The 57,671-nt window shown below is 55.4% G+C and carries 38 protein-coding genes and 1 pseudogene (1 of these 39 cut by a window edge); 18 read left to right on the top strand and 21 right to left on the bottom strand.

All coding sequences use genetic code 11. The features are described 5' to 3' along the window. Positions 1-1,001, bottom strand: partial view of a Calx-beta domain-containing protein gene (locus DESAC_RS01125; RefSeq protein WP_013705235.1) — the 5' end (the start) only. 1,216 nt of this gene lie to the left of the window's left edge; 1,001 of the gene's 2,217 nt are visible here — the first part of the coding sequence; it begins with the start codon at positions 999-1,001; its stop codon lies off the left edge, out of view. A gap of 1,155 nt (positions 1,002-2,156) precedes the next feature. On the opposite strand from DESAC_RS01125, the gene DESAC_RS14875 reads away from it, so the two are divergent. The 3 genes and pseudogenes from DESAC_RS14875 to DESAC_RS01105 all read left to right on the top strand — a co-directional run bounded on the left by DESAC_RS14875 (position 2,157) and on the right by DESAC_RS01105 (position 14,011). Next, the gene (locus DESAC_RS14875) at positions 2,157-3,923 is read left to right on the top strand and encodes a hypothetical protein (protein WP_052301864.1); all 1,767 of its coding nucleotides are present in this window, start codon (positions 2,157-2,159) and stop codon (positions 3,921-3,923) included. Then, positions 3,827-4,528 (top strand): annotated as a pseudogene (locus DESAC_RS01110) (transposase); the annotation flags it as partial. The gene DESAC_RS14875 and the pseudogene DESAC_RS01110, both read left to right, overlap by 97 nt. Before the next feature lie 105 nt (positions 4,529-4,633). Beyond that, positions 4,634-14,011 (top strand): autotransporter outer membrane beta-barrel domain-containing protein, encoded by a 9,378-nt coding sequence (locus DESAC_RS01105; RefSeq protein WP_013705233.1) that lies wholly within the window; start codon positions 4,634-4,636, stop codon positions 14,009-14,011. Positions 14,012-14,146: 135 nt separating this feature from the next. On the opposite strand, the gene DESAC_RS01100 is transcribed toward DESAC_RS01105, so the two are convergent. The 9 genes from DESAC_RS01100 to DESAC_RS01060 all read right to left on the bottom strand — a co-directional run bounded on the left by DESAC_RS01100 (position 14,147) and on the right by DESAC_RS01060 (position 26,833). Beyond that, entirely contained in the window at positions 14,147-14,338 is a 192-nt protein-coding gene (locus DESAC_RS01100) for a hypothetical protein (protein WP_013705231.1), read from the bottom strand. Between the two features lie 105 nt (positions 14,339-14,443). Further along, positions 14,444-15,361, bottom strand: coding sequence for a branched-chain amino acid transaminase (locus DESAC_RS01095; protein WP_013705230.1), 918 nt, complete (start codon positions 15,359-15,361; stop codon positions 14,444-14,446). Positions 15,362-15,643: 282 nt separating this feature from the next. Continuing rightward, the gene (locus DESAC_RS01090) at positions 15,644-19,057 is read right to left on the bottom strand and encodes a UvrD-helicase domain-containing protein (RefSeq protein ID WP_013705229.1); all 3,414 of its coding nucleotides are present in this window, start codon (positions 19,055-19,057) and stop codon (positions 15,644-15,646) included. Continuing rightward, positions 19,054-21,741 carry a PD-(D/E)XK nuclease family protein gene (locus DESAC_RS01085; protein ID WP_013705228.1) on the bottom strand — a complete coding sequence of 896 codons (2,688 nt, stop codon included), beginning with the start codon at positions 21,739-21,741 and terminating at the stop codon, positions 19,054-19,056. The genes DESAC_RS01090 and DESAC_RS01085 overlap by 4 nt, the downstream gene beginning before the upstream one ends. A 288-nt stretch (positions 21,742-22,029) precedes the next feature. Further along, entirely contained in the window at positions 22,030-22,905 is an 876-nt protein-coding gene (locus tag DESAC_RS01080) for a M48 family metalloprotease (protein WP_013705227.1), read from the bottom strand. Beyond that, positions 22,902-23,399, bottom strand: a complete 498-nt coding sequence (locus tag DESAC_RS14870) for an SH3 domain-containing protein (RefSeq protein ID WP_013705226.1) — start codon at positions 23,397-23,399, stop codon at positions 22,902-22,904. Before DESAC_RS14870 ends, DESAC_RS01080 begins: the two co-directional genes overlap by 4 nt. A gap of 357 nt (positions 23,400-23,756) precedes the next feature. Then, a complete protein-coding gene (locus DESAC_RS01070) occupies positions 23,757-25,904 on the bottom strand; it encodes a CHASE2 domain-containing protein (protein ID WP_013705225.1) in 2,148 nt (715 codons plus the stop codon). 101 nt (positions 25,905-26,005) lie between these two features. Further along, positions 26,006-26,221 carry a hypothetical protein gene (locus DESAC_RS01065; protein WP_013705224.1) on the bottom strand — a complete coding sequence of 72 codons (216 nt, stop codon included), beginning with the start codon at positions 26,219-26,221 and terminating at the stop codon, positions 26,006-26,008. 9 nt (positions 26,222-26,230) lie between these two features. Beyond that, complete coding sequence (locus DESAC_RS01060) at positions 26,231-26,833, bottom strand: tetratricopeptide repeat protein (RefSeq protein ID WP_013705223.1); 603 nt, start codon at positions 26,831-26,833, stop codon at positions 26,231-26,233. 585 nt (positions 26,834-27,418) lie between these two features. Between DESAC_RS01060 and treZ the strand changes: the two genes are divergently transcribed. Genes treZ through treY form a run of 3 tightly spaced genes read left to right on the top strand, consistent with a single transcriptional unit; the run spans position 27,419 to position 34,576 of the window. Continuing rightward, the gene (gene treZ, locus DESAC_RS01055; RefSeq protein ID WP_013705222.1) at positions 27,419-29,266 is read left to right on the top strand and encodes a malto-oligosyltrehalose trehalohydrolase; all 1,848 of its coding nucleotides are present in this window, start codon (positions 27,419-27,421) and stop codon (positions 29,264-29,266) included. Further along, positions 29,263-31,695 (top strand): DUF3536 domain-containing protein, encoded by a 2,433-nt coding sequence (locus DESAC_RS01050; protein WP_013705221.1) that lies wholly within the window; start codon positions 29,263-29,265, stop codon positions 31,693-31,695. The genes treZ and DESAC_RS01050 overlap by 4 nt, the downstream gene beginning before the upstream one ends. 19 nt (positions 31,696-31,714) lie before the next feature. Continuing rightward, the gene (gene treY / locus DESAC_RS01045) at positions 31,715-34,576 is read left to right on the top strand and encodes a malto-oligosyltrehalose synthase (protein WP_013705220.1); all 2,862 of its coding nucleotides are present in this window, start codon (positions 31,715-31,717) and stop codon (positions 34,574-34,576) included. A gap of 137 nt (positions 34,577-34,713) precedes the next feature. Here treY and DESAC_RS01040 read toward each other — a convergent pair whose 3' ends face one another. Beyond that, entirely contained in the window at positions 34,714-35,328 is a 615-nt protein-coding gene (locus DESAC_RS01040; protein ID WP_148231157.1) for a M23 family metallopeptidase, read from the bottom strand. A 70-nt stretch (positions 35,329-35,398) separates the two neighbouring features. Further along, positions 35,399-35,851, bottom strand: a complete 453-nt coding sequence (mscL, locus tag DESAC_RS01035; RefSeq protein WP_013705218.1) for a large-conductance mechanosensitive channel protein MscL — start codon at positions 35,849-35,851, stop codon at positions 35,399-35,401. 345 nt (positions 35,852-36,196) lie between these two features. On the opposite strand from mscL, the gene DESAC_RS01030 reads away from it, so the two are divergent. Then, complete coding sequence (locus DESAC_RS01030; RefSeq protein ID WP_013705217.1) at positions 36,197-37,726, top strand: sigma-54-dependent Fis family transcriptional regulator; 1,530 nt, start codon at positions 36,197-36,199, stop codon at positions 37,724-37,726. 22 nt (positions 37,727-37,748) lie between these two features. On the opposite strand, the gene DESAC_RS01025 is transcribed toward DESAC_RS01030, so the two are convergent. The 6 genes from DESAC_RS01025 to DESAC_RS01000 form a co-directional block, all read right to left on the bottom strand. Further along, complete coding sequence (locus tag DESAC_RS01025; protein WP_013705216.1) at positions 37,749-38,441, bottom strand: class I SAM-dependent methyltransferase; 693 nt, start codon at positions 38,439-38,441, stop codon at positions 37,749-37,751. Next, complete coding sequence (locus tag DESAC_RS01020) at positions 38,441-39,592, bottom strand: BtaA family protein (protein ID WP_013705215.1); 1,152 nt, start codon at positions 39,590-39,592, stop codon at positions 38,441-38,443. Before DESAC_RS01020 ends, DESAC_RS01025 begins: the two co-directional genes overlap by 1 nt. 206 nt (positions 39,593-39,798) lie before the next feature. Then, on the bottom strand, positions 39,799-40,992 hold the full coding sequence (metK, locus tag DESAC_RS01015) for a methionine adenosyltransferase (protein ID WP_013705214.1): 1,194 nt from the start codon (positions 40,990-40,992) through the stop codon (positions 39,799-39,801). A gap of 81 nt (positions 40,993-41,073) precedes the next feature. After that, positions 41,074-44,130, bottom strand: a complete 3,057-nt coding sequence (locus DESAC_RS01010; protein WP_308726337.1) for a cation-translocating P-type ATPase — start codon at positions 44,128-44,130, stop codon at positions 41,074-41,076. A gap of 106 nt (positions 44,131-44,236) precedes the next feature. After that, on the bottom strand, positions 44,237-44,962 hold the full coding sequence (locus tag DESAC_RS01005) for a hypothetical protein (RefSeq protein ID WP_013705212.1): 726 nt from the start codon (positions 44,960-44,962) through the stop codon (positions 44,237-44,239). Between the two features lie 122 nt (positions 44,963-45,084). Next, entirely contained in the window at positions 45,085-45,375 is a 291-nt protein-coding gene (locus tag DESAC_RS01000) for an HMA2 domain-containing protein (protein ID WP_013705211.1), read from the bottom strand. Between the two features lie 462 nt (positions 45,376-45,837). Here DESAC_RS01000 and DESAC_RS00995 point away from each other — a divergent pair, with 462 nt between their 5' ends. Beyond that, positions 45,838-46,224 carry an HMA2 domain-containing protein gene (locus DESAC_RS00995; RefSeq protein WP_148231156.1) on the top strand — a complete coding sequence of 129 codons (387 nt, stop codon included), beginning with the start codon at positions 45,838-45,840 and terminating at the stop codon, positions 46,222-46,224. A gap of 151 nt (positions 46,225-46,375) precedes the next feature. Here DESAC_RS00995 and DESAC_RS00990 read toward each other — a convergent pair whose 3' ends face one another. The 3 genes from DESAC_RS00990 to DESAC_RS00980 all read right to left on the bottom strand — a co-directional run bounded on the left by DESAC_RS00990 (position 46,376) and on the right by DESAC_RS00980 (position 49,286). Then, on the bottom strand, positions 46,376-46,966 hold the full coding sequence (locus DESAC_RS00990) for an HMA2 domain-containing protein (RefSeq protein WP_013705209.1): 591 nt from the start codon (positions 46,964-46,966) through the stop codon (positions 46,376-46,378). Positions 46,967-46,987: 21 nt separating this feature from the next. Continuing rightward, on the bottom strand, positions 46,988-47,251 hold the full coding sequence (locus tag DESAC_RS00985; protein WP_013705208.1) for a DUF5132 domain-containing protein: 264 nt from the start codon (positions 47,249-47,251) through the stop codon (positions 46,988-46,990). 142 nt (positions 47,252-47,393) lie between these two features. Then, complete coding sequence (locus DESAC_RS00980) at positions 47,394-49,286, bottom strand: bifunctional lysophospholipid acyltransferase family protein/GNAT family N-acetyltransferase (RefSeq protein WP_169311482.1); 1,893 nt, start codon at positions 49,284-49,286, stop codon at positions 47,394-47,396. 321 nt (positions 49,287-49,607) lie between these two features. Here DESAC_RS00980 and DESAC_RS00975 point away from each other — a divergent pair, with 321 nt between their 5' ends. The 10 genes from DESAC_RS00975 (at position 49,608) to moaA (ending at position 57,489) form a co-directional block, all read left to right on the top strand. Next, positions 49,608-50,336 (top strand): class I SAM-dependent methyltransferase, encoded by a 729-nt coding sequence (locus tag DESAC_RS00975; protein ID WP_013705206.1) that lies wholly within the window; start codon positions 49,608-49,610, stop codon positions 50,334-50,336. After that, positions 50,318-51,016 carry a phosphatidylserine decarboxylase gene (locus tag DESAC_RS00970; RefSeq protein WP_013705205.1) on the top strand — a complete coding sequence of 233 codons (699 nt, stop codon included), beginning with the start codon at positions 50,318-50,320 and terminating at the stop codon, positions 51,014-51,016. The genes DESAC_RS00975 and DESAC_RS00970 overlap by 19 nt, the downstream gene beginning before the upstream one ends. Before the next feature lie 128 nt (positions 51,017-51,144). Next, positions 51,145-53,580 (top strand): glycosyltransferase, encoded by a 2,436-nt coding sequence (locus DESAC_RS00965; protein ID WP_013705204.1) that lies wholly within the window; start codon positions 51,145-51,147, stop codon positions 53,578-53,580. Between the two features lie 115 nt (positions 53,581-53,695). Next, positions 53,696-53,821, top strand: coding sequence for a hypothetical protein (locus DESAC_RS16715; protein ID WP_258164923.1), 126 nt, complete (start codon positions 53,696-53,698; stop codon positions 53,819-53,821). 446 nt (positions 53,822-54,267) lie between these two features. Next, positions 54,268-54,606 (top strand): ATP-binding protein, encoded by a 339-nt coding sequence (locus DESAC_RS00955; protein ID WP_052301863.1) that lies wholly within the window; start codon positions 54,268-54,270, stop codon positions 54,604-54,606. Positions 54,607-54,993: 387 nt separating this feature from the next. Continuing rightward, a complete protein-coding gene (locus DESAC_RS00950; protein ID WP_013705202.1) occupies positions 54,994-55,275 on the top strand; it encodes a type II toxin-antitoxin system RelE/ParE family toxin in 282 nt (93 codons plus the stop codon). A gap of 9 nt (positions 55,276-55,284) precedes the next feature. Next, entirely contained in the window at positions 55,285-55,599 is a 315-nt protein-coding gene (locus DESAC_RS00945) for a HigA family addiction module antitoxin (RefSeq protein ID WP_013705201.1), read from the top strand. Positions 55,600-55,641: 42 nt separating this feature from the next. Then, on the top strand, positions 55,642-55,752 hold the full coding sequence (locus DESAC_RS16895; protein ID WP_013705200.1) for an AAA family ATPase: 111 nt from the start codon (positions 55,642-55,644) through the stop codon (positions 55,750-55,752). Between the two features lie 207 nt (positions 55,753-55,959). After that, entirely contained in the window at positions 55,960-56,445 is a 486-nt protein-coding gene (locus tag DESAC_RS00940) for an autotransporter outer membrane beta-barrel domain-containing protein (RefSeq protein WP_041283719.1), read from the top strand. A gap of 51 nt (positions 56,446-56,496) precedes the next feature. After that, positions 56,497-57,489: a GTP 3',8-cyclase MoaA gene (gene moaA, locus DESAC_RS00935; protein WP_013705199.1), complete on the top strand. Its 993-nt coding sequence runs from the start codon at positions 56,497-56,499 to the stop codon at positions 57,487-57,489. Positions 57,490-57,671: the final 182 nt, after the last annotated feature.

Below are 57,671 nucleotides of genomic sequence, written 5' to 3'. Positions count from 1 at the left end.
ATAAAATTAATCCTGCCACGTCGCTTACTATCGGCTCTTAAATAAATCGTAAATGCGTGCTCCTGTGAATAATTATTACATAATGGTTGATTATTACTATTGCCATCAATCGTTATATTTTTAAATATTATCGGCTCAGAATCTATATCAGCAGAATACTGATATCCACTTTCATATGAATTAAACATTGTATTTGACGTATATTTTGAACCTTCTAATATCTCCATATGGTCAGGACGTTTGACAATTGTATTTGTACGGCCTTCCCCCACAAAAGTTATACCAGGAATAATTCTCAAGTTGTAAACTAAATAGACACCTTTAGGAAAGAAAACACAACCTCCTCCCTCATTCTTCACTTTATCAATAGCTAATTGTACGGCATGCTTATCTATTGCGATCCCATCCCCCTTGGCCCCATAATCTTTGACATTGGCCAAAACTTTTCGGTTAGCATCGAGAATCGTCAGGGTGTGGGTCTTTTTCCCGCTCAAAGCAGCGTTCTTAGGATTATTAAGGACAATTTCCACCGTCTCGTCCAGTTCATTGACCTCGTCATGGATAATAGTCAGTGGAATAGTTTTAGTGGTTTCCCCCGGTTCAAAAACCAGGGTGCCAGCCGGTAGATCATAGTCCTTTCCTGTGCCTTCGGCAATACGGCTCGCGGTGCCGCCAGCCGCAGCGTATTCGATGGTCACCGTTTTGTCGACCGGATGCGTTAGTTTGACCTCAACTACGGCAGTACCCGGATTTTCCGAGACGCTTGAGGAAGTATGCCTGAATTCCACCACGGCGTCACCATTGCGGCAGGTGATGGGGTGGGTTTGATTTCCGCCCGGTTGATAGGCTGTCCTTATTTGTTGGCTGCCGCTTGAGTGGTTTGCTCTCTGTTCAATGATCGCTAGATCGGATTTGGCCGTGGCAGGAAAGTTCAATCCTAAAAAAGCCGGCAGGAATACCCCCAAAATACCTAGCATACTTTTTCTAGGCCGTTTTTTCATAAGTTCACATGTTCTCCCGAACACAACGAAGCATAAAAACAGTCGACTTCCAACGGATTGCCAGGAGTCATTACCTCTTACCTTTTACCACTTACCTAAAACCTGTTTTTATATAAGTGCTCATGTTCTGCCGAACACAACGAAGCATAAAAACAGAATCGTGGCGGCTGCTCACAATAAAGTTTTTGCTGCTCACGGCTCACGGCTCACTGTTTTTATATAAGGCCGTTTTTTCATAAGTCCCTGTCCCTTTTGAATACGATAAATATATCATAATACATAATCTACCTGCTTCTTGGAACTGGAAGTTTATGGCAACAAATCTGATCGGAAAAACCGGCTGTTTTTTTACTCAAGCCGGAAAGCCTGTTCCACAGGGCTGTTTTTATTCAAACAAATTATCCGGATTAGAATGTGTCCTGGTCTCACAATAAACGTTCGGATCGATCTGCTATACATATTGTCTCATAAACACAAGTATGCTGGTGAAACCTGATTATTTGTAATAACTGTTTGACCTTTTACAAAGAATGGCGTATAAGCAAAACTATCAGTTATTTCAAAACCGATTTTATCTGTCGCCCTGAGCACACCGAACAGTCTCAAGTCTTTAAAAACGTGAGAATCTTCGCAGCACTCAGCATGACACCTTAGTGAAATGAGGGGTCTTGAAACAACTGATAGAAATCGAAGACCTTCCCGCAGTTATACTGAAATTCGAACAACATTGTGTCACCTGGAGATCGAGCCGCCGTTATCTGTTTCGCTTGCGGTGGCCGGAGAGGGTGCGCTGTTTTCGGGTCGCCGCCTGAAAGCCTGGTCGGCCAGGAAGTGAAACCACGCCGTTACCAGGTAATTATTAGCTCTCGGTTGCTGTGAGCCCCCGTTCAAGAACAGCCGGAAACCCTTGAGATCGAAATCTAGAGGTATGTGGTACCGGATCAATCAGTTCAATCACACTTTTGGGGAGAGAACATGCGCCGCAACACCCGATGTCTTCATAGCCCAAAACCTACGAGTAAAAATTCTGTCAAGGCCGCAGCACCAGCCTTTATATCCGAAAAAGAAATATCGAAACGAGGTCGACTGGGTGGGGATGAAGAACATCATCATACTAGATTTTGGAACTTAGTTGCCTTAATACTGGCGTTTTCTTTGGGTGGACAGCCTTCGCTGGCTGTGGCGGATAGTATTCCGGCCATTGTGCAGGAGATTCAACAGGGCGCCGAAGGTGAACATGGTGAGAATAGTGTAGGTTTGTGGTGGTGTCATGGAGGCAATGGCGGACTCGGAGCCGCGGGCCCCCGGGTAAGCAGTGTCAGCCCCAATAATATTCTGTCGTCGACAGGTCCCATTGAGGCGCAAGATGCCATCGGCGTTTATGGGGAGAGCATCGGCGGCAACGGCGGCGGTGGCGGCTCTGCTACCGCCGAATGGTATGCCGATGGTGGCAATGGCGGCAATGGCGCCAATGGTGGAACGGTATGGATCCGAAACTACTACAGCATCGCTACCAGTGGTGCCAAGGCCATGGGATTGTACGGAACGAGTCGCGCCGGCGATGGCGGCAGCGGGGGCGACGCTTTTGCTATTTATGCCGAAGGCGGCAACGGTGGGTCTGGCGGCATTGCCGGTGATGTCGATATCCAAAACAAGGACAATGGCCGCATCACTATCTCGGGGGCGGGGGCGCATGGCATTTTTGCTCAAAGTTTGGGAGGTCATGGCGGAGCCGGAGGCAGCGGCGGCGGCCTCTGGGGTGAGGGCGGTTGCGGCAATAGCGCCGGCCGCGGCGGTCAGGTCGCGGTGGGCAACTATCAAACCATCCAGACGGCGGGAGATGAGGCCCATGGCATCTTGGCCCAGAGCATCGGCGGCTTCGCCGGGGAAGGGGGCAGCGGCGGCGATGGCTACTACGTGGGGGTGATCAATCAGGCAAGTATCAGCACCAAGGGCAAAGGCTCCGATGCCATCCGGGCCCAGGGCGCCGGCGGCGGCGGCAGCGCCGGGTCCGGCTACGGTCTGGTGGCGTTGGGGGGCCAGGGCAGTGCCGGCGGTTATGGCGGCGATGTGACCGTCATGAATTTAGTCAGCGGCGGCGGGCTGGATGCCCTGGGAGCCAGTTCCCATGGCATTTACGCCCAGAGCATCGGCGGCGGCGGCGGCAGCGCCAGTCTGGTGGCCGGGTTGGTGGCCATCGGCGGCGACAGCAGTTCCACCAGTCGCGGGGGCAAGGTTGAGGTAACCAATGAAGGATATATTAACGCCACTGCTAATGCCATTTTGGCCCAGAGCGTGGGCGGCGGCGGCGGTGACGGCAGTCTTGCTGTCGGAGCAGTCGCCATCGGCGGCAAGGGCGGCGGCGGTGGCGATGGTGGGGTGGTGATCGTCAAGAGCACTGGTGCTCTCTCGAGTTCGGAAGACAACGCCAGCGCCATCCTGGCTCAAAGCCTGGGGGGCGGCGGCGGCAACGGCGGCTTCAGCGTGGCCGCGGCTGGCAGTGACGGCCTCTCGGCGGCGGTGGCCATCGGCGGTAAAGGCGGCAGCGGCGGTGACGGCGGAACGGTTAATGTGGTATCCCAGGCGGGCAACACCATTAAAACCAGTGGCAATAATTCCTCCGGCCTCCTGGCCCAGAGCGTCGGCGGAGGAGGTGGCACCGGCGGTTTTGACGTTGCTGCCAGCATCGGCAAATTTTCTTTTAGCATGGGTCTCGGGGGAACGGGAGGGTCAGGCGGCAATGCCAACACAGTCTCCCTGGATTCAGGGGCTGAAATCACCACCAGCGGCCATAACGCTGCGGCCATCCTGGCCCAAAGCATCGGCGGCGGCGCCAGCTCCGCCACCCCCATTACCAGAAGCCCGAGTTGTTGGCAGAAGCCCCCAACCAGGTCTGGTCCTGGGATATCACCAAACTCTTAGGCCCAGTCAAATGGACCTATTTTTACCTCTACGTCATCCTGGACATCTTCAGCCGCTATGTAGTGGGCTGGATGGTGGCTCACCGGGAAAGCACCGTCCTGGCCACACGCCTGATCTCCGCCACTTGTGAGAAACAGGGCATCATGCCCGGACAACTCACCATCCATGCCGACCGGGGACCGTCAATGAAATCCAAACCCGTGGCGTTTCTGCTGGCCGACCTAGGGGTGACGAAAACCCATAGCCGCCCCCACGTCTCCAATGATAACCCTTTTTCGGAAAGCCAGTTCAAGACCCTGAAATACCGCCCGGAGTTTCCGGCCCGCTCTGGCTCTATCCAGGACAGCCGGGAGTTTTGCCGGCAGTTTTTCCCCTGGTATAACACCGAACATCGCCACCACGGCATCGCCTTATTGACCCCGCAAATGGTCCATTACGGCCATGCCGCCGCGGTGATTGACGCCCGCCAACAGGTCCTGAACGCCGCTCATGCCGCTCACCCGGAGCGCTTTGTCCGTAAACCGCCAGTCGCCTTGCCGTTGCCGAAGGCCGTCTGGATCAACCCACCTAAAAAGGAGGTTCTGAGCGAAGAGCTGCTACAGTAATTTCTGCATTAGGGTGTCTCAAAACCATTGACACATTCCGCTCAAGAAAAGTTCATAAGATGCCGTAAAGAAGTTAACTCACCACTTAATTTGGGGGAGGAAGTTATGCTGTCCCAGGATCTTTCACAAGAACAGGGAGAGGCTAGGTTTAAAGGGAATACGGCAGCAGATCTTCAGGCTTGGGCGGCAGCGCCGGGCCGGAAAAGGCGGGTGGGCCGCCAGGCGCGGGGCCGGTGGCCGGCGGAGCGGCTAATGGGCTGCCTGGCGGCGGTTTTTCTGGCCCTGGGGGCGCCGCTGGCCATGGCGACGCCCATCGCGGTGGTTTCGGAATATTACCAGGGGGGCACTGGCGGCCCCGGCCAAACCGGAGGAACCCCCGATAAGGTGAGCAGCGTCAGCCCAGACGGGTTTTTATCCTCCAGCAAGGATATAGACGCCCACTACGCCATCGGCATCTATGGGGAGAGCCTCGGGGGCCAGGGGGGCGGCGGCACCCACGGTGATTTTGTGAACGGCGACGGCGGCAAGGGGGGGGACGGCGGACCGGGCAACAGTGTGCAGATAAAAAACCTCTATAGGATTACCACCCAACCCGATCAGCAAATAGGAATTTACGCCTCCAGCGGCGGGGGCGACGGCGGCGGCGGCGGCGATGCTTTCTGGGTGAACAAAACGGGCGGCGACGGCGGCAAAGGGGGTGACGCGGGGGCAGTCACTGTCATCAATGGGGAAGGCGGCGTCATTACGACGACGGGGCAGGGCGCCCATGGCATTTTTGCCCAGAGCAAGGGAGGCACCGGCGGCGCCGGGGGGGCCGGCGGCGGCGCCCATGGCAAGGGCGGCTGCGGCCAGGGCGGCGGCGGCGGAGGTCCGGTGACCGTGACCAACGCGGGTGACATAATAATTAATGATATAGAGGCGTATGGCATTTATGCCCAGAGCGTCGGCGGCTTCGGCGGCAGCGGGGGGCTGGGGCACGGTATCGTGGGCTACGGGGGTGACGGCAACAGCGGCGGGGATGGCAACACCGTGACGGTAACCAACTCGGGAGCGATTCGGACCACTGGAGAAGCTGATTCTGATGCCATCCATGCGGAAAGCATCGGCGGCGGCGGCGGCAGCGCCGGGGCCGCCCATGGCCTGGTGGCCATTGGGGGACAGGGCGAGGCCGGCGGCTTTGGGGGCGATATCATCATTAACAATACCGGCGCCTTGTGGGCCTACAGTAAATCCCGCGGCATCTTTGCCCAAAGCATCGGGGGCGGCGGCGGCAAGGCCCAAAGCAGCGTGGACGGGCTGGTGGCCATCGGCGGCAGCAGCAGTATCGGCGGAAAAGCGGGCCAGGTGCAGATCACCAATCAAGCCGATATCACGGCCTGCTCCAATGCCATTTATGCCGAGAGCATCGGCGGCGGCGGCGGCTGCGGCACCCAGGCGGTGGGGATGGTGTCCATCGGCGGCGGCGGCGCCGGCGGCGGCGACGGCGGGGCGGTGAGCGTCACCAGCGCCGGGAATCTAGCCACTAGCCAGGACAACGCCAGCGCCGTCCTGGCCAAGAGCACGGGGGGCGGCGGCGGCAGCGGCGGCAACTCAGTGGGGGCCGGGTTTTGGGCCGGCGTGGCCATCGGCGGCAAGGCAGACAAAGGCGGCAACGCCGGCCCGGTCACGGTCAACTGTGACCTGGGGAGCTCATTGACCACCACCGGGCATGCCTCCCACGGGGTGGAAGCGCAAAGCATCGGGGGCGGGGGCGGCAGCGGCGGCTACGCCGTGGCCGGAGCCATAGGTGATTTCTTAACCACCACCGTGGCCCTCGGCGGCAGCGCCGGCGGCGGCGGCGCCGGCAACGATGTTAATGTGTCGAGTGCCGCAAACATCAACACCCTGGGTGCCAATGCCGACGGCATCCTGGCCCAGAGCACCGGGGGCGGCGGCGGCAGCGGCGGCTTCGGCGTGGCCGGCAACGTGGGCCCCGGCTGGCAGGTGTCGGTGGGGTTGGGGGGCAGCGGCGGCAGCGGCGGCAGCGGCGGTGAGGTTGTTGTAATTACAACTGCTGACAAAGCCATCACCACGGCCGGGAACAATTCCCTGGGCATCCTGGCCCAGAGCACCGGGGGCGGCGGCGGCAGCGGCGGCTTCGATGTGGCAGCCAATGCGGGCGGCATCTCGGCCACAGTGGGTTTAGGAGGTCAGGGAGGCAGCGGGGGCGCCGGGGGGCCGGTGCAAGTTGACAGCGGCAGCGCCATCACTACCACAGGCAATAATGCCCATGCCCTTTTGGCCCAGAGCGTGGGCGGCGGCGGCGGCACCGGCGGCTTCAACGTCTCGGGGGGCGTGTCTGTGGGCTCGGCGGCCGTCAGTTTGGGGGGCGCCGGCGGGGACGGGGGCCACGGCGGCCAGGTAACCGTCAACAGCGCCGGCGATCTCAGCACGGCCGGGGATAACGCCTGGGGAGTGTCGGCCCAGAGTGTGGGCGGCGGCGGCGGCGCCGGCGGCTTCAGCGTGGCCGGCAATATCAGCGGCCTCTTCGGCGCCAGCGTCAGCTTGGGCGGCTCGGGTGGCGGCGGCGGCAGCGGCGGCCAGGTGCAGGCAACGCTGAGCGGCGACGCCATCAGCACCCAGGGGCAAAACTCACCGGCCATCGGCGCCCAGAGCGTGGGCGGCGGGGGCGGCGCCGGCGGCTTCAGCATCAGCGGCTCTGTGGTCACCGGTACCCCGGAATACCCCAGTTTTACGGCAAATGTCAGTTTGGGCGGCAACGGCGGCCAGGGGAATTCCGGCGGCGAGGTTGACGTCACCAGCAACGTCGGCGCCATCACCACGGCCGGGGACCATGCCCAGGGGATTAAGGCGGCCAGCACCGGGGGCGGCGGCGGCAGCGCCGGTTACAGCATCGCCGCCGGGTTCAGCAAGAACGCCTCGCTGAGTTTTTCCCTGGGCGGCCAGGGTGGAGATGGCAACATGGGAGGCCCGGTGAGTGTGGAGAGCCACAGCGCCATCACCACCAGCGGGGCCGGATCCCAGGGGATTCTGGCCCAGAGCCTGGGGGGCGGCGGCGGTGACGGCGGTTTCAGCGTCACCGGGGATTTTACCTATAGCGGCAAATCGCTGGATCTCGGGGTGGCCGTGGGGGGCTCCGGCGGGACGGGAAGCCACGGCAGTCAGGTGGCCGTCAAATCGTTGGGCCCCACCATCAGCACGGCCGGCGACGGCGCCGCCGGGGTGGAAGCCCGGAGCCAGGGCGGCGGCGGGGGCGATGCCAGTTTCAGCGGCGCGTTATCCTTGGGACCGACCGCTTTTGCTTTCGGATTCGCCAAGGTTCCCGGTCTGACCCTGGGGAACGTGGGCGGCGGGGCTGGCGACGGGGGAGAAGTCAGCCTGGAAAACCAGAGCGATGTCTCCACTCAGGGCGATGCCGCGGAAGGGTTGTTGGCCCAGAGCGTGGGAGGCGGCGGCGGCAAGGGCAGCTTCAAGCTGCGAGGCCAGGTGGGTTTCGGGGAACAAGGCTTTCAGTTTAAATTGGGAGCCCAAGGGTCCGCCGGGGGGGGCGGCGGCGATGCCGGCCCGGTCACCGTCAATGATCATGTGGCCGCGGGGGTCACCCAAAAAACCATTGCCACCAGCGGCCATAACTCCCATGGCATTGCGGCCCAGAGCATCGGCGGGGGCGGCGGCAAAGGCGGCAATGCCATGCAACTCGGCGTTACCTCCCAGGAGGGCTGGTTCCCACAGATGAATTTCGTCTTCGGCGGGGCCGGGGGGGCTGGGGGCGCCGCCGATGAGGTGTCGGTGACCAGTGACAGCGGCATTACCACTCAGGGAGAGAACGCCAGCGGCATCCTGGCCCAAAGCGTCGGCGGCGGCGGTGGTGACGGCGGTCTGGCGGTGGGGCTCAGTATTAAGACCCAGCCCACCAAACTGGTGCTCGGCGCCTTGAGCGTGGTCAAGGGGGGCAGCGGCGGCAGCGGCGACGCCGCGGGGCTGGTGACGGTGGAGAGCCATGGCTCTGAGATTGCCACCCGCGGCAACTCGGCTGCGGGCATTCATGCCCAGAGCGTGGGCGGCGGCGGCGGCAGCGGCGGCGGCTCCTATAGCGGCAGCTTTAACTACAGCGGCAAAGACTCCGGCCTGGCCGTTTCCCTGGCTCTGGGCGGCAGCGGCGGCAGCGGCGGCGGCTCCGGGGGAGCGACCGTCACCTGCGCCGGCGCCATCAGCACCGGCGCCACTCAGGAGCAGAATTTTGTCTCGGGCAATGACAGCTCCGGCATCCTGGCGCAAAGCATCGGCGGCGGCGGCGGCAGCGGCGGCTACACCGTGGCTGGGGTGTTTAATCTCAGTAAGGAGAAGAAGAACGGCAGCCTGGCGTTATCCTTCGGCGCCCAGGGTGGGGAGGGCAACACCGCCGGGGAGGTAAGCGTCACCAGCACCGGGGCTGCCATTCGCACCCTGGGGGATCGTTCCTGGGGCATTGCGGCCCACAGCATTGGGGGCGGGGGCGGCAGCGGCGGCTTCAGCGTGGCCGCCGGGGTGGACCTAAGTCCTCAGCTCATCGGCGGGGACCTCTCCTTAAGCATGGGGGGCGACGGCGGCGCCGGGGCCGATGCCGGGGCGGTGACGGTGCAGAGCAGCAGCAGCATCGCCACCGGCTGGTCGGACCAAGCCGGGATCCATGGCCATGATTCCCCCGGCATCCAGGCCCTCAGCCTCGGGGGCGGGGGCGGCAGCGGCGGTTTTAGTCTCGTCGCCGGGGTGTCCAGCGGCATCGATTTGGATGTATCGATGGGAGGCAAGGGCGGCGGCAGCGGCAAGGGCGGCGAGGTGAGCATCAGTCAGGGCAGCGGCCAGATCAGCACCCTGGGAGACCGGTCGGCGGGAATTGACGCCCGGAGTGTGGGGGGCGGGGGCGGCAGCGGCGGCTTCAGCATCATCGGCGACCTTTCTGTTATAGGATCCCTGGGCGCCAGCGTGGGTGGTTCAGCCGGCGACGGCAGCGACGGCGGCGGGGTGCAGATCAGCAGCGGCAGCAGCAGCATCAAGACCCAGGGGGATGACTCCCCCGGCATCACAGCCCAGAGCGCCGGCGGCGGCGGCAGCAGCGGCGGCTTCATAGTCGTCGGCGCAGCAGATGTAGGAGGGATGGAGGTCGGCGTCGGCGGTACGGGCGGTGATGGCGGCCAGGGCGGCTCCATTACCGTAACTGATACCGGCAAGCTGATTGAGACCGCCGGGAACCGTTCGGTGGGCATCACAGCCCAGAGCGTGGGCGGCGGCGGCGGCAGCGGCGGCTTCAGCGTCATCGGCGATGTTTCCTCCGCAGGTGATGTGGCGGTGAGCCTGGGGAGCTCAGGCGGCAGCGGCGGCGGCGCCGGCACGGTAAACCTCGCCAGCGCCAGCAGCGTTAATACCCAGGGGGATGACTCCACCGGCGTCATGGCCCAGAGCGTGGGCGGCGGCGGCGGCGACGGCGGCCTCAGTGTCATTGGGAATTTGTCAATTGTAGGTAATGTGAACTTCTCTTTAGGGGCCCAGGGTGGCGACGGCGGACAGGGCAGTAAGGTGACCATCAATTACGGCACCGGCCAGATCAGCACCCTGGGAGACCGGTCCGCGGGCATCATCGGCCAGAGCGTTGGCGGCGGCGGGGGCGGCGGCGGCCTCAGCGTGTCCGGCGCGGTTTCTTTAAGTACCCTGGGTGTGACCCTGGGAGGATCAGCCGGCAGCGGCAGCGACGGCGGGGAGATGCAGATCAGCAGCGGCAGCAGCATTAAGACTCAGGGGGATCACGCCCCGGGCCTCCAGGCGCAGAGCGTCGGCGGCGGCGGCGGCAACGCCGGGGTCAGCGTGGCCGGGGAATTGAGTCTCGCAGGGCTAGGGATCGGCATCGGGGCTGACAATGGTCAAGGCGGTCAGGGCGGCTCCATCACCATTACTGATACCGGAAAGCTGATCGAGACCGCCGGGAAACAGGCGCCGGGCCTCCTGGCCCAGAGCATCGGCGCCGGCGGCGGCACCGCCGGGTTTTGCTTCAGCCAGGCAGGGTATATTCCTTTCCCCATCCACTGCGGCGGCAAAAACGGCGTCAGCGGCAGCGGCCAGGCGGTGACGGTGCAGAGCAGCAGCAGCATCACCACCCACAATGATAATTCCCCGGGCCTCCTGGCCCAGAGCATCGGCGCCGGGGGCGGGTTCGCCGGCGCTGATCTTGCCGCCGGCGCCCCGCAAAGCGGCGACGTCACCCTGGGGGCCGAGAACCAGGCGCACGGCGACGCCGGCCCGGTGCAGGTCAAGACCACGGGGACCAACATCACCACCGCGGGCAAAGGCGCCATCGGTGTGGCGGCCCAGAGCATCGGGGGCGGCGGCGGCCTCGGCTGGGTGACGGCCCCCGATAACGCCGGCGCCACCGGCAGCCTCACCCTGGGAGGAAATAATGCCGGCGGCTCGGGCGGCGCGGTGAGCCTCACCAACAGCAGCCACGTCACGGTGTCCGGGGCGGGGGCTCACGGCCTCGTGGCCCAGAGCCTCGGCGCCGGCGGCGGCCTCGGCAGCACGGTGGCGAAAGGGGCTGCCATTCACTTCGGCGGCGATAAAAATGCTTCTGGCGACGGGGGCGAAGTGACCGTCACCAGCACCGGTGCCATCAACCTCAATAACAGCATCGCGGCCTGCGGCCTGCTGGCCCAAAGCATCGGGGGCGGCGGCGGCCTGGTGAGCCACACCTCCAGTGAAGCCCCCACACCCTTCAGCGGCGGCTTGACCTCCTGGGGCAACAGCAGCCAGGGCAGCGGGAAAAACGTCACCGTCACCAGCTCCGGGAACATCGACGCCGGCGGCCAGGCCTGCATCGGCATCGCCGCCCAGAGCCTGGGGGGCGGCGGCGGCTTGAATATGAGCCAGGGCCAGGGCGGCAGCGCCGGCGCTTACGGCGACAGCGGCGACGTCACGGTCACCCAAGCGGGGACCATGAAGCTAACCGGGGCCGACTCGATAGGCATCCTGGCCCAGAGTGAGGCTGGCAGGGGCACCGTTGGCAGCGTCACCGTCAATGTCAACGGCGCCGTCGAAGTCCTGGGAAACAGTGCCAGGGGGATTTTGGCCTACGCCGAGGGTCATATAGTGCAAAGCCCGGTGAACTTTACGGTGGCTGAAAACGCCAGCCTGGTTGTGGGCCCCGCCAGCGGGAAGGACCCAAACTCCGTGGCCCTGTCCATCAATACTAACAACAACACAAATATAGAAAATTACGGCACCATCACCTCGGCTGGGAACCTTCTCAGTATCAATCCTGTCAGCCCCTATTCGCCTTGCAACTTTACCAATTACGGCACCTTATCTTCCCATGGGGATCTGACTTGGGAGTACAACGGCACCTTTAAGCTGGCGGACGGAAAACAGACCATTGACGGCTGCCTCATTATGAAACCTTGCGGAGACTATGGTCAGCCTCCTCTATACCAACTGGAAAAAGGGGAGCTGGTGACCAAAGGCCTAAGAATGGATTTCGGGCCGGTTAATTTTACTCAATCAGGCGGCACCAACACCGTGAACGGCGACATCTTAATAGCATCCGACACAGGGTTGGAAGCAAGTTTCACACTTCAAGATGGCCAAGTCAACGCCGATAACATCCGTATTGCCAATGAGTTTGATTATGCCGCTGGGGTATTCACTCAATCTGGAGGCACCAACCGGGTGACCGGTAATCTGATAATTGGCTTAAACCAGACCTGTTACGGCGTATATAAATTAGACGGCGGCCGGCTGCAGGGCGACGAACCTCAAGTCCTGCCCGGGGGCCATTTCATCAAACAGAAGAGCGCCGAACTGGAGTTCGACAAACTTACTATTGCCCAGGGCGGGGAGTTTACCGGGGGCGGCCTCGTGGTCGGCCATATTGAGAGCAGCGGTTTGATCCGGCCGGGCAATTCCGTGGGCACCCTGACCATTCAGGGGGCGCTGGTCAAAAACGCCGGCGGCCGGCTGGCAATGGAGATCGCCTCGGCCGGCGATTATGACCGCCTGGCAGTCACCGGCACCCCGGGGACGCTTACCGTGGCTGCCGATAGTATGGTGGGGTTCACCCTGCTGGACGGCTACTGCCCCCGGGGCAACCAGGTTTTCCCCGGGATCATCACCGCCAGCGGCGGCGTGCAGGGAGTATTCCAGGGCGTGTCGAACCAACAGATCAGCCCGACCCTCTTCTGGCAGCCGCGTTACTGCGCCAACAGCATGGATCTTGCCGTGCAGAGGAATTACACCCATGCTGGCCTGGGCCTGAATGCCAACCAGGCGGCCATTGGAGCGATGCTCAACCGGCTGGCCGGCGTCACCACCGGCGATCTGGATACGGTCCTGCACACCATTGATTATCTCCCCGACAACACCGGCGTGCGGCAGGCCTTTCAACAGGTCTCCGCCGAAAAGAGCGCGGCCCTGTCCAACCTGGCCCTCACCGGGGCCTCCTTCCAGATGCGGCAGCAGGCGCAGCGCCTCACCGATCTGCGCTTCGGTCCCCGCGGGGGCGGACCAGCAGCCGATGGATTCGGGGCTTTGAGACTTAACTATTCCAGCCTCCAGGGTCTGATGCTGGCCTATAACTCCGCCAGTTTGGCCGGGCTGCTGACGCCAAGGCCAGGAACAGCCGCCGAAAAACCCTGGGGCTTCTATCTCTACCCCTCTTTGGTCCTCGGGTCGCAGCAATCCTCGCTGAACCAGACGGGCTACAATTTTAATATGGCGGGCTTTACGACCGGGGCCGACTGTTGGCTGGGAGACAACCTGGTGCTCGGCCTGGCCACCGGCTACAGCCACAGCGACGCCGATTTCAAGGGTTCCGGCGGCAACGTCGCCACCAACACCTGGCCGCTGACGGCCTATGCCGCTTATCTCGGCCGGTCCTGGTATACGTATGGCTCCCTCGGATACGCCTTGAACCTCTTCGACCTGGAACGAAATCTTGCCTTCGGCGGCCTGCAGCGCACCGCCAAGAGCTCGCCCACCGGGCACCAGCTCAACGCTTATGGCGAGGCGGGCTACGACGTCAAAGCCAAAAACCTCATCATTACCCCGATGGCTTCCCTGGCCTATTCCGGCCTGTGGATTGATAGCTATCAGGAGAGCGGCGCCGGGGCCCTGAATCTGCAGGTGGGAGGCCAGAGCGCCGACTCGCTGCAGACCGGCGTCGGCCTGAAGGTGGCCGCCCCGGTGAAGCGGGCTGCGTTCACCCTGGTGCCCCAGGTCTATGCCAGCTACCAGCATGAGTTTGCCAACGGCAGCCGGGGGCTCAACGCCAGCCTGAGCCAGGCGGGTACTACCTTTGCCTTCCGGACCGACGCCGCCCAACGGGATTTTGCCGTGGTGGGCGCCAAGGTGGATCTCGTGACCCGTAAAAACGTCCAGATTGGGGTCAACTACAACGCCGAAGTGGGCCGCGGCAACTCCACCGCCCACTCCGTCTATGCCGGGGTGCGCTGGCAGTTTTAGGAGCGGCGAGCGGTACTTCGGAGTCACACTGCTTTAACGGCAAAGATGAGCAAAGGGAGCGGAATGTGGTTGGTGACTAATTCCGGCAGAGGAAGGGGAAAACTAAAAGTAATTCCGGCCAAGGCACATCGTTCCTTAATGAACTTCATCATCTACCTTTTCGATGGTAAACCAGGCGGATTGTTGCCTGCCGCAGCACAGGAACTGAGCCTGCCAGAACTCAAAATAGGTATCTACCTGCGCAACCACCGGGAACACTTCCTGCCAGACGCCGCATTCCTGGCATTGGGCATAGAATTTATCGTCTACAATCCGGGCAGGCGGCATGTGGTCTCGTGCTAGCGCAAATCCGCGATCTGCGCTAGCAGGGATATATCTGAGTCAGTTCGGTTTCTACCGAAAACATGCTTAACAAGATGACCTGACAGCAGGCTAAACGTAGGTCAGCCATGAATCGTAGCGGGGTTTTTTCCCATGGACCGCATCGAAATAGGTTTCCTGAATTTTTTTGGTAATAGGACCAGGCTTGCCGGTGCCGATACGACGGTCGTCAAGCTCGCGAACCGGAGTGATTTCGGCGGCAGTGCCGGATAGGAAAGCTTCGTCGGCGATATAGAGATCGTCCCTCGAAAAGCGCGCTTCCTGAATTGGAATACCTAAATCCTTGGCGATTACAATCACGCAATCGCGAGTGATGCCCGGCAAGATAGAGGTTGACGGCGGGGTCTTAATGATCCCGTTTTTAACCATAAAGATGTTTTCTCCGGATGCCTCTGCCACGTAGCCAGCCGTATCCAGCAGCAGGGCTTCATCATAACCGGCTTTGGTGACCTCACGTTTCGCCAGAATGGAATTGACATAATTGCCCACGCCTTTGGCGCTGGTCATCATAACATTCACATGGTGGCGGGTGAAAGAGGAGGTTTTGAGGCGGATACCGGAGAGCAGACCTTCGTCGCCCAGATATGCCCCCCAGACCCAGGTAATAACGGCGACTCGGATAGGATTATTTTGGGGGTGCAGACCCATAGCACCATCGCCGATAAAAATCAGGGGGCGTAGGTATGCCTCTTTTTGATCATTTTGGCGCAAGGCCTCAATACAGGCCTGGTTGATGTCATCCTCCGAAAATGGAATTTCCATCTGCAGGATATGGGCCGAATCAAATAATCGCCGGGTATGTTCCGGCAACCGGAAGATAGCCGTCCGCCCATTGGCGCACTGATAGGCGCGGACCCCCTCGAAAACACCCAATCCATAATGCAGGGTGTGAGTCAGAATGTGAACCTGGGCCTGATCCCAAGGGATAAATTTGCCGTCCAACCAGATAAACTTTGCTTTATCAACCATGAGTCGCTCCCTCAAACTGAATAAGTTAAACATGTACTGTTTTTTCGACTAGCTGTCAATATCTTACCGTTTTTGGTTTCTGCTGTGTCCAGTTTCCGGTTTCCGGTTAAAATAAGTACCAGTTAGGCGTGTTGAGGAAAAGATGAAGAACAATCCTACCCTAACCCCTAATATTGTTGTTTTTTTGTAGGTGTGGATCTCAGACCCACTTCTACGATAGCCGCCCTCAATCTCAATCGGTCAGACTTTTGGCAAGTGCTATATTCGGCAACTTGGAGCCCGTTAAAGAAAGATATGTCGGCGGTTGGCAGTGAAGTAAAGGACAGGTTGGATCATTTCCGGGGAGGCAAGCTGGAAAAAGCGAGCCGCCAGCTCTCGGTAGGCCAGCAATTGGGGACGGTATGCGTCGGTCTCAGAAGCAAGAAATGTTTCCCAATCTATGCCGACGGGGGGACGCGAGGTCTTGTAATCCAGAAGCCACCACTGGTAGCCGTCAAACACCAACCGGTCTAGCCGTCCCCGGCGGATGGTGGCAGAGTCCTGCCAGGCTTCCACCAGCCATTCGCTTCGGACTACCGGCAGATTTGCATCAAGCAGCGGCGCCAGGAACGGGTCATCCCGGCAGGCCTTGACTTCAGCCAGCATCTCGTCTGCCAAGTCCAGGGCGTATTCTGCCGAAACACCTGCCGACCGCAGAACCGAGGCCACGGCGGCGGGTTCGGGCAGGGGTACCCCCCGGGAAAGAGTTTCCAACAACCGATGGATAATCTCCCCTCGCAGTCGGGCCAGGGTAATTTCTTCACCAGCGGTATCCTCATCAGACGTAAACCGGTTACTCTGATCTGAATCATTGTTTGCCTCCGAACCAGAGAGCTGGGAGGGAAACTGCATTTTGTAGGGTAAAAGCTCGGGTTGAAGATCATAGGGCAATGGCGGTGTCTTGGTCTCTCCGGTGGGGAGCAGCAGTTCAGAGATTTCCTGAAAAACCGACACCGGCAGGGGCGGCGGTTGCCATATTGATTTTTGGCCGGGATATAGTTCGCCGTCAGGGTAATGCTGCCGCAGCCAGCCGAGGGGGCTGTTGGCTGGAAACTGACAATTTCCGGCCTTATCGGTTTTGATCACCCCCGATATCTGAAGAGATTTCTTGGCCCGGGTGACGGCCACGTAGAATAACCGGCGAGCCTCGCTCAGCAGGCGTTGTTTGGCCAGATCCCGCAAGGTGTGGTAAAGCAGGCTCTGTTCTTTACCGGCATAGGCGCAGTTTAAGGCGATAACGGCCCCGCCGGCAGACGATGTTTCCTCCATCAGGAACGGTGTATCGCTTTTCCCGGTCAAAAGTGGCTGCCAATCGCCCGAAGGCAGAAAAACATGGTCAAATTCCAGCCCCTTGGCGGCATGTACGGTGAGCACCTCCACTGGTGAGTCCTTCGCCCGGGGATCCGCCGGCTGGAAAGCCTGGGTCAAGAGATCGGTGAGCCGGGCCAGGGTAGCCTCTGGCGTACACGACGCGGCAGTCGCCAGGAGGTCCAGATAGACTCTGGCATTGGCCACTCCGGCAGCCCCCTCCCAGGCGGCGATCCGCTCCCAGCCGCCTGCTGTCGACAGCCACTCCGCCAAAATCTCGTGCAGCGGCGCCCGCCCTACCATCTTTCCGGCCTCGGCGCAGACTCGCCACCATTGCCGCACTTCCGCGGGGCAGTCGTTCGAGACGGCACAGGCCTCTAACTTCTTTGACCAGAATTCTTCCTGATAATCCGCCACTTGAGCCAAGAAACCGAGCGGCTGCGGCCCGGCGAAGCCCTGAAGCAATCCCGCCCAGGCAATGTCATCATGCGGATGCACCAAGGCAGTAACCGCATTGTGGAGATGCTGCACCGCCAGACTGTCGTATAACGCCAATCCTTCCCGCACCCGCAGACTTAGCCCGGCATTCTGGCAGGCCAGAAGATAGGCGGGAAGCTGGCGCCGGGTAAAGAGCAGGATGCCGATGCTCTCTCCTGCAGCTATGTTCTTCACCTTCAGACTGACCTGCCGGGCCAGCCAGTTGGCCTCCTGTTTGCGCCCCAAACTTCGGTCAGCGGCAGTGAATAGGGCCAGTTGCGGCGGGTCGCCCTGCTTGGCGTCAGGTTTGGCTACAGCCTCTGAAAATTCTACCCCATTCCTTTCACCGGCTTTCATGATAGTCTGGCCGAACACGTTATTCACCCATTGGATCAGCGTGCTGGTAGATCGGAAATTGGTGCTCAGGGTGAGGGTTGTGAATGGCGGCGCTTCGGGACAGGGCAGCCGTTTTTGCCGGCGCGTCTGGAAAAAGAGCTCCACTCTGGCCTGCCGCCATCCATAGATGGACTGCTTGGGATCGCCTACCACCATGAGACTGCGGCCGAGGTCTCCACTCCAACCTGTAAGCAGGCGGCACAGCAACTCCATCTGCCTGGCGCTGGTATCCTGGAATTCATCCACCAGCAGATGGGACAGGCGGCGGTCCAGGCGCCAGAGCAGATCAGGAATATTCTTATCCGACAGTAAGTTGAGGGCGGCCTGTTCCAAGGCGCTGAAATCCAACACCCGCCGGGTCTGGCAGAGCTCCTCATACGCAGTTAACGCCTGATTCAGAAGGATGATAAGGTCTTGCACGGCGGGGACTTCATCCGGCTGCAAGAGAATCGAGGGCTGCTCCTTCAACCGGCGGAGCTGCGGCACCAACGTCTCCGGCAGATTTTGGAGCAACCCGCCCCAGACGCTTTCCCGCATTTTTTTTGGGAAACCTGATCTCGCCGGAAAGGTGCGGTAGCATGAGCCTTCTTTGGTTAAAAGGCCCCTGGCGATTTTCCCCCAATCGGGCAAGGCCGATACCTGAGCCTCTGGGATGGATTCCGGCAAGTCGTCGGCCAAGCCGGCTCCGGCATCGGCCAGATAGCGGTAAAAAGCCGACCAGTTGCGACCGAGTTCGCAACCTAAAAATTCCTTCTGCAGGTGATCGAGTTCGGGCTGCCAGATTTCAATCAGATGATTCAGCAAGATGGCTTTATATGCTTCCGGGTCGCGGCTTTCTCGCGCCAGGGCGATGAAATCCCCCAATACTTCCCGACGAGACAGCAACTCACGGAGTTCGGCGGCCAGGCGGGGCCAGTCATTGTTTAGCCGCACCAACCGCCGCACCAGGGTTTGGCGGACCGGATCGCTGGCTGGAAGGGTGGCCAGCCGTCGGCGCATGAGCTCAATGGCTTCTTTTTTAAGCCAATCTGCCTCCCGGTCTTCTATCAATTGGAAGTCTGGGGGCAGGTTGGCGTTGTGGGGGGCCAGTCGCAGCAGTTGGGCGCAGAAACTATGAAAAGTGGAAATCTGCAGGCGTTCAAAGTAACCGTTTTTTTTATCTGCCTGCTGGTGGCTGACGGTCTGGGCCAACTCCCGCAGCTCGACGGCATGTTGAGAAGGTGCGACGTCGCTCGGTTGCTCAGTTCCACCCTGCAGTTGCTGTTGGATACGGGCCCGAAGCTCCCCGGCGGCTTTGCGGGTGAAGGTCAGAGCCAGAACTTCTTCCGGCTCCTCCACTCTGGCCAACAGGGTGAGATACCGTTTTAACAACACGGTGGTTTTGCCGGACCCGGCCGGTGCTTCGACATGAACACTGTATGAAGGATTAACCGCTAACTCACGGTCACGCTGATCCACCGGCGCCATGGCGGTCATTCGTCCTCCTCCGCTACATCCTCAGGCCGATAGCCGCATAGGAGATGAAAAGGGCAGTAGGTACAGGAGTTGCCTTTCCCGGGCGGGGGCAGTGAAGGGTCAGGACGGAAATCTCCCTGTTGCACTTTCTTGCCTACTTTGGCAACTGCAGCCAATTTCAGGCTCAGCAGCCGTCGCCAATCCCCGGCTGACAGACCATAATCCTCAAACCTGAGATGGTCCTGGCGGCTGGACTTCAAACCGATGATCCCGGCCCGGGCCTGTTGCCGCGGGAGGGTCGGGATGAGGCCATGCTGCACCGCCAGAAGGTAGCCCGGCAATTGAAACTGACTTCGATCTTCTTCAAGGTCTCTCTGTTTCGGAACATTACCGCTTTTATAATCCCAGAGCATCAAGCCCTGTTCCTTATGCCAGTCTATCCGGTCGATACGGCCGCGTATCGAGCCGGGCCAGTCAGGCAGCCGCAGCCCGGCAAAAGGGGCTTCCATTACCAGCCAGCGCCAGCCGTTCTCATAGTGCTGCCGCTCTTGCTGGAGCCATTCCCGTAGCACCCCCCCCTCCGGGGCCAGCCAGCGCTCTAACTCAGCCTGCCAGTGGGGGTCGGCCTTCGCCCAGGACTGGAATTCTTCCATGACTATCTGGAGGCAGTTTAATGCCGCAGCCTCGTTCCAGTGATCGGATTCTTGAATGGCCTGAGAAAACCGGCGGGTAAACCTCTCCAGGACTTGATGCAGGGCGCTGCCGCGCTCCGGTGGCGGCAGTCCGGAGTCGATTTCGGGCAATTCCTGCAGGCCTAAAAGTACGGAAAAATAAAACTGGCAGGGACAGGCAAGCGCTGTCATGAGGGCCGAAAGGGAGATCTCAGACGGCAGTTTAACAGACGTCAACTCCTTGTTCAGAATGGCTCCCCCACTTGCGGGGGCCTGAAAAACTACCCGGACTGCCGGGGAGCGCAGCCAGGCCGGATGGGGCCGACTCAGGGGAGAGCAGGTTTCCTGCCGCCAGGTCTGATCGATTAAAAAGCTGGGGGTTTGTTCCTCCTCCTGCTGCACCAAGGGGCGCGTGCAGATCAGACGGGGAGCGACGGCCTGCAGGTTTCTGTAGGCCTGCTCTGCAAACTGCTGTTGGCCCTGGTAAGTTCCCCCCAAGACTAGGACCCGCTCCGAGGCCGTGAGCAGCGGCAAGGGGCGGGGCGGCGGCGGGAAAACCCCCATATTGAGGCCCATACAGAAGACAGCGTCGAAATCCAGGCCCCGAAGCTCCAGCAGACCCAAAATCTGGACTCCGGCTTCCTGAGTGCCCTCGCCGGGCAGATCAATCTGTCGCGCCCCGAGGTTCAGCCACTCGATCAAGGTGGACCCGCTCAACTCAGAACTGCCTTCCAAGGCGGTCAGATCCCTGAGGAGTTCCTGTAGATGCTGATACGATCGTTCCTCTAACGGCGATAGCCTCCCGGGAAACCCCGACTGTTCCCAGACAGCTTGCAGACGTTTAGTCCAAATACCGGCGGGAGCAGGGTCCAATGGCAGACACGAAATGATCCTATCGAGCCGGGACAACAACGCCGGTTCCAATCCCGTCCGGTCAGCCTCAGACGCCGCCCGGCGGAGAGCCGGCCAATCATAGGCGATTCTGGACCGGCGCCAGATCAGGTCCCATTGCAGGATCGCGGCCTGCTGAGGACTGAATTCCTGGTAATAGGGCGAGAGCAGCCAGGCGGCCAGGTCCTCCCGGAGCTCACCATAGGTCCTAAAGCGCAGGGGCAGCAGGGCAGCGTGAAAAATCTGGGTCTCGGCCAGGCAATCTCCCAAAGAAAAATTACACCAACAGCCTTCCGGGGTCATGCCCGGCCCTAATAATTCCCGCCAGATACGCCGCAGTTCCGGAAGATACTCGGTAAGATTGGGAGCAGTAACGGCTAGGCGGTGCAGTGGTATCTGCTCCTGATCGGCCAGTTCCAAGACCTTGGCAGCCACCCAATCCATCTCCTGACGCCGGTCCGGCAGGGTGATTGCGTACCTGGCCGTATCCTCTCGACCTACCAGGATTAGCTGTATGAGAGGACACTTCCGTGCTACGGCAGTCAGCCACTCCTGCTCAACCGGAGCGGGAGTTTCCATGCCCACCAACAGGATTTTTTCCGGCCAACTGAGACTGCCCGATTGGAGGGCCTGGAGCAGGTAGGACGGCAGGGCGGCGGGGGTGATAGAGCCTTTCTGCCTCAGGAGGTCCAAGAACTCTCGAATCACAGGCCGACGCCAGGCGATGAGGGCGGATTCCCCGTAGGCTCCGGCGGCCGGAGGAATCTGATACCGCTCGATCAGATCCAGTGCTTCATCCAGGGCGGCGGCCCAGGCCAAATCAGCTTCAACGCCTTCAGGGGGAGGCGCAGCCGCCATTGCCTGTAGCCAGCAGGACATCCGTTGCAGATAGGAGGCCGGCTGCACCGGCAACCAGAGCTGTTGGCAAAGCTGATGCCACCAACCCGAAAGGGTAGTCATGGCCAGAGGTTCCCAGGCCAAACGACCCGCAGCCCTCGCCGCCAGACGCTGTCGCCGCCAGACTTGGTACGCCAGCCGCATATGGGGCACAATGATTAAAGCTCCGGGCGACTGGGCCAGTAGAAAGTCCTGTAGAGCAGCGCTGGTCGGAAAAATTTTGATCGCGGCGCCAGGGATAGTCATGCGGAATTTTGGGGGTTCAGCCTATTGCACCTCGGGGTCGGCTTAAGAAACACCTCGGGGCCAAGTATCCTCACTGTAAAGAAAATTAAGTTTCTGGTTCCGGTTGTTACTAAGGAAAGTAGGGCGGAAAGCGAAGCGCCTCCCGCCGCAGTTAAATAATAACTGTTGCATAGGCTGGAAATCCTGTGCTGCTGGGAAGGAGTTTTCATGCTGTGCGGACGCTCCTGCAAGAATGGCCTTCATAGAGAATCCGCCAGCCCTAGCCCTCTCTCAAAACCTCAAACCACGTTAGAGTTTCAAAGCCTTAAACCGCTTGCTGCGGGCCGGTTCCATCCGGGTATGGGCTGCTTGGGCAATGAATTTGATATTAGCCAACCGGTCTTTAACGTCCGGATGAGTGCCCAGGATGCCACCAGTTCCCCCTTTGGTGCTCATGGCCGTAAGGATGGCCACCATAGCCTGAGGATTATAACCGGCCCGTTTGAGGGTTTCCACTCCTTCCCGGTCGGCATTCTCCTCGGCGGTACGGCTGTAGCCGTTGACAATCACGGTTTTGAAAACGTCGTCGATGGAGCCTTCAAAGAGGCTGACCATCTGTCCCAGACTGCCGCCGTATTGTTTGGCGGCCTCAGTGCCGATGGTAGTGGCCACTTCGGTCCAGCGCGCCTGGCTGATGGAAGCGATGCCGTCCCGATTGGCAATGTGCCCTACCTCATGGGCCAGCACTGCAGCCAATTGATCTTCGTTGGCACAGGCCTTGATCATCCCTCTAGTAATGAAGATGATCCCTCCCGGACAGGCGAAGGAGTTGGCTTCCTGACTATCCAGCACTGCAAAGTGATAGCCCTTATAAGTCTGAGGCCGGATGGATTTACGGGCCACGGTCTGTCCCACCTCATTGACGTAGGCGGTTAATACTTGATTCTTATACAGGGGATAGCGCGACAGGATGCGGGCGGCTACGGCGCGGCCGAGGTAATATTCCTCCGAATCACTGATTTCCCGGGAGGCCTCGAGGGCCTTAACCCCGGCTTTCTCGGCGATATCCGCCGCCGGTTTGATGCTCTCGGGTACGCCGGGAATGGAGGCAATGACTTGGGCGCAGCCGTAGAGACAGAGGGACGTTAGCACTAGGCCAACCATCTTACCGAAGCCTCGTTTCATGGCTGTAATCCCCCTTCCTTGATAAAAGCCTGGAGTCTATTGGGCGTGACCCCAAACTTTTCCACCTCATCAACCAGGGCATAATTCAACGTCGGATGCTTCTGGCGATAACCTGCCTCGACCTCGGGAGTGAAACCCTTGCTGGCCAGGGCTACCTCGTCAGTTTTGGTTTCTTGGACGGCTCGGCCCCGAAGAATCGTTGTTAGATCGAACTTTCTGCTGCTCGGAAAGGCCTGCTGATGCACCCAGCCTTTTTTACCCTGATACTCCACCTGGTACCATTCCCCGGCCTGCTGAATAACCATTAATTCGGCTCCTTCGGGGGCAGTGACCACCGAGGGGCTGGCAAAATCCGGCGATGAAAAGATCTCCTGCCTGGATTGCGTTATTTTATAGGTTTGGGCGTAGCCGATGCCACTGGATGCCAACCAGAGCGCTATACCCCATACCACCAGTTTGGGCACCATTTCTTTTACAAGATTAATCCGTAGCACGCCACCGCCTCCTGTGCGAATTAGCACCATCAGATTTTGAAGAGTGAAAACAGGACCGGTACCTCACATTGCGGTTTCCGGTCAGAAAATAAGTTTCGAGTTCCAAGTTAAACACATCGGAGCCGGCAAATTGCCGCCAGATAATTTTCCCGGTTTGCTGGTGTTTTCCAAAGAATGGCCTCTGCCATAATCTCTACCACAAAAACCGGCTCCGACACAAGTCGAAAGCAGATGCGTTTCCGATCCCGATTGACCGCCTCTTGGTTTTAGGTCTCGAGTCTGATTCCTGCACCTGCTTGGGACAAATACCAGATTCGTCCCTACGAATAAGCCGGCCGGTGCTGCTGATGTAGTACCTTATTTTTTATCCGGGCGAAAGACTGCATCCCAGTCGGCAGCCGGCGGTTTGTTCAACCATTCCTGGCAGCGCCGTCGGAATGTCTGACTGGGTCCATGTTCCGGCCAGTATTTCAAGGACAGTTCAAAAGACAGCGCGGCTTGTTCAAAATGGCCTCGGCGGTAGAGCTTTAGACCTTCGTCAAAGGCGGCCTGGACCCTCGCCTGGGAGATGGTCAATTCCTCTTTGAGAGCCAGGGGTTCAAAGACCCGCACCGGTGTCTTCCGGCCTTTGACCGCGACCAGGTCGATCTCCAGGAACTCAATGCTTCCCTGACACTCCTGGACCGTACTTTCACTGGCCAGGATAGTACTGCCGAAAAATTTGTTCAAACCTTCCAGGCGAGAGGCCAGATTGACTGTATCGCCGATAACCGTGTAGTCGAAGCGTTTGCGGGAACCGAGGTTGCCCACCACGGCCTCCCCGGTGTGCAGACCGATACGGCAGTGGAGTTGTGGCCAACCTTTTTCACTGAAACGCTGGTTCAGGGTTCTCAGCACCGCCTGTTGGCGCAGGGCGGCCCGGCAGGCTCGCCGGGCGTGGTCTTCCTGAAACAGCGGCGCCCCCCAGAAAGCCATGATGGCGTCGCCTTCAAATTTATCCACTACCCCTTGCTCCTCCAGGATAATATCGGTCATCCGGGAAAGATATTCATTCAGGATAGTAACCACCACCTCCGGCGCCAGACGTTCGGATAAGGTGGTAAACCCTGCCAGATCGGAGAAAAACAGGGTCAGACGGCGGCGCTCGCCTCCTAATTTCAATTTTTCCGGATGCTGCAACAGGTGGTTGATAACTCCTTCGGACAGATAATGAGAAAACATTGTCCGAATAGCCTGTTTCTGGCGGCCCTCGGTGGCGTAGCTAAAAGCGGCGCTCAGCACCGAGGCCAGACCCAGGGCCGCGGCGGGCAAGACCGGCGGCAGCAACCAGCTCTGCCAGAAAAGCATCGCACTCAGAGAAATATGCAGGAGGGCGAAAAACAGCAGGGAAGACAGGATAACGGCGAGCCGGTTGGCAAACAGGATCGACACGGTGATGCCACTCATCAGGATCAAGCTCCAGGTCCAGAGGATCCAGGAGGGAACAACTCTCAAAAAGTCTTCCTGCAGCAGATTGTCCAAGAGGGTGGCATGCAGCTCCACCCCAGGATAAACCGGAGCCAGGGGAGATGGCTTGAGATCCAGAAGACCCGGAGCCGTCGTGCCCAATAGAACCCATTTACCTGTAAAATCGAACGGGGGGTATATCGGGGAAAGGCCATGGCGGCAGCGAGCTTCCGACTGGATGACATTAGCGGCGCTATACCGGGTATGACTCCGGCTGGGACCTCGAAATTTGAGCAGCAGATTGCCGTTTCGGTCCAGCGGAATCCGCAGGTAACCGTGGACCAGATCCCCATTATCAAATTTCCAGGGACCTGGTTCCTGCATCTGCTTAAAGGCCGCAAAGGCTAATGTTGGCAGCCAGCGGTCTCTAAAACGGACGACCAGGGGCAGACGGCGAAAGACGCCATCGGTATCCGGGGAACTCTCCACGTTACCTAGTCCCCGAACCGCAGTAGTCAACGATAGGATGGGCGGCAGCAGGGATTGGTACTGTTTAGGAATAGCCGGCGGCACACCCGTGATGGTCAGACCGGATTTTCGCAGAATATCATCCTGGCTTGATTCCGGCTCTTTGGATCGTTGCGACAGGAAGAAGGGAAGGAAGACATTTCCGCTGGAAGCAATAGCGTCGGCAAATTTTCGATCGTCTTCCTTACCATAAAATGAGGTTTCGGTGAAAAGCAGGTCCAGGAGCACCGCCTTGGCCCCACCTCGGCGACAGAAGTCGAGAATAGGAGCATACAGCTCCCGCGGCCAGGGCCAGCCAATGCCCTGCTCCTGAAAAAAATCAATATCCGGTTGATCGATAGCAATAACTACGACTCTCTGGTCAGCCGCCGGCAAAGGCACCTGGCGGAAAAGGATATCCAGAGTTTTTAAAGAATATGGCTGCAACAGACCGGAATAATCCAAGGCCAGCGACAGAACGAAAACAATGCCGGAGAGGGCGGCAACGGCTTTGAGTTTTGCCCAGACAGTATAAACAGGGAGGTAATTCATGCCATAGCATTACGTCAGTAAAACCCTAGATTTGGTCCTACCTAAGGTGGGCGTCTAAAAGAGTCTGTTCTCTGTTTCCGTTATTGCCCCAAAACCTGACACTAAAAAAGCATCTGCAGAAAACGGTCGTGGAACTGACTGATCTCCTGATGACATTCGCCACAGAAAAATCTTACCTCGCCTAAAATTTCAGACCGGTCGTTTACTGAAGTAAAACTGCCGTCTTCATTTTGGACATAATAAGTGGTAATAGTTACCTCCTCAGCCACTTCGTAGAATTCAGTATCGTTGCCGCAATTGGGGCAGGAAATTCTCATATGGGAAGATTATTCTCCTGATAATGATAAGGTTTTGCGGTACAAGGGATTGCCTGGATCGATTTTGCGGGCTGCATCGATTTCAATCTGGGCCCGTTTTTGCTGTCTTTTGGCCTTGATTTGATGGCCTTTGGCGGCAGAGAGCTTAGCCTGATGGTTGAACAGGCAGGCCAGATAATAATGGGTGCGGGCGTCCCGCGGATTTGTCTCATTGGCGCATTGCAACACCTGCTGGGCCTTACGGTATTGTTTATTGTAATAATAAGTGATACCCAGGTTTCGTTGCATTACCGCCTGTGAATCTTTGCCGCATTGCGGCAGGGACGTTAGTAAGACTTTCTCCAGGGTATCGAGCGTCTGGTCATCCAAACCGATGGCGATATCTTCCTGCAGCATCCGATTGCTTAGCGTGATTACCTCATCGGCGCTCACCACATTCCGATCGGCAAGTTCTCGGAGCTTAGCCTTATCACCTACGAGGGTGGGCGATGGGGCCGGCTCCGGTTCCTCCATTTTATGTGACGGCGGTTCTTCCACTTCAATCACTTCAGTACCACCACATCCGAAAATTATAATCATAGACCAGATCAGCAATAGGACCAGTTTTGGCATTTGATTATCCTCTGACAAGAGATTCTTTCAGGCGCCTTCAGCAAGTGGAGGTTCACCCGTTGGCTTTCGGTGGCTTGACGATCAAAAAAACCGCCACAGGAAACTATTATCCCATCACGGCCCAATGCGTCAATGATTTTCCGGCATTCAGCTCTCACTTTTAGTAAGTCCTGAAAAGTTGTTCTTTTTTGTTATTTTCTGCTATAATAAATCGAGGCCGTGGTTAAATTGAGAGATTATTTAAGGAGGAAGAAGTAAAAGAACAGGGTCTTTCACTCCAACGAGCGTTCATCCGGAAACTGCGGTGGTGCTCCTTGCAGCACCAAGGGAAAACGGAAATCTTTTTTGCAGGGGCGGGGCTACCCTGCCTCTACACGGGACATTCCCCAAATAAAGGACTTTCCGGATGGAGGCCAACTAATTCTCAGATTTCCGGTTGGAAAGTTATAGACGAGTCAAACCATCATCAGCCCACACGGTAATTTTCAATCTCCAACGGTATTTTTCCTTTTTTCTGGCGTAAGATAATTTTTCTTCTCAACCTCCTTTCTCTGGCCCGGCCTTCTCCATTACTCGAGGTGTTGCATGAGGTTGCCGGCAGAGCTGGGAGCTGTTTATCTAAAGAATAATCACTGCACTTTTAAGGTATGGGCGCCAAACGCCAAGCAGGTTGAGGTTCTCCTGCTGACCCCCGGAGAACGCCTCCTGCCGCTGCAAATGGAAGGAGACTATTTCTGTGGCCAAGGTGGGGACATCCCGCCCGGCAGTCTCTATTTCTACCGTTTGAATGGCGAGGTAGACCGCCCTGATCCGGCCTCCCGTTCCCAACCCCAAGGGGTTCATGGTCCCTCCGAGGTTGTAACCCTGGAATTCCCCTGGAATGATCATGCCTGGGTAGGGCCGCCTCTGACGGACTATGTAATTTACGAGCTCCACGTGGGGACTTTCACTCCTGAGGGTTCGTTCGATGCCGTTATCCCCCGGTTGGAATGCTTGCAGGAGCTGGGCGTCACCGCTGTAGAACTCATGCCCGTGGCGCAGTTTCCCGGCAGCCGGAATTGGGGGTATGACGGCGTTTTTCCTTTTGCCGTGCAGTATTCCTATGGCGGTCCCGAGGCGCTGCGAAGACTGGTAAATGCCTGCCACCAGCGAGGTCTGGCGGTGATCTTGGACGTGGTTTACAACCACCTGGGGCCGGAAGGAAATTATCTCAGGGATTTTGGTCCTTATTTTACCCAGCGCTACCAAACGCCCTGGGGTGAAGCGATCAATTTTGACGGCCCCGGAGGAGATGAAGTCAGACGCTATTTCATTTCCAATGCCCTTTACTGGATCACCGACTTTCACATCGATGCCCTACGCCTGGATGCCCTCCATGCCGTCATAGATCAATCAGCCCAGCCCTTCCTCGCCGAACTGGCCGAGGCCGTCCATCTGCAGGCGGCTCGTCTAGGACGGCGGGTTTATCTCATAGCCGAAAGCGACTTGAATGACGTCCGCCACCTTCAGGCGTCCGAAATAGGGGGTTATGGTCTGGATTCCCATTGGCTGGATGATTTTCATCATGCCCTGCACACCCTGCTCACGAGGGAAACCGGCGGCTACTATCAGGATTTCGGCGGATGGGAACACCTGGCAGCCTCCTATCGGCAGGGATTTGTCTACGCCGGACAATATTCCACCTTCCGAAGACGGCGGCACGGCTCTTCTTCCCAAGTTATCCCGCCCTACCGTTTTATCGCCTTCGCCCAAAATCACGATCAGATCGGCAACCGCCTGAACGGTGAGCGTTTAAGTCAACTCGTCTCGTTCGAAGCGCTTAAACTGGCTGCAGCGGCGGTAATCCTCTCACCATTTACCCCTCTCCTCTTTATGGGTGAGGAATATGGCGAAAAAGCCCCTTTTTTATATTTTATCAGCCATACCAACCCGGACCTTATTGAGGCAGTACGCCGAGGCCGAGCCCAGGAATTCGCCCATTTCGACTGGGAATCGCCCCCCCCCGATCCTCAGGCATCTGAAACCTTCGAACGCAGCCGCCTGGAGATAGGCCTTCTCAAGCAACCCGAAGGTCGGTACCTCTGGCAGTATTATCAGAAGTTATTGGAAATCCGCCGGGAGATGATAGCCACAGTAGATTTAGGAAGCTATTATCCTGAGGTGCAGATGCTGCAGCCGGCAGCCGTCTTAAGCCTTAAATATAGCAGAAATAACCACTACTACTGGGTCTTCTTCGGCTTCAGCGACCGTCCGCAGGTATTCGATCCTCAGCTACCGGCAGGTACCTGGCGCCTTCGCCTGGCCTCCGCTGAGTCGCGCTGGGGCGGTCCTGGCATTGACCTTGCGGCAACCTGCAACTCCCCGCACCGTCATAATCTGGTGATTTCTTCGCATGCCTGTATGGTCTATAGTCAGGAAGGGACTAGCCGATGACAAAATATATCTGTATCCATGGCCACTTCTATCAACCGCCGCGAGAAAATCCCTGGCTGGAAGACATCGAATTGCAGGATTCAGCCTATCCCTATCACGATTGGAACGAGCGCATCACCGCTGAATGTTACGCCCCCAACACCGCCTCCCGCATCCTGGACGGGTTCGGCAATATTATTAAAATCCCAAATAATTATGCAAAGATAAGTTTCAATTTCGGCCCCACCCTACTGGCCTGGCTAGAACAGAAGACACCTGCAGTCTACGAAAGCATCCTGCTCGCGGATCGCATCAGTCAACAGCAATTCTCCGGCCATGGCTCAGCCCTGGCGCAATGCTACAATCATCTCATCATGCCACTGGCCAACACCAGGGATAAATACACCCAGGTAGTGTGGGGCATTCGCGACTTCGAAAACCGATTTCAACGCCAACCGGAGGGCATGTGGCTGCCCGAGACCGCCGTTGATCTGGAAACCCTGGATATCTTAGCCGCAGCAGGGATTAAATTCACCATCCTGGCGCCCCGTCAGGCCAAAAGGGTCCGTCTCCTCAACGGGGAGGAATGGGAAGAGGTCAGCGGTGAACGGATCGATCCAACCAGGGCATATCTGCAGCGTTTACCTTCGGGACGCGAAATTGCCCTCTTTTTCTATGATGGTCCCATCTCTCGGGCCGTTGCGTTTGAAGGTTTATTGGCCAAAGGCGAATATCTGGCAGAGCGGTTGCTTAGTGCTTTATCCCCGGAACGAGATTGGCCCCAACTGATTCATATCGCTACTGACGGCGAGACATTCGGCCACCATCATCGGCACGGAGAGATGGCCCTCTCGTATGCCCTCGAATATATCGAAGCTTTTGACAATGTCAGGCTGATTAATTATGGAGAATACTTAGAAAAATACCCACCAGCCATGGAAGTGGAGATATTTGAGAATTCCTCCTGGAGCTGTATCCATGGGGTTGAGCGGTGGAAGCGTGATTGTGGCTGCAACAGCGGTCTTAAACCCGGTTGGCACCAGGGCTGGCGCCAACCTCTCAGGGAGGCGCTCGATTGGCTGAGAGATCATCTTATTAACCTCTTTGAGGAAAAAGCTTCAGTCCTGCTAAAGGATCCCTGGGCCGCCCGGAATGACTATCTAGAGGTTATTTTCAGCCGCTCCCCTGAAAGCGTCCAATCCCTCCTGGAACATCACGCCCTCAAGGTATTGGACCAATCGGAGATAACAGAGGTTTTGCGCCTGCTCGAGATCCAAAGATGCGCCCAACTGATGTACACCAGTTGCGGCTGGTTTTTTGACGAACTCTCGGGCATCGAAACAGTTCAGGTCATTCAGTACGCCGGCCGCGCTATTCAGTTAGCCCAGGAACTGTCCGCTGACGATCTGGAAGAAGGTTTTCTGACTCGGTTGGAGCTGGCCAAGGGTAATATCGCCGAGCATGCCGATGGGCGGTGCATTTACCAGAAATTTGTCAAACCGGCTGCAGTGGGCCTTCTGGATGTCGGTGCTCATTATGCCATCAGTTCACTGTTTGAAGACTACGGCGAACAGGACCGGATTTTTTATTATGACATTCACAGACGAGATTATCGCCGTGCCGAAGCTGGCAAAGCTACCCTGGTTATTGGAAGAATTGAGGTATCCTCCAGAATCACCCTCCATTCCGGGGATATCAGTTTTGCTGTGTTGCATTTCGGTGACCACAATATTTGCGGTGGGGTGAGATTCTTTCAGGGTCAGAAGGCATATTCCTTGATGACTCGGGAAATGACCAAGACCTTTGCCGGAGCTGATTTTCCAGAAACCATCCGCCGGATTGACCGCCATTTTGGGGCCTCGACCTATTCACTCCGCCATCTTTTCCGGGATGAACAACGTAAAGTCCTGCAGCAGATCGTGGCATCCTCATTGCGAGAAATCCAAGGCACCTATCAACAGGTTTATAAATACCATGTGCCCCTGATGCGCTTTTTTACGGAACTCCGCGCCCCTCTGCCCAAAGGCTATCTGGCCACGGCCGAACTGGTGATTAATTGGAATCTACGCCAGGCACTTGAAGCTGAAGCCCCGGACATGGAGGTCATAGGCAGTCTGCTCAATGATGCCCGCGTCTTCGATGTCCAGATTGACGCAGCTACCTTGGAGTATGTCCTTCGCCAGACGGTTCAGCGTCTGGCGGCGGCATTTCGTCATCACCCCGCCGAACTAGATTATTTAACCCGGCTTGAGGCTATCGTAGAGTTGGCGATCTGCCTTCCTTTTGAGGTGAATCTCTGGACGGTACAGAATACCTACTACGAAATTCTCCACACCATCTTTCCAACCGTACTCTGGCGGGCCACCCGCGGGGAGGAAGCCGACCATATATGGGTGGACCATTTCAAGTCTTTAGGGAAAAAATTAGGGATGGCTATACCTTCTAGCTGATTTCTCCCGGGAGCACACTATGACTTTTCTCCGGACTCCGGCCTCAACCTATCGTTTACAGTTAAACGCCAACTTTAATTTTTCCCAAGCTGCAAGCGTCGTTTCATATCTGAATGATCTCGGTATAACCGACCTTTACACTTCTCCCCTCTTCAAGGCCCGGCGAGGCAGTTTGCATGGTTATTCAGTGACCAACCCGTTGGAACTCAATCCCGAGTTGGGACCGAAGGCGGCCTTTGACTCCTTGTGCAAAAAGGTGCGGTCCCTTGGTATGGGGCTCTTACTTGACGTGGTCCCCAACCACATGGCCCTGAGCCGGGACAACCCCTGGTGGCAGGAGGTGCTGGAAAACGGGCCGAGTTCTCCATATGCCGTATTTTTTGATCTAGAATGGGATCCCCCCTATCGAACCCTTAAAAATAGAATTCTGCTTCCAGTCCTGGGCCGCCCTTACGGACAGTGTCTTGAAGATCAGGAGCTATCCGTAGCGCTGACGGAAAATGGCTTTGTGGTCAGATATTATGATCACGCCTTCCCCTTGGACCCAAAAACTTACCTTTCTCTTTTGACCTATCGTCTGGACGAATTGAAACCGGTTTTGGGAGAGGACAATCCGGATTTTATCCGCCTTGCCGGGACCATCAGCCTCATTCACAATCTCCCTCCCCGTAATGCCCCCAGCGCCAAGAAAAAACGGGAGCGGATACATTGGAGCACAATCATCAAAAAGAGCCTCTGGCTGCTTCGGGAGAGTTCCCCTCTCCTCAAGGACTTTATCAGCGAGAATTTGCGTCAATTCAATGGCCGCCGGGGTGATCCGGCCAGCTTTGATCTTTTAGACAACCTCTTACGGGTGCAACCCTATCGCCTGGCTTGCTGGCTGGTGTCTTTAGAGATGATTAATTATCGGCGTTTTTTCAGCATCAATGATCTCATCGGTATAAGAGTGGAAGATCCCCGGGTTTTTGATGCTACTCACCATCTGCTGTTTAAATTAGTAGAGGACGACAAGATTACCGGCCTGCGTTTGGACCATGTTGACGGTCTGTATGATCCGGAGGGGTACCTGCACCGTCTGCAGAACCGCCTCCAAGCTATCAAGAACAGCGAACCAGGGAAACTTTTCTATCTAGTGACCGAAAAAATCCTCGAAGATCAGGAAAACCTGCCGGACGCCTGGCCCATAGCCGGGACCACCGGCTATGATTTCCTCAATATCCTCAATAATGTATTCTTGGTAGAATCCGGCCTGGGGGAAGTTGAGCGGATATATCGCGCAGTCTGCGGCCTCGAGGCGGTTTGGGAAGATGTAGTCTACGACAAGAAGAAACTAATTATGGCAACGCTTTTCGGCGGCGAGGTCAGGAATCTGGAGGAACACCTGCTCATGCTCGCCTCGAAAGATCGCCAGGCTATGGATTGCTCCCGCCAGGACCTCTTGCAGGCCTTAATCGAAGTAACGGCCTGCCTGCCGGTTTATCGCACCTATATCTCTAGTCAGGAAGTATCATCGGTTGACTGCGGATATTTGGAAAAGGCCCTGACCGAAGCCGGGCAAAAACGTCCTGCTCTGAAAGAGCCGGCTCTCTCCTTCCTCCGTCGCGTTTTGATGCAGGAATATGCACCCGGATTGCCTGAAAACCAGAAAAAAAACTGGCTGCGGTTCGTCAGCCAGTGGCAGCAGTTCACCGGTCCGGTCATGGCCAAGGGATTGGAGGACACGGCTGCGTATGTCTATAATCCTCTAATTTCTTTAAATGAAGTCGGCTGCCTGCGGCGAGCTGTCGGGATCCGGGAGTTTCATGCCTGGTGTGAGGCCAGACAGCGTCGTTGGCCGGTCACCCTCAACGCCACCTCCACGCATGACACCAAGCGTAGTGAAGACGTTCGGGCCAGACTCAATGTGTTGACCGAGATGCCGGAGTTTTGGCACCAATGCCTGCTCCGCTGGCGACAGTGGAATAAACCCCGTAAGGCCGTGTTCAACGGCCAGGAGGTTCCTGACGCCAACGAGGAAGTCTTCCTCTACCAGACCATGTTGGGGGCCTGGCCCCTGCAAACGCAAGCAATTCCCGATTTTAAAGAGAGATTGAAACAATATCTCATCAAAGCAATCCGGGAAGCCAAGGTCCACTCCCGCTGGGTGGACCCAAATCCGAAGTATGAGCAATTGGTTATTGAATTTGCCGAGGCCATCCTGAGCGAGGGGGCAGCCAATCAATTCCTGCCCGACTTTCTGGCCTGCCAACAACGCCTGGCGTTTTACGGCGCCTTGAATTCTCTCTCCCAGGTCCTGCTAAAAACGACCTCTCCGGGAATCCCGGATTTCTACCAAGGAACCGAGCTCTGGGATTTCAGCCTGGTGGACCCGGACAACCGCCGGCCGGTTGATTTTAAGCACCGGCAAAAACTCCTGTCGACATTAAAACTTCGAGAGTCCAAAAAAGACAAGATTGTACTGCACGAGCTCCTGACCGCTTGGCGGGATGGCAGACTAAAATTACTGCTCATTTACCAGGCGCTACAGGTCCGTAAAACCCACCGCGAACTTTTCCTCCGGGGAGAATATCTGCCACTGTCAGTCGCCGGCACCTGTCAGGAACACGTCATTGCCTTTGCCCGCCGCCTGGACCAGCAGTGGGTTCTTACCCTGGCCGGCCGCTTCTTTTCCCGGCTCACTGAACCAGAAACCTGGCCTCTGGGAGAAAAGGTCTGGGGCGATACGCATCTCATCCTGCCCCAGGAGGCGCCGGATAGCTGGCGGGATGAAATAACCGGGGTCTCGCGGCCGTGCCGCCTGACCGATGCGGGCCGCCTCCTGCCTCTGGCGGCAGTCTTTAGCCAGTTGCCGGCGGCGCTCTTGCGGGGCGTCGCTCAATAGGTCATCCCCTGACCTATTAGCCGGAAAATAAGTTGCTGAGGGCGGATACCAGATTTGCCGCTACAGAAAGAATCCGTGTTTAGTCAGCAAATAAGTTCCGAGTTGAACAGATTGGAGCCATCAGAAAGGCAAGCGGATTAAAGGAAATCTACCGTACCCTCCTCTTTCGCAGCGATGATTCGATAAGCAGTCGGAAAAACTATCAGCGGATCGATAAGGGTTATACCTGGATCGGAGCCCAGGTTCTGCCAGCTTAGCTGGTCCACCGGCACGGCGGGCGGGATCCAGGCCAACGTCAGATGCAAGTGCGGCCGAACCAGGGCTTTTTTCGCCAACACCGAAACTGCCCCGATAATCTCCCCTTCGGCCACTCTGTCTCCTGCCGTCAGCAAACCCCGTGGGGTGGTATGGCCATACACCGTAAATAATTGTCTGCCATTAGGAGAATATATACCATGACCGAGATAAATGGATTTTCCTAAAAAATCGTCCTCAATTTTGACAATCTGACCGGTAAATGTCGCCGGAATACAAAAATCCTGGCCGACTCTTCCATTGCGGCCCGTGGCATTGGCATAGCAGCAAAGGTCCAGGCCCTCATGAGGCCGGTTTCTAGGCCCCCGCTTCCCCCACCATTGGGTTCGGGACTGAAACAACATGCCCGGATGAAACAGCCACCATTGAAAATCAGCTAAGCTTTCTGCATTACCGATTAGCAGGTAATCGAAAAATCGACCACTAATCTTAGGCAAAAACTTCACTTTCCCCCTCTATTTTTGAAATGAAAGCGAGATTACCCTCTGACGGGACAGGCTGCTTACATTATTCCGGACTCGTAGTCAGTGCAGAGGTGCAATACGGACAGCGGCTGGCTTGAATCGGAATCGTCGAAAAACAGTAGGGACATTCTTTCGTGGTGGGATCAACCGGTTTTTCCTTTTTAAGTTTATTCATTCCCCGAACCAGGATGAAAATGGCAAAAGCAACAATGAGAAAATTTATCACTGCATTGACAAAGAGCCCGATATTAAGCGTAACGGCTCCGGCCTCCTTGGCCGCCGCAACCGAAGCGTAGGGACCGGCCACTTTCCCTTCTTTGAGTACTAAAAAGATATTGGAAAAATCGACATTTCCCAAGAGGATGCCGATGGGCGGCATAATAACGTCATCTACCAATGACTTAACAATGATTCCGAATGCCGCACCGATGATGATGCCCACCGCCATATCGACGACATTGCCGCGCATGGCAAATTCCCTAAAATCCTTAAACATTTAACCTCTCTCAGAAAAATAGCTATGAAATAATAAATATTATGTAATCTATTTACCGGTTTAATTTAACCTTTTCTACCTCTGATTTGCAAGACTTTTGACCAGAGATGCCATAAACTTCCGTCTATTTTCTCTGAGGAATCAACCGGCGCCAGGGAACTTCTTAATGAAAGCCGCTGATTTCGGGTCCGGTTGACAAAAATGTAATAACGACTATAATAATCTTAGAAATTCAGAGAATCAGCAGTACCTTATTCTTTTCCCAGACGTGGGGGGAAAAGAAATCATTTTTTTAGTTGTAGCAGAAAATTTAACTTCATTAGACCTTCCGGGAGTAGCGGTTTTATGTTGGAAGCCGAATCTTTAGGCTGTCTCTATGAGATTACTCAGGCCATTAACCGGCCCGGATCTTTAAAAAGCGGCTTGCAGAAAATTCTTTCCATCCTGGCCAACGGCATGGGGATGAATCGGGGAACGATTACGATTTTAAACCCCGACACCCGAGAACTACAGATTGAAATTGCCCATGGCCTGACGTCAGAAGCCCGCCGCCGGGGACGCTATAAATTAGGCGAAGGCATTACCGGCCGCGTCGTCGAAAACGGTGAGCCGGCTATTGTCCCCCGGATCAGCCAGGAACCGACATTTTTAAATCGCACCCGCTCCCGCGGCGATCTCCAGAAACAGGACATCTCTTTTATTTGCGTTCCGATTAAGATCGGCCGACAGACTATCGGGGCGCTCAGCGTCGACCGATTATACCAGGAGGAAATTCATCTGGACGCCGACCTGCAGCTCCTGACCATTATCGCCTCAGTCATCGCTCAGGCGGTGAACAACCTGATGCTCATTGATCAGGAAAAACAACGCCTGCAGGCCGAGAACCTGAAGTTGCGGGAGGAGTTGCAGGACAAATACAACCTGGACAATATCGTCGGCAATTCGAACAAGATGCGCCAGGTCTTTGAGATGATTCAGCGCGTGGCGGGAAGCAACGCCACCGTCCTGATCCGCGGAGAGAGCGGCACCGGCAAGGAACTGGTGGCCAGCGCCATTCACTACAACAGCAAACGGGCCCGCAAACCTTTCATTCGCGTCAACTGCGCCGCCCTGCCCGAAACCCTGGTAGAGAGCGAACTCTTCGGACACGAAAAGGGGGCCTTTACCGGCGCCACCCAAGCCAAGATGGGTCGGTTTGAGTTGGCCCAGCGCGGCACTATCTTTCTGGATGAGATCGGCGACCTGAGCCCCACCGTACAGCTCAAACTCTTGCGGGTTATCCAGGAGCGAGAATTCATTCGCGTCGGCGGCGTTAAAAGCATGGAGGTGGACGTGCGCATCATTGCCGCTACTCACCGCGATCTGGAAGGACTGCTGGCAAATGGCTCGTTTCGAGAGGACCTCTACTACCGGCTGAACGTTTTTCCGATTTATCTACCGCCGTTGCGGGAGCGGCAGACCGACATTATCCTCCTGGCCGAATATTTCCTCCAGAAATATAGTCAGGAGAATAATAAAAATACTAAACGCATCTCGGCGCCGGCGATTGATCTGTTGATGCAGTATCACTGGCCCGGTAATGTCCGGGAGTTGGAAAATGTGATCGAGCGGGCCCTGCTGGTCTGCGACGAAGAAACTATCCGGACCATCCACCTGCCGGCCAGTCTGCAGAATCCGGACCGCTCTGAGGGCAGCAAGAACACATCTCTGGCTGCGGCCATCGAACACCTGGAGAAGGAAATGATTATCGAAGCGCTGCGCGTTTCCCATGGAAACCAGACCCAGGCCGCCGAATACCTGGATACCAGTCTGCGCATCCTGGGCTATAAGATCAAGAATTACAAGATCAACCCCAAACAGTATAAAACCCACTAGAAGCCTGAAATTGGCCAGTTTTTTAGGTCTTGCCGGCTGTCTTAGATATTAGAGAGCCGACGTCAGAAAAAGGCCTTTCAACCTTCTCCCCGATAAACCGAAAATACGTCCAGAGGCCGCCGTAGGCGGGGTAAATCTCACAGAACCGGGTATGGAAACCGGACCGGAGTTCGGGCAGGAGATGACCCTGCATATGGACATGATTGCAGGCCATCCATTTTTTGAAGACGGCAACGGGCGAATCGTGGAAGTCAACCACGGCGACGGCCCCTCCCGGTCGTAGATCGGCATACGCCGAGCCGATGGCCTGACGCCAGCTGGCATTGAACATGGATAGGGTATAGGAAAAAACCAGGAGGTCGTAAGGAACGTCAGGCGCTATTGGCCGATCGTAGGCTTGCTGAATAAACTCAGGGACATGGTCTTGACGGGCCATTTTGGTCCGGGCCCGGTCCAACATGGCGGGGCTCAGATCTAATCCGGCAAGGCTGGCATTGGGGAATATCCGGTGCAGATGCAATAGATTTTTCCCTGTGCCACAGCCGACCTCCAGGATGTGGTTCGGTTGGCAATAGGTGGGAAGCATCTGGATGAGTCGGCTGCGACCGAAAAGAAACAACCAGCGGCTTGCATCATAAATCCGGGAATGAAAGCGATAGTAGCGCACTAATGCGGCCAGATTGTCGCTATTTGGAAACTCTGAAGTTCTGGGCATTATTGTACCTGGGCCAGGTGGAGACTGCCGTAGGTTCCTACCCGATCTTGGGCGTGCAACGGGAAGGTTCGTTCTGGAAAGAAGCGCAGCCGGGACCGTATTCGGGGAGGCAAAAAATCCAACTCAAGGCCTGCTGACCGCATCAGGATTTTTGCCCTGGGACGGCTGTTGTGGAAGATATACTGCCATTCCTCCTCCAGGGCCTGGGGTTGATGCCGGGCCAGCCAATCTTGGTGATCCAGTAGGACAAAATGGCTGTAGCTTCCTGGATGCCTCTTCAAAAATTCTGTTAAGGTGCTGTTATAGAGTTTGACCCTTGCGATCTGGGCCTGAATCTGCCGGAAATTTTCCCGCTTTAAATAGTTCGGACAACATTCCGGGATGTAGGAACCGGTAAGGTAAACCCGCCAGAAATAGTTCTCCCGGATAGGGGTTTCGGTCATGACGCGCCGTATTTTTTCCTGAACGAATCCGTTTATACCCTGCGGGTGGGTCCGATTCAGAAGATTTATCTGCGCTTTCGGCACCCCCACCTGTGCCAGGCACCAGGGCTGGCGAATCAGCCAGGAAACCGCTCTGTGGTGGAGCTTTTTCCCCAGTGGCTCGTAGCGACGCCTTTGGGTCTCCAGGGTCTTGCTGTTGAGGAAGGATTCAAGCGCCGTCTGGCTATTTTTTGCCCTGCCAAACAGGATGAGCCGCATCAGCCAAGCGAAATCGCCAGCCGCCCCCCGCCAATAAAAGGACCTTCTTACCCCCCCCAGGCTGAAGTATTTGATTTTCCTATCCCAAAATTTCCTGGCGGCGGGTGATAAATCTTCCTGCACCGACCGGTAAATCTCTTGATAGTTCTCAATCCCCCCATTCCCGAACAGGGCAAAGAGGTCTTCAAAATTACCCCTGGCGAAGAGAGCCAGTTTAAACTCCAGCAGGGCGTTCTGCCGATAGTTGACATCCACGGCATGAATTTCTTTAGGCGAATCCAGGAGATAATCCAGAATATTGCAACCGGCGCTGGTAATGACCACCAGCTCGCTCTGCGGCTCCAATCTGAGCAACTGACGGTCTATCCTCGGATCTTCCCAGCAGGCATTATAGATCAAGCGATGTCCGTGAATCAGGTCAAAAAATTGCTGCGCCGTGCCTTTAAACACACGTCAACTCCTTAAATCAGGTTTCCTTTGAATTGAAGCCGATAATTTATATACTATGTTGATATTAATCAGAAAATAAGTTCCTAGTTCCGAGTCGAACAGATTGGAACCGTACAGTCACTGCTAGCTTACTTCCATAATTTGCGGCTGCTTTTTAAAGAATGACAATTACCAACAAGAAATCAGAAACCGAAAACGGTATTGCTTTAGGGATTACTGAACAATTCTTTTTTGTCGGTGGCTTCCCAGGGCAGTTCAAGATCCAGCCGACCTACGTGGCCGTAGGCCGCCAGTTTGCGGTAAAAACCGTTTTTAGTCAAGGCCGGCAGGAATCTCAGGTTAAAGTTTCTGAGGATACCAGCCAATCGGAATTCGCAATACTGCTCTAACAGCGCGGCAATCTTGGAATCGGCGATCTTGCCGGAACCGAAGGTCTCTACCTGGATACTTACCGGCCGGGAGCGGCCGATGGAGTAGCTGAGCTGTACCTCACATTCCGCCGCCAGTCCGGCGGCCACGACATTCTTGGCGGCATAGCGGGCCGCATAGGCCCCCACCCGGTCGATGCGCAAGGGGTCTTTGCCGCTCAGGGCAGCGCCGCTGTGACGGGAGTACTCCCCGTAGGTGTCAATGGCATTCTTACGTCCGGTAAGGCCGGAATGCACCGCCGGACCGCCGACCATAATATGATCCACCGGATTGATGTATATTATCGTCTGATCATCGGGTTTGATCTCTTCATCCGCAAAGGCCGGGAGCAGAACTCGTTCTTTGATGTCAGCCGCTAATCTTGCCGCCGGAATGGTCACTGGCCGATTCTGACTGGCAATGATAGTGATACTATGAATCCGGAAAGGACGACGGTTGCGAAACTCCACACCAACTTGGGTAGCGGCATCCGGAGAAAGATAGGGGATGTCCTTATGGCGTTTGGCCTTAATGATTCTTTTAGCCAGTTTATGGGCCAACCAGATAGGCAGCGGCATCAGGGCGGGGGTATGATCACAGGCAAAACCAAAGACGGTTACTTGATGTCGGCCTGGGAGGTTTTCCAACTCCTCTTCTGAAAGCTTCTGTTCTTTAAAGATAGTAAGTTCATCGGGCGGAAATTCCTGCAAGCTGGTCAGCACGCTGCATGACTTAGCGTCAAAGTCATGCTCCACATAGCCGATCTGATTGATGACCTTCCGGGCAACGTACGGAATATCGACTTTGGCGGTGGAACTGAAGCGGGCGGAAATAAACAGGATCGAGGTGGATACGGCGCATTCGGCCCGGATGCGGGCGTAGGTATCCTGTTCCAGGTAGGCGTCTACAATGGCATCGCTGATCTGATCACAGAGTTTGTCCGGATGCCCCTCGGTCACAGACATGGAAGTAAACATGAAGTCTTTTTTCATATGCATCTCCCGCAAGAGAATAGTTCAAAAGGGAGCTGAGGGATGAGGATCCGAAGCTAATCCGAGATTGCCGGCAACGTCTCATTTCTTGATTAATTCGTTAATTATCAGAGGCATGAGAGATGTACCGGCGATAACCACGCCGTCCGTCAGACTCATGGCACCTATACCAAGGAGGCTGCGCAATCCCGGGGTGAACATGGCCAAGACCTGCAGGAGGATGGAGCCGCCGACTGACAGGGTAAGGAATCGATTCGCCGGCAAGTTTCCGCGGAAGACGCTCTGCCGGTCCGAACGGCAGCTAAAGGCATGCAGGAGTTGGGCGATAGTGAGGCTGTTGAAAGCCAGTGCGCCGGCCCTCGCTCCGATACCGTAACGCATCAGCCCGTAGCCATAGGCACTTAGGGCCGCGGCACTGAGCGTAGCAGATTCCCGCATTATACTCCAGTACTCATCACCAGAAAAGATAGGCTCGCCCGTGGGCCGGGGCGGACGTTCCAGGACGGACGGTTCGGGAGCCTCCATGGTGAGGGCCAGCCCAGGTAAGATATCCGAGACCAGATTAATCCAGAGGAGCTGCATGGTATTCAGGGGCGTACCCCAACCTGCCGCCAAGGCCATAAAGGTTACCATGATCTCACTGATATTGGTAGAGAGAAAAAAATGTACCGATTTCTTGATGTTGTTGTAGGAGGTGCGGCCGTCCTGGATGGCGACGACCAAGGCCTCCAGGTTGTCTTCTTTTAAAACTACGTCAGCCACTTCTCGGGCGATATCGGTGCCGGAGTGTCCCATGGCAATACCCACTTCGGCGGCCTTGAGGGCAGGACCATCGTTGATGCCGTCACCGGTCATGGCCACTACCTGCCCGGCACTCTGCAAGGCGCGCACGATCTGCAGCTTATGGGCTGGACTGACCCGGGCAAAGATGTGCACCCGCTGAGCCAGGGCCTTGATGGTCTCGGGCGCCATGGCGTCCAGGTGGGTGGAATCCAAAATCTCCAGAGGCTCACCTTGACTCAGATTAAGCTCTTTACCGATGGCATAGGCAGTCTGGCTCTGATCACCGGTGATCATCACGGTCCGGATGCCAGCCCGGTGGAAATCTGACACCAGTTGGTGCACCCCTTCCCGGATGGGATCAGCCATGCCGGTGACTCCCAGCCAGGTGAACCCTCGGTCGATCCGATCGTTTCCGGCATCCAGGCCATTGCCGTTTATCTCTCCGTGATAGACCGCTACCCCGAGCACCCGCAGGGAGTCGCCCGCCATGCGGTCATTTTCAGTTTCGATCTGCAGTCGCTGCCGAACGTTCAGCGGCAGTCGCTGGCCTTCTTTCAAGTAGGTATCACACATAGCCAGGACATCCAGGGGGCTGCCTTTTAGAACCATCAATTTGTCGCCAGTGGCCGTTTCATGATACGTAGTCATAAAAGGCCGCTGTTCGGACCGATGATTGACCCGGAGGAGCGGATAGCGGCGTCTCAGGTCGAGGACGTCGATGCCAAGATCGATAGCCAACTGTACCAGGGCCTTTTCGGTGGCCGATCCCGAAAGCACATACCGATTCTCGGCCCGGTCTATTTCAGTTTCGTTACACAATGCCGCCATTCGGATTAATTGGGCGAACTCGTGGCCATTCGAGGCAATTTGGTGAACCGCGGCAGGGAGATCCTCTTCGTTAAACTGGAACACGCGTCCGCCAGCATAGATTCTGACTACGGTCATCTCATTTTTGGTAATTGTACCGGTTTTATCCAGGCAGATGGTCTGGAGGCAACCTAGGGTCTCCACCGCCTCCAGCCGCCGGATGAGGACCTGATGCTTTTCCATGTTCTTGACGCCCAGGGCCAGGGTGGTGGTGGCGACGGTCGGCAGGCCTTCCGGCACTGCGGCCGCAGCCAACGAAACGGCCGTATTGGCCATTTGCAGCAGGGCAAAACCCCGCAGCAGGCCGATGCCGCAGACCAGAGCGCAGATGCCGCAACACAGCAGCACCAGTTCGTCGCCTACCCGCCCTAACTGTTTTTCCAAAGGTGTTTCCGGGGCAACCGCCTCCTCCACCAAGGTCTGCAGCTTACCAATTTCGGTGTACCGGCCGGTAGCCACCACTAGCGCCAGGCCTTGGCCGCCGGTTACCATAGCCCCTCGATAGACCATATTGGTCCGGTCGCCTAAGGGGATATTTTCCGCCTTTAGGACTTGGGTTGTCTTCAAGGCTGGTAGACTCTCACCCGTAAGGGCGGATTCATCGATGCTGAGTCGATCGGCCTCCACCAGTCTGCTGTCGGCCGCAATATAGGTACCGGGCTTAAGGGACAATAAATCTCCCGGAACCACACCCTCAACGGCAATCTCCTGCAGATCGCCATTTCTGATAACCTGGGCAGTGGGCCGTATCAGGTTTTTCAGAGATTGGATGGTGGTTTCGGCCTCACTTTCGGTTTTATAGGCGATCCCCGCATTCACCGCTACCACTCCCATGATCAGGACGGCGTCCAGAATCCCACCGGAGATGACGGCGAGGCCGGCGGCGGCACTCAACAAAGCCACGGGGAGTGATTTGAATTGGCTAATGAAGATCTCCCAACCTGAACGCGGCTCTGGTTCGCTTAGAGCATTGGGTCCGAATTTTTCGTAGTTTCCCTGCGCTACTTCCTGAGCCAAGCCGGTTTCCCGAGAAACCGACCACCTGGCCAAGATCTCTTCGGTCTCCAGCGTATGCCAAGGTGCTATTTCCTGTTCTCTCCAGGCTGAGGCAAACGTAGGCACCGGTTCGCCCTGGCCCACGGTGGGGGGCGAAGGGAAAGAGTCATCTTGAACCTGCCGGTCAATGACCGACTTCCCGGTTTTTGGATCAGGTTGCGGTGATCCGGTTGAGGCGTGATATTCCCGGAGGCACTGCTCCAACAAGAGGCCGATGGTTTCCGGGCTATTGTCGGTGTTGAAACAGACAAGGGCGTTGCCGGTAAGAATATTGGGAGAAAACGAAGAGATACCATTCCCGCGATACCGGGACAGCCTTTCCTGAAGAAATTTTTTCAGGGACTCACAACGGTAGAGTTCGGGAATATGAAATCGAACTCTCCCCTGGACTTCTGCGTGGACAACCTGGATCATAACGTATTGTACAAACACATAAGCAGCTTGGGGCGAATACAAGATTCGCCCCAACAGGCAGAATCTCTGTTTGACGGCGAATCAGCACGAGGGCTGGCCAATGACCCTGAGGCAACCCCAACTGCTAAGAGACCGCAGTTGGCTTTCCCATCGGCGCCGAAACCTCCTTCGACTTGACGGACTCCCTTCCCACTTTCGGTTTTGACTGAGGACTCTCGGACAGCTCTTCGCTGTTAGCCTCGGAAGTGCTCCAGGATTTGGGGAGGACTGCGCTGACCACGTCTTTGACACCATCGACTACTCCAACCAGGAAGACCGTGACGTTTCTGGTAGCGGCAGAGCCGAGCGAACCGGCCGCCTCAATGGCGCCATTAACCGCAGCCGTAGCGGCACCGCCGACATTGCCGCCAACTTCTTGTACCGCTTCGATAACGCCGTCAACCGTCCGACGGGCTACCAGAGCAACATCAGTGCCTACTTCCGAGGCGCCTTTAACGGCTCCTTGGGCTACCTGACCGGCGGTGTTAATGACGTCTCCACCGACGTCGCCGATCCCTAAAACAATGCCCTTTGCCGCGTTCTTGGTAGTCATAAGGAGTCCATAGCCCACCTCTTCGGTGGCCTTCAGAGCTCCTTTGACCACATCCCGGCTCACCTCGATGACGCTGCCGGCTACCGCCCCGCCGGCTTGCAGTGCATCAGTAACGCTATTCCTGGCCACGGTGACGATTTGATTCTCGATTTCATTCAGCCCTTTGAGGCTGTTGACGACCCCATCCTTGACAAAGGCGCCGGTGTTCTGCACCATCTCTCCGAGACCGGAGCCCTGGATTTTTTCCTCCTGATTCATCGCTTTCTCCTTTCCCGCTCTGCTCTGGCGAGAGGCTGTATCAATCGAATTAGGCATGTATAAGAAAAACACCTCATTGCTGTTTCCTAAAGGATAAGGGAATAAGCACGACTCGAAGACTGTCAAAGCCGTTGCAATAGCCAGGCAACCCTGTCATGATCCAGGTTCGGAGCCAAAAACTTGAGAGCCTCCTCCAGTTGGTGGGTAGAATCAGGTGTCCGCAACTGTTTGGCGTCATACACCACCAACAGACTGCCGGTCAGATGATTTGCCTCCACTTCTCTGATACCTGGGATAGCCGAAAATAATTCCATGATTTTCTGCGCCAGGCTCAGATTGCCCTTAATCAGAAGAGATTTCAACCTGACCCGCCCTGGGATAAAATGTGAAATCTGAATGCCGTTTAAGTCCATGGTATCTTTGCCTCACCAGGATGATCGACTGTCTAGAGAGCTTTAAATGTCTCCAGCCGTCCGAAAAACACTCTTTAGATCACTGCTCGTTATCTGATCGACCAGCCTTCCGGTCAGGATTGATTACTGCATCAGTACTTAGGGTTATGAAACAGGCTCTATTACACCCAAACGAACGAAATCCCCCGTGTAGTCGCCTACCACTTAACATATCACCTCCCTTACCTCTTTGGTGCATACTCATCATAAACAAACAGATTTCTCATAATTCGATGTTGTCAAGACTTCATAAACCATTTCCTGAAAAAAACAGCTTCAAGGAGGACCACCTCTATGACACAATATTTCTAACTTGACTGCAAAACGAACCTCCATAAAAAAATTCGCTCTAGCACAATATAAACAGAATCTAGATTGAGGATTAACGTTCACGAATAATAATGAAGTAATAACGGATAAAACATGAACGGAGGAATGGTGGACATGCACCCGGACTATATCCATTCACTAGCAGGTCGCATCCGCATTAAGGTCCCAGAGATCAAAGGTTCTTCGATCAGAGCCGAGGAGCTGGAAAAAAAGGTGCAATGGCAACCGGGCATCGAATCAATTAAGGCCAACCACATAACTGGCAGCGTCCTGATCTACTATAATCCTCAGGAAACCGGTCAAGACCATATTCTGCGGGCTCTTCAGGAATCGGGTTATCTCCGCCAGATAACACCCGGGTGGCAGGAGGCTACCAGCACTCAAGATGGCTTTAGTTCCCTGCCGTACAGAGTTGTCGCCTCAGTAGCCCAGACGATGATGGAAGCGGCCCTGACCCGATTAGTAACCGCTATCATCTAAAAACATAAACGCCTGAAATAAAAACTGGCTCCCCTGAACCAGGAAAGCTCGTCGGTTCATAGAGATGTTGTTAAGAAAAGTTCTTCCGATCCCGCTTACACTCTGCGGATAGTTAGGGAAAGCCCGTGAACGCCGCGGCCGCGGGGGATAATCATTCGGCCATTTCCAGTGTCGCCATTCCTTCCATGGTTTCATGTAGGACGCTTGCCTGTTCTAAAGAACTTGTTTTGGTGGGATGAAACAGCATAAAGGTTGCCAGAGAAAACCATAGCAGATTATACCACGCCGGTGGAGTGGCTCTTTCGGCAATCATACGGTTTATGCCTAAAACAAAGAGTGTGGTCGGCAATAAGACCTTTAGGTCCAAACCTCCCAGGATATTACTCACACCTGCATTTAAAGCGCCAAAAAACTGGGTGATACTGGCTGCATAAGGAGAGACGTCCGGACACTCGGGGGGCAGACTTGGCTTCAAGAGGTTTGCAACCTGTTTCCCGGTCAACTCCGGAGATATGCTTTTGAAGACCTCCGTCAGGGAGCGTATGGTATCCTTTGCCATCTTAGTGGCCGGCTCATAGAGAATTACCAGACTGCCGGTGACCGGATTGCACTCGACGCCCGTGACACCGGGCGCCCCTTTAACCCGATCCTCAATCTCCCGAGCCAGGACCGGATGGCGTATCATTGGGGCGATCTTAAGACGTACCCGACCGGGAAGGGCGTGAACCACCCTGATGTTCATCACTAGCCTCTCACTTTGCCATCAGCTACGATCGGTGGCAGCACTGGCGGCGGCAGCCCGTTCCGCTTTGGCCTCTGCCACCAGATCGCTAATCTGCTCGCCCGTCTCGGCGACAAATTCCTGCATGGTATCCATCAGGGCCATGCCGCCTTTAATAATCCCTTTGAAAATCGGTCGAGCCATGGAAGCTACCACCGGCAGGGCAATGGGCGCCACTAAGGCTACACCGGCGACGACCAGGATACTGCTGAGTGATCCTTTAAAAACATTTTTGAAGATATCCATAGCCACCCATCCAATGAATTTTATTCCTGTTTAACTTCTACCTGAGGGACTTCTTTTTAATCGACCCCGTTTAAGGTAACTGTAATTAATATTTATTATAGGAATTATATTTCTGTAAGGTTAGTATCTTGTTAGGTTTTTGTTAGGGATGAACCGCTGACATGCTGAAAGGCGGATCAGCGAATTTTGTCGGGCTAGAAGGGTGGTGGTCGACGCCTAAATTATGGTAAGCCGAAAATTCCGCCAGACCTGCCTTACCCATGTAGCGCTGCAAGACTTGGGGAGGTGTTAGGGTCAGGTCAACCAATATCAAACCGTCCAGGACCTGGCTGAAGTTGGGGTCGCGGTTGAAGCCTAACAGCTTCCCCCCCAATTTTAAATACTGCTTCAAGAGGATGGGGACTCCGTGGCGGCCTGGATCGACATCGGCCAACAATTCCGAGAGTTCTTCCACCTTCTGCGTACCGGCGAGGGCCAACCGCAGGTCCTGCTCCCGGTATTTTTTAAAGATGAGAGGTGTCTTGGGTTTGACGAAGCGGGCCAGTTCAGGAAGGAAAGTGTGCATACTTAACCAGGTGGCCAACAATCCCTGGGAGAAATCATGATACTCATTGCTGATTGATACCGGGCCGAACAACAGGCGGTAATGGGGATGGCGCACGACGAACTGGGCAATCCCTTTCCACAAGAGCAGCAAGGCTTGATAATTCTTCTGATACTCCAGCCGTACGAACGAGCGGCCCAACTCCAACCCCGGATTGATCTCGGCCAAAAATCGCTGGTGGTAATCAAATAAAGTGGCAGTATACAAACCGCGGCCACCTAAGCCGCTGATTATCCGGTCTGTCGGCCCCAGTCGGTAGGCCCCGATCACCTCCTGTCTCTCCTGTTCCCAGAGGAACAGATGAAGATAATGGGCGTCAAACCGGTCCAGGTCTATGGACTTGCCGGTTCCCTCCCGGACCTGCCGAAAGGTTACTTCCCGCAGACGGCCGATCTCTTGCAGCAGGTTGGGAATCTGCGGCGCATAACCATAGCCGACCAGATACGGACGGCTGTGGACCAGGATCTGAGAGGAGGGCAGTGCCTTAACCTCCCGAACTATCGTTGCCGCTTCCGGGCTGGGAATAATTGCTTCGGGCAAGGTTTTCCTAAATGGCCTGGTCAGATGAAACCGACCGGCTCTGCCATCCCCAGCCGATATGCTTTCCCGTAACATATAAGTACGCAGGCGCAGGTAGGCCATGATCTTATCGTCATCCCCCAGGGTCGATAATCTCTCATGGGCTATCGCCTGGCCGATCTTAACTCGGATGACCTTATCTTTTTTGTTTAGAAACTCTCTCGGCAACAGCGCCGTCCGCAACTGCGGGTGCACCAGCCCCAGACATTGAAACAGAGGACTGTTGTGGCCGTCAAAAAAAACCGGCAGGACATCTGCCCGGCTTCTTTTGATCAGGCGAGCCACATTCCGGTTCCAGGCCGGATCGGTAACCTTGAGTTTTGGCCAGCTCAAGTGGGATACCATCCCGGCCGGAAAGACCCCCACAACCCCTCCCTGTTTCAGCCAGGCCAGGACCTCTCGGAGACCGGAGAGATTGGCGTGTACAGATCGCTTAGTGCCGAAGGGATCCACATAAATAAACAGATTCTGCAGCACGGTCACAGGCTGCAAGAGATAATTGGCCATGATCTTGACATCTCGACGAACTTTCCCCAACAGATCTGCCAGGATGACCCCCTCCAACCCTCCAAAGGGATGATTTGCCACAACCACCAGCGCCCCCCGGCTGGAAATCCGTGGGATCTCCGTTTCTGAGAATTCACAGTGGACGTTCAATGAATTCAGAAGGTGCGATAAGAAAGACCATTCATCCGTCGACGCCGCTGCCTGCGTCAAAACGCGATTGACCTGTCTGAGACAGATGATTCTTTCCAAAGGGTTGCGCAGCACATTGAGCCATTTGAGATATTTATGTCTGCTAAAATCAAGGATCAGGCCAGGTGATCGAATATAATCACTGTGAGCATCCACTGTTATTTCCCCGTTCATTATCTTGTCGGCGTTCAGTTATCAACTTTCGGCTCCAGCAGAAAAAATTTGATTGCTATTCTATACGCTTTAAAGAGCTGTACAGTAACTTACCAATCGATACTCATTTACTGTTAGTTTCGCAAACAGGTAGTATTTGTTTATTGTTATTAATAATTGTTAATAGTGAACTAATAAACTTAACACAAATAAAACATTATCCTCTTGAAAATTTATTACAACTATTATTAATTATAAATACTATTTTTATATTGTAGTTTTAATTTAAATTCATATTGAATTAGAAATGGTGAAAGGCATATTATGGCGCTTACTGTTAAGAAGGAAATTGTGGGCGAGAATGAAGGCTTCAGCCTGCAGCCGGACTTATTGCGGGAGATCTTCTATTATGCCAAGCCCTACGGCCATCATGAAGACGCCAAGAGTTTGAATCTCGGGTTCGGATTTCTCTATTATGGCCTGGTGCGGTCGCTACGACCGCAACACACTTTGGTCATCGGCTCCGGGTATGGTTTTAGCGTGGTATGTTTTGCTCTTGGCATCAAGGACAATGGCAAAGGTAATCTGAGTTTTATTGATCCTTCATATTCGTTATTAAAAAATGGTCCCTTTAAGACAATTGGCGGCCGGGGATTTTGGGATAACGCGCAGGAAGTTAAGGCGCACTTTCGCCGATTTGATGTAGATCATATTGTCAGACATTACAAGATGCGCAGCGATGAATTCTTTCCGCTATTCGAAGTTATGGAGCTGCCGCCTATTGATCTGGCCTTTATCGACGGCAATCACTCCTATAAGGACGTAAAATATGATTTCATCAAAGTATTGGAGCGATCGAAAAGAAATTCTTACATCCTGCTGCACGATTCCAATATTTATATCAGAGAGATGCTCCAGCATTCCGGGGTTAAGAAGTGGTTAAGCACAATCAAGGCTTACAAGGAATTCTTTGAGGTCATCGACTTCCCCTTTGCTTCCGGTGTGGCCCTGGTGCGGGTTCGTAAGGCGAATGCATGGAAGCAGGTCTTTTGATCCTGTTAGGAATAATTGTCGCACTGGCGGTAGGGGGGTATGTATTCTGGCGCTACTTCTGGTTTTTCCGGAATCCGGAGAGGGACATCCCAACGAAGGACGTCATCGTCAGCCCGGCCGACGGGACCGTGGTTTACGTTAAACAGGTACTGCCTCAGGAAAAGATCGTGGCCGTCAAAGCAGGGGTTGAACTCAGCATCAACGACATTACCAAAAATGACCTCAGGACTCCCAAGGTATTGATTGGCGTATTTATGAGTCCGCTTAACGTACACTACAACCGGATGCCGCTCGCCGGGGAAATTGAATTTATCCGTCATTATCCGGCCCAGGGGGCCAACCGGCATATGGGGTGGATGCATCTAAGGACACTCCTCGGCCGCCAGCCGCTGTATGCCAACAGCACCCATATTTTTACCAATGAACGGACGGTGACCAAGTTCCGCAGTTTTTTTAAAAATGCCGATCTTACCGGCTACATCGTCCAAATCGCCGGCGGCAGCGTGAACGGCATTGATAGTTATGTCAGCCCCGGGCAGAGACTGAATAAAGGCGACATCTTCGGCATGATCCGCATCGGTTCCCAGGTAGATTTAGTTCTTACCTGGCTACCGGGAATGCGTCTGCAGGTGAAACCCGGAGACAAGGTGCGAGCCGGGGAGTCAATCTTGATTGCTTGAGGCACCCGACAGTATCCGGTTTCTGTTTTTGCTGAAATGATGTTGAAATACTCATTAGCTGTAGACTTAACCGGTTGTATGCTACGAAACTTGGCATTAGACAGTCTCAATCCCTCAGGAGTATGCTCATGAAGATCGATCTCCACGTTCACTCTAAATATTCCACCCGCCCCTCCCAATGGGTGCTGCAAAAACTCGGTTGTCATGAGTGTTATACCGAGCCGCAGCAACTCTATCGTATTGCCAAGCAAAGGGGCATGGATTGGATTACCATTACGGACCACAATAACATAAACGGATGTCTGGAGATTGCGCATCTGCCCGATACGTTTATCAGCGAGGAAGTCACTAGTTATTTCCCGGAAGACGGCTGTAAGATTCATGTCTTGGTCTATGATATCGATCAATCAAGGCATGGTGAAATCCAAAAACTGCGGGAAAACGTTTCGTCGCTGGTCGCCTATCTCCAGCAGGAAAAAATTGCCCACAGCCTGGCTCATCCGCTCTGGTCGGTAAACGGCCGCCTCAGTCTCGATCATTTTGAAAAGCTCTTATTATTATTTAAAACCTTTGAAATCAACGGCAGCAGGGATGAACAGCTCAATCTCACTTTGCGGCGCATCCTTTCTCATCTGACGCCGAAATGTTATGAGCAGCTTATTGACAAGCATGGCATCATTCCCGGGTTTTCAGAACCGTGGCGAAAAAATTTTACCGGCGGTTCGGATGATCACAGCTCCCTGACCATCTGCCGCATTCATACCGAAGTGCCACATGCCGCTAATCTCAAGGATTTCTTCACCGGCCTGCAAAATCGCCAGGCCAGGATTATCGGGAGGGCATCCAGTCCACAGACCCTGGCCCACAACATCTATAGCATCGCCTATCAATTTTACGCCCACAAACTTGGCCTTCATGATCATTCCAGGTATGATACTTTTATCGGTTTTTTGGATAAGGCCCTGAGAAATGCCGCTGCTCCCAAGCGCTCCCGGTTCAACCTTTTTAGTCTGTCTTTTTTCTTGAAAAAAGGGGCTAACGGGAATGGGAAGCATCCGAGTTTTTCCTTCCTCGAGCTGGTAAAGGATGAAATCCAGAAATTTATTCAAAACGAACCCGTATTAAAAAAGATTTTCCGCCAGATACAATCGGCCGCGCATTCTGACGAGAAGCAATGGTTTGCTTTTGTCAAAGAACTCTCCGATAAAATCTTGATAAAATTTAATCAGCGTCTTGATGAGGGTGTGCGGGGTGCTCATTTTATCGATCTTTTCCAATCGCTTACAGTCATCGGAATCATCTATCTGCTCCTGCTGCCCTATGTTGCGGCCTTCAACTCCTTTGCCCAGGACCGGCATCTTAGCGAAGAGATTCTCGCACGTTTCATGGACATGAGGATTTCCGGGAAAGATCAGCCACAGACCAAGATAGCCCATTTCAGCGATACCTATTACGAAATCAACGGCGTCGCCCTGACCCTGCAAAAACAGGCCAACGAGGCTCAACTCAGCCACAAGCCGTATACGGTCATCACCTGCGACGTCACTGGACATGAGAACAGCCGCTGTGTCCAAAACTTTACTCCCCTGGCGGTCTGGGATCTGCCGGAGTACCAGGAACAGAAGCTGTTTCATCCTCCCCTCCTGGAAATCTTAAATTACTGCTATGATCAAAAATTTACCAGAGTGCTGGCGGCTACCCCTGGCCCAATGGGATTGGCAGCTCTGCTCATTGCCCGGATTTTAGACCTGCCCATCGATGGCACCTACCACACCTCCCTGCCACAATATGCCCACTATCTCACGGAGGACAGCTCTGTCGAAGACCTCATGTGGCGGTATATTCTCTGGTTTTATAACCAGATGCAGAACATCTATTCACCTTCGGTTAGCACTGCGGCGGAATTGGCCGAACGCGGGATCAGCGCCGAAAAAATCTGCACCTTTCCTCGGGGGGTTGATCTCCAGCGGTTTCATCCGCGTAAACGGGACGGCCTGCTGGAAACCCGCTATCATCTGCAAAAAGGTCTCAAGCTATTGTATGTTGGGAGGATTTCAAAGGAAAAAAATCTACAGGTGTTGGTGCGGGCCTTTAAAAGAGTTATTCAGGTCCGACCCGAGGTACACCTTATCGTGGTAGGCGACGGACCTTACTTCGAAGAGATGCAGCTTTCTCTGAGCGGCACCCCTTGCCTTTTTACCGGCTACTTAGATGGCGAAGAGCTGGCGTCAGTATATGCCTCCTGCGATCTCTTCCTCTTTCCCAGCACTACCGATACCTTCGGCAATGTGGTGTTGGAGGCCCAGGCCTCGGGTCTTCCGGTCATCGTTACGGATGCCGGCGGTCCCCAGGAGAACATCGTTCCCGGCAAGACCGGATTAGTAGTCAGGGGGGATGACGAGGCCGCCTTTGCCGAAGCAATCCTGAGGCTCATTGCTGATCCTAAGAAGATGCAGCGGATGGGGAAGGAAGCCAGGGTTTATATTGAAAACCGCTCTTTTAAACACGCTTTCAATGCCACCTGGCAGCTCTACCGGGAGGAGGCCGAGAGATTGTGTGCTTGACCAGAGGGTAAAGCCTCCGGCCAACGTCCTCACTCACCGACTTTCGGCCTGAGGTAATTCTGCCATGAGCCGGCCGAACAAATAAATTGGCACGTTCTGGTGATCACAACGAAATATGAAAACAGAACCGTGGCGGCTGCTGACAATTCTGTTTCAGCCCCTGGATCTTACGGCGGTTTTTCTGTCGGTCTTCTCCCTCCTGCGCCAGTGTCTTTGCAATCTTCGCCACAGTCGTGTTTAACCGGCCCTCTTCTAGAATAATGACTTCTTTGAATTCTTCCATCGCCTCTCAGGTTCCCAAGTAAGACAGGCCAACGATCCTCCAGCGCTATCATCCGGGACTTTTGCAAAAAACATAAAGTTCCAATTACCTTATCGTACCTGGCATTTTTAATATAGAAACGATAACTTTTGGAGATGGCAAGATATACGTGGCACCATTTTTCCACATGAGAGAAGTCCTCACCCGCAGCAGATTCTCCGTGAGTATAAAGCGCTCGTCGAAGCCAGTTCCTTCTTAATCTCGGACAACAACCTTGGAACTGGTAATATCTTGACAAGCCATTTCTTCCTGACCGCATCAGACCGCAAACCTGCCATCCCCCTTTGGCCCCAATCCTTCCCCTGCGACAACTTCCTGTTGTCGTCTAAAAAATATATTTATTAATACAATCTATGGATATCAATATGTTTCCGGAGATTATCACCAAACTCAGCCTGGCCAAAGCTGATGGCTCTTATCCGGCCTTGGTGGCCACCTTGGCCAAACGTCATCTCCTGGTAGTCGATGACTGGCTGCGAGACCCCCTAACTCCGGAACAATCCCGCCTGGTCCTGGATCTGCTGGAGGATCGCTACCGTCGCCGCTCCACCCTGCTGACCAGCCAGTTGCCCGTAGCAGCCTGGCATGAACAGTTCAAGGACGACACCATCGCCGATGCTATCCTGGACCGTCTGGTCTATGACTCTTATCGCTTAGAATTAGAAGGAGGTTCTATGAGAAAAATTACTTCATCCTTGACCTAATCAGCCACTTTTTTATCATAAGATATCCAGCAACGTTTTCCCTCAAGGTGGCCGCTTTGGATTGGATTCGCTAGCCGAAATGATTGGAATGCGCATGCCTATGCATTTTAGCCAAAATCAACCCCCCCCAGAAACATAAAACTCGCATGAATCCTGGGTTTTATAATCTCAATACCCCTTAACTATGACTAATCATCCGAAATGCGGGCCAAGCCACGGGGCTTGAAAACGGGCTGCCCCGGCCATGCTAAGCCGGAGTCCGGAGTCGAGGGAACGCAAGGAAAGGGAGGGCAGGGCGGCAAAAGAAGGCCGTCAAAGCCTTTCAAAAACGAATTAGCTTGACATTATTACGCTGGACGTATAACGTATAAATTTGCAAGGTGATGAATGATCCTGAGTTTCCGAGACAAGCGGACGCGAGCCTTTTTCGAAGGGGAACGGGTCAAGGCGTTTCACAGCATCGAGCGGCAAGCCATGCTGCGGCTGGAGCGTCTTCATGCGGCTGACCGGCTGATGGCGCTGAACACCCCCGGCAATCGGCTTGAGGGACTCAAAGGGGGTCGCACGGGGCAGTATAGCATCCGGATCAACGATCAATGGCGGGTGTGTTTTGAATGGCCGGAAGGCTCACCGGGACCGCTTATCGTGGAAATTGTGGATTACCATTAGGAGGCAGATATGGCGCGAATGATCATACACCCAGGGGAACATCTGGCGGACGAGCTGAAGGCGCTCGGCATGAGCGCGAACGAAATGGCGAAGGAGCTGGGCGTGCCGACAAACCGGATTACCGAAATCATCCGCGGCAAGCGGGGAATTTCGGGCGATACGGCCTTGCGGCTGGGCCGGTGGTTCGGCACGGGGCCGGATATCTGGATGAACCTGCAAAAGAATTATGAGCTTCGCCTGGCGGCGCAGGAAATAGGCGACGCCCTGCAAAAAATCCCAGTGCATAAAACCAAAGCAAAATCAGATAACGATCTGCGGCCGTAAGGCGCTAGAAATTTGTAGGTCAAGCAAGGAGACGGATACCCCATGTTGATCAAACAAATCAGGATCAAGAATTTTCGTGGAATAGAAGACCTTGAAATCAAAATTGACGAAATGTGCGTGCTTATTGGCGAGAACAACACTGGAAAAATATAATTCCCCCCAGATTTCGGACAGCGTGTTAAGCTTTTAGAACCAGGACGAAGTGAAGACGTGAATATGAGAAGTTTGGTAGGGGAAGAAAATTATGATGCGGAAAAGGTATGATGCTTCTTTTAAGGCCAAAATAGCCTTAGAGGTGGTGAAGAGCTTGAAGACGGTGAATGAGATTGCTACCGAAGCGGGCGTGCACCCTGCCGCACCGTGGTCGGCCCCGTGGTCTCCCTGCAATATGCCACCCAGACGGTGGGGGGCTTCACCGAAAGCAACGCCAACGCCCTGGGCCTCAAGGTGGACAGCCAGAGCGCGGATTCCGTGCAAACCGGCCTCGGGATGCGGGTCTCCTACAAGGCCAGGCTCGGAAACCTCGCCGTGAAGCCGCAGCTCTCGGTGACCTGGCAACACGAGTTCTCCAACAACACCCGGGGCCTCAGTGCCAGCCTGGCGGCGGGCGGCAGCATCATCAACTTCCAGACCGTTAAAATCGGCCAGGATTTTGCCCTGATTAGCCTGAATATCCCGGCCAAGGTCACCCGGAACCTGGTGGCCAACGTGGGCTACACCGCCGAAGTGGGCCGCGACCACAGCTCCAACATGGGAGCCAATATCGGCCTGAAGTGGCGGCTGCTCCCAATAATGCTTTTTCTGCTCACCGCTCACCGCCCACCGTTTTCATATAACTGTTCTTGACAACCCACCTTCATTGCCTATATCATAAGAAACATAATTAAATGCCTTTTCATGGAATTATCCTTGCGAGACGAATGCCATCGTCAGATCACCTACCTGCGCCTTTCTATCACCGATCGCTGCAACCTGCGTTGTTTCTATTGCTCCCCGGTGCAGGACCTGATCAAACTGCCCCACGCCGATATCCTGCGTTACGAAGAACTGCTGCACCTATCCCGCCTGAGCCTGCGGCTGGGTTTTAATAAAATCCGGGTAACCGGCGGAGAGCCTTTAATCCGCCTGGGGGTGGAAAACTTCTTAGCTTCGCTTATCCAACTCCCTGATTCACCAGAAATCTGTCTTACTACCAATGGGGTGTTGTTGGCCGAGAAAGCCGCCGGACTCTGGCAGAGTGGGTTGCGCCGTTTAAACATCAGCCTGGACAGTCTCCAGCGCCAACGTTTCGCCCGCATCACCGGCAGCGATCTCCTGTCCAGGGTCTGGGAAGGCATCCAGACTGTCCAAGCTCTTGGATTTTCACCCATTAAAATAAACTGCGTGGTCTTGCGAGGGCTCAATGATGATGAGATATTGGATTTTGCCCGCCTTTCTCTCGAATATCCCTGGCATATCCGCTTTATAGAATTCATGCCGATCGGGCAACTCTCCCGCTGGCGCCAGGATTATTATGTTTCAGCCGATGATATGCGCCTGCAACTACTGCAACTGGGTCAATTGGAAGAAATTCCCTCCGAGGCCAACGCCGGCCCGGCGCAACGCTTCCGATATCCCGGAGCTCCGGGCGAAATCGGCCTGATCAGCCCTCTGAGCCATCATTTCTGCCACCTATGCAATCGCCTGCGCCTCACCGCCGACGGCCGTCTCCGCCCCTGCCTGCTTGGTGACGCGGAAATAGACCTGAAGGCGCCATTGCGGGCCGGGGCCGACGATGACACCCTCCAAGAACTTATCCGTCAAGCCGTGCGGATAAAACCGGTCCAGCACCATATGGATAGAGACTTTCTTACTCCCTGCCGCCGCAGTATGACCAGCATCGGCGGCTAACCCCCCATAAAAAACTTGAAAACCCTTGGACTCAAGATTACAGTATATCAAGAGTTCCAGATGAGCCCTCGGTCCACATAGAAAAGATGAAAAAAGGACCTAAGGCAGGATTAACGGTGCTGCCGGCTTCCAGCCGGTGTACCTGCGAACAGGCGGCCAGCCTGTTCCAACCCCAAGGCTAA

It is taken from the genome of Desulfobacca acetoxidans DSM 11109 (assembly GCF_000195295.1).
GTDB lineage: Bacteria > Desulfobacterota > Desulfobaccia > Desulfobaccales > Desulfobaccaceae > Desulfobacca > Desulfobacca acetoxidans.
This window is presented reverse-complemented; position numbering and strand designations above follow the sequence as displayed.

Bases quoted from the DNA above. Each gene is read 5' to 3' on its own strand.
- DESAC_RS01070 (WP_013705225.1), bottom strand. From the start codon at position 25,904: ATGAATTACCTCCCTGTTTATACTGTCTGGGCAAAACTCAAAGCCGTT.
- DESAC_RS01100 (WP_013705231.1), bottom strand. From the start codon at position 14,338: ATGCCGCCTGCCCGGATTGTAGACGATAAATTCTATGCCCAATGCCAG.
- DESAC_RS00975 (WP_013705206.1), top strand. From the start codon at position 49,608: ATGGCGCTTACTGTTAAGAAGGAAATTGTGGGCGAGAATGAAGGCTTC.
- DESAC_RS00970 (WP_013705205.1), top strand. From the start codon at position 50,318: ATGGAAGCAGGTCTTTTGATCCTGTTAGGAATAATTGTCGCACTGGCG.
- DESAC_RS01000 (WP_013705211.1), bottom strand. From the start codon at position 45,375: ATGGACTTAAACGGCATTCAGATTTCACATTTTATCCCAGGGCGGGTC.
- DESAC_RS00990 (WP_013705209.1), bottom strand. From the start codon at position 46,966: ATGAACATCAGGGTGGTTCACGCCCTTCCCGGTCGGGTACGTCTTAAG.
- DESAC_RS01105 (WP_013705233.1), top strand. From the start codon at position 4,634: ATGCTGTCCCAGGATCTTTCACAAGAACAGGGAGAGGCTAGGTTTAAA.
- treZ (WP_013705222.1), top strand. From the start codon at position 27,419: ATGAGGTTGCCGGCAGAGCTGGGAGCTGTTTATCTAAAGAATAATCAC.
- DESAC_RS00950 (WP_013705202.1), top strand. From the start codon at position 54,994: ATGATCCTGAGTTTCCGAGACAAGCGGACGCGAGCCTTTTTCGAAGGG.
- DESAC_RS00955 (WP_052301863.1), top strand. From the start codon at position 54,268: ATGTTTCCGGAGATTATCACCAAACTCAGCCTGGCCAAAGCTGATGGC.
- DESAC_RS00985 (WP_013705208.1), bottom strand. From the start codon at position 47,251: ATGGATATCTTCAAAAATGTTTTTAAAGGATCACTCAGCAGTATCCTG.
- DESAC_RS01025 (WP_013705216.1), bottom strand. From the start codon at position 38,441: ATGCCCAGAACTTCAGAGTTTCCAAATAGCGACAATCTGGCCGCATTA.
- DESAC_RS01090 (WP_013705229.1), bottom strand. From the start codon at position 19,057: ATGACCGCCATGGCGCCGGTGGATCAGCGTGACCGTGAGTTAGCGGTT.
- mscL (WP_013705218.1), bottom strand. From the start codon at position 35,851: ATGTTTAAGGATTTTAGGGAATTTGCCATGCGCGGCAATGTCGTCGAT.
- DESAC_RS16895 (WP_013705200.1), top strand. From the start codon at position 55,642: ATGTTGATCAAACAAATCAGGATCAAGAATTTTCGTGGAATAGAAGAC.
- DESAC_RS01095 (WP_013705230.1), bottom strand. From the start codon at position 15,361: ATGGTTGATAAAGCAAAGTTTATCTGGTTGGACGGCAAATTTATCCCT.
- DESAC_RS01060 (WP_013705223.1), bottom strand. From the start codon at position 26,833: ATGCCAAAACTGGTCCTATTGCTGATCTGGTCTATGATTATAATTTTC.
- metK (WP_013705214.1), bottom strand. From the start codon at position 40,992: ATGAAAAAAGACTTCATGTTTACTTCCATGTCTGTGACCGAGGGGCAT.
- treY (WP_013705220.1), top strand. From the start codon at position 31,715: ATGACTTTTCTCCGGACTCCGGCCTCAACCTATCGTTTACAGTTAAAC.
- DESAC_RS01085 (WP_013705228.1), bottom strand. From the start codon at position 21,741: ATGACTATCCCTGGCGCCGCGATCAAAATTTTTCCGACCAGCGCTGCT.
- DESAC_RS16715 (WP_258164923.1), top strand. From the start codon at position 53,696: ATGAAAACAGAACCGTGGCGGCTGCTGACAATTCTGTTTCAGCCCCTG.
- DESAC_RS01050 (WP_013705221.1), top strand. From the start codon at position 29,263: ATGACAAAATATATCTGTATCCATGGCCACTTCTATCAACCGCCGCGA.
- DESAC_RS00945 (WP_013705201.1), top strand. From the start codon at position 55,285: ATGGCGCGAATGATCATACACCCAGGGGAACATCTGGCGGACGAGCTG.
- DESAC_RS01065 (WP_013705224.1), bottom strand. From the start codon at position 26,221: ATGAGAATTTCCTGCCCCAATTGCGGCAACGATACTGAATTCTACGAA.
- DESAC_RS01005 (WP_013705212.1), bottom strand. From the start codon at position 44,962: ATGAATCAGGAGGAAAAAATCCAGGGCTCCGGTCTCGGAGAGATGGTG.
- DESAC_RS01030 (WP_013705217.1), top strand. From the start codon at position 36,197: ATGTTGGAAGCCGAATCTTTAGGCTGTCTCTATGAGATTACTCAGGCC.
- DESAC_RS00965 (WP_013705204.1), top strand. From the start codon at position 51,145: ATGAAGATCGATCTCCACGTTCACTCTAAATATTCCACCCGCCCCTCC.
- moaA (WP_013705199.1), top strand. From the start codon at position 56,497: ATGGAATTATCCTTGCGAGACGAATGCCATCGTCAGATCACCTACCTG.
- DESAC_RS01080 (WP_013705227.1), bottom strand. From the start codon at position 22,905: ATGAAACGAGGCTTCGGTAAGATGGTTGGCCTAGTGCTAACGTCCCTC.
- DESAC_RS00995 (WP_148231156.1), top strand. From the start codon at position 45,838: ATGAACGGAGGAATGGTGGACATGCACCCGGACTATATCCATTCACTA.